General features: G+C 71.7%; 44 protein-coding genes and 3 pseudogenes (1 of these 47 running past the window's edge). 24 read left to right on the top strand and 23 right to left on the bottom strand.

Translation table 11 applies throughout. The annotated features are described in order from the left end of the window. The 4 genes from ACZ7BZ_RS30295 to ACZ7BZ_RS30280 all read left to right on the top strand — a co-directional run. On the top strand, positions 1-1,172 hold the end of the coding sequence (locus tag ACZ7BZ_RS30295) for an AAA family ATPase (protein WP_470361106.1). The gene continues 1,555 nt to the left of window position 1, outside the view; the window shows 1,172 of its 2,727 coding nt (coding positions 1,556-2,727); its start codon lies beyond the left edge, outside the window; its stop codon occupies positions 1,170-1,172. Positions 1,173-1,324: 152 nt separating this feature from the next. Beyond that, complete coding sequence (locus ACZ7BZ_RS30290; RefSeq protein WP_470361105.1) at positions 1,325-2,299, top strand: AraC-like ligand-binding domain-containing protein; 975 nt, start codon at positions 1,325-1,327, stop codon at positions 2,297-2,299. 193 nt (positions 2,300-2,492) lie between these two features. Then, positions 2,493-3,485, top strand: a complete 993-nt coding sequence (locus tag ACZ7BZ_RS30285; protein WP_470361104.1) for an alpha/beta hydrolase — start codon at positions 2,493-2,495, stop codon at positions 3,483-3,485. 103 nt (positions 3,486-3,588) lie between these two features. After that, complete coding sequence (locus tag ACZ7BZ_RS30280; RefSeq protein WP_470361103.1) at positions 3,589-4,605, top strand: AraC-like ligand-binding domain-containing protein; 1,017 nt, start codon at positions 3,589-3,591, stop codon at positions 4,603-4,605. A gap of 117 nt (positions 4,606-4,722) precedes the next feature. Here the strand turns inward: ACZ7BZ_RS30280 and ACZ7BZ_RS30275 are convergent, their stop codons facing one another. The 5 genes from ACZ7BZ_RS30275 to ACZ7BZ_RS30255 all read right to left on the bottom strand — a co-directional run bounded on the left by ACZ7BZ_RS30275 (position 4,723) and on the right by ACZ7BZ_RS30255 (position 9,631). Next, positions 4,723-5,646 carry a glyoxalase gene (locus ACZ7BZ_RS30275; RefSeq protein WP_470361102.1) on the bottom strand — a complete coding sequence of 308 codons (924 nt, stop codon included), beginning with the start codon at positions 5,644-5,646 and terminating at the stop codon, positions 4,723-4,725. A 78-nt stretch (positions 5,647-5,724) separates the two neighbouring features. Beyond that, complete coding sequence (locus ACZ7BZ_RS30270) at positions 5,725-6,450, bottom strand: YoaK family protein (protein ID WP_470361101.1); 726 nt, start codon at positions 6,448-6,450, stop codon at positions 5,725-5,727. Next, the gene (locus tag ACZ7BZ_RS30265) at positions 6,431-6,955 is read right to left on the bottom strand and encodes a DoxX family protein (protein ID WP_380462157.1); all 525 of its coding nucleotides are present in this window, start codon (positions 6,953-6,955) and stop codon (positions 6,431-6,433) included. The genes ACZ7BZ_RS30270 and ACZ7BZ_RS30265 overlap by 20 nt, the downstream gene beginning before the upstream one ends. Before the next feature lie 38 nt (positions 6,956-6,993). Continuing rightward, complete coding sequence (locus tag ACZ7BZ_RS30260; protein ID WP_380462158.1) at positions 6,994-7,656, bottom strand: hydrolase; 663 nt, start codon at positions 7,654-7,656, stop codon at positions 6,994-6,996. A gap of 100 nt (positions 7,657-7,756) precedes the next feature. Next, positions 7,757-9,631 carry an amidohydrolase gene (locus tag ACZ7BZ_RS30255; protein WP_470361132.1) on the bottom strand — a complete coding sequence of 625 codons (1,875 nt, stop codon included), beginning with the start codon at positions 9,629-9,631 and terminating at the stop codon, positions 7,757-7,759. A 392-nt stretch (positions 9,632-10,023) separates the two neighbouring features. Between ACZ7BZ_RS30255 and ACZ7BZ_RS30250 the strand changes: the two genes are divergently transcribed. From ACZ7BZ_RS30250 to ACZ7BZ_RS30220, 7 genes are all read left to right on the top strand, one after another. Beyond that, positions 10,024-10,608 (top strand): Dps family protein, encoded by a 585-nt coding sequence (locus ACZ7BZ_RS30250; protein WP_465749136.1) that lies wholly within the window; start codon positions 10,024-10,026, stop codon positions 10,606-10,608. A gap of 49 nt (positions 10,609-10,657) precedes the next feature. Beyond that, a complete protein-coding gene (locus ACZ7BZ_RS30245; protein WP_470361100.1) occupies positions 10,658-12,052 on the top strand; it encodes a cytochrome ubiquinol oxidase subunit I in 1,395 nt (464 codons plus the stop codon). Next, positions 12,045-13,367: a cytochrome d ubiquinol oxidase subunit II gene (locus ACZ7BZ_RS30240; protein ID WP_470361099.1), complete on the top strand. Its 1,323-nt coding sequence runs from the start codon at positions 12,045-12,047 to the stop codon at positions 13,365-13,367. The genes ACZ7BZ_RS30245 and ACZ7BZ_RS30240 overlap by 8 nt, the downstream gene beginning before the upstream one ends. After that, a complete protein-coding gene (locus ACZ7BZ_RS30235) occupies positions 13,364-15,130 on the top strand; it encodes an ATP-binding cassette domain-containing protein (protein WP_470361098.1) in 1,767 nt (588 codons plus the stop codon). Before ACZ7BZ_RS30240 ends, ACZ7BZ_RS30235 begins: the two co-directional genes overlap by 4 nt. Continuing rightward, positions 15,127-16,746: an ATP-binding cassette domain-containing protein gene (locus ACZ7BZ_RS30230; RefSeq protein WP_470361097.1), complete on the top strand. Its 1,620-nt coding sequence runs from the start codon at positions 15,127-15,129 to the stop codon at positions 16,744-16,746. Before ACZ7BZ_RS30235 ends, ACZ7BZ_RS30230 begins: the two co-directional genes overlap by 4 nt. Before the next feature lie 134 nt (positions 16,747-16,880). Further along, positions 16,881-17,759, top strand: coding sequence for an alpha/beta fold hydrolase (locus ACZ7BZ_RS30225; protein ID WP_470361096.1), 879 nt, complete (start codon positions 16,881-16,883; stop codon positions 17,757-17,759). A gap of 50 nt (positions 17,760-17,809) precedes the next feature. Further along, positions 17,810-18,115, top strand: coding sequence for a GNAT family N-acetyltransferase (locus ACZ7BZ_RS30220; protein ID WP_470361095.1), 306 nt, complete (start codon positions 17,810-17,812; stop codon positions 18,113-18,115). 358 nt (positions 18,116-18,473) lie between these two features. On the opposite strand, the gene ACZ7BZ_RS30215 is transcribed toward ACZ7BZ_RS30220, so the two are convergent. Next, positions 18,474-18,728: a hypothetical protein gene (locus tag ACZ7BZ_RS30215; protein WP_470361094.1), complete on the bottom strand. Its 255-nt coding sequence runs from the start codon at positions 18,726-18,728 to the stop codon at positions 18,474-18,476. 559 nt (positions 18,729-19,287) lie between these two features. Here ACZ7BZ_RS30215 and ACZ7BZ_RS30210 point away from each other — a divergent pair. Both ACZ7BZ_RS30210 and ACZ7BZ_RS30205 read left to right on the top strand, forming a co-directional pair. Beyond that, a complete protein-coding gene (locus tag ACZ7BZ_RS30210) occupies positions 19,288-20,109 on the top strand; it encodes an alpha/beta fold hydrolase (protein WP_470361093.1) in 822 nt (273 codons plus the stop codon). Between the two features lie 286 nt (positions 20,110-20,395). Next, complete coding sequence (locus ACZ7BZ_RS30205) at positions 20,396-20,569, top strand: hypothetical protein (RefSeq protein ID WP_470361134.1); 174 nt, start codon at positions 20,396-20,398, stop codon at positions 20,567-20,569. Between the two features lie 39 nt (positions 20,570-20,608). On the opposite strand, the pseudogene ACZ7BZ_RS30200 reads toward ACZ7BZ_RS30205, so the two are convergent. The 11 genes and pseudogenes from ACZ7BZ_RS30200 to ACZ7BZ_RS30150 all read right to left on the bottom strand — a co-directional run. Beyond that, a pseudogene (locus ACZ7BZ_RS30200) lies at positions 20,609-21,252 on the bottom strand (LLM class flavin-dependent oxidoreductase); the annotation flags it as partial. A gap of 136 nt (positions 21,253-21,388) precedes the next feature. Beyond that, complete coding sequence (locus ACZ7BZ_RS30195; RefSeq protein WP_470361131.1) at positions 21,389-21,709, bottom strand: universal stress protein; 321 nt, start codon at positions 21,707-21,709, stop codon at positions 21,389-21,391. Positions 21,710-21,922: 213 nt separating this feature from the next. Next, positions 21,923-23,266 (bottom strand): hypothetical protein, encoded by a 1,344-nt coding sequence (locus ACZ7BZ_RS30190; protein ID WP_470361092.1) that lies wholly within the window; start codon positions 23,264-23,266, stop codon positions 21,923-21,925. Beyond that, a complete protein-coding gene (gene tal / locus ACZ7BZ_RS30185; RefSeq protein WP_470361091.1) occupies positions 23,259-24,422 on the bottom strand; it encodes a transaldolase in 1,164 nt (387 codons plus the stop codon). Before tal ends, ACZ7BZ_RS30190 begins: the two co-directional genes overlap by 8 nt. Before the next feature lie 138 nt (positions 24,423-24,560). Then, the gene (locus ACZ7BZ_RS30180) at positions 24,561-25,244 is read right to left on the bottom strand and encodes a DsbA family oxidoreductase (protein WP_470361090.1); all 684 of its coding nucleotides are present in this window, start codon (positions 25,242-25,244) and stop codon (positions 24,561-24,563) included. Between the two features lie 247 nt (positions 25,245-25,491). Then, positions 25,492-26,445, bottom strand: coding sequence for an alpha/beta hydrolase (locus ACZ7BZ_RS30175; protein WP_470361089.1), 954 nt, complete (start codon positions 26,443-26,445; stop codon positions 25,492-25,494). Then, positions 26,442-26,945, bottom strand: coding sequence for an OsmC family protein (locus tag ACZ7BZ_RS30170; protein WP_470361088.1), 504 nt, complete (start codon positions 26,943-26,945; stop codon positions 26,442-26,444). Before ACZ7BZ_RS30170 ends, ACZ7BZ_RS30175 begins: the two co-directional genes overlap by 4 nt. Positions 26,946-26,995: 50 nt before the next feature. Continuing rightward, entirely contained in the window at positions 26,996-27,787 is a 792-nt protein-coding gene (locus tag ACZ7BZ_RS30165; RefSeq protein ID WP_470361087.1) for an alpha/beta hydrolase family protein, read from the bottom strand. A 73-nt stretch (positions 27,788-27,860) separates the two neighbouring features. Continuing rightward, a complete protein-coding gene (locus ACZ7BZ_RS30160) occupies positions 27,861-28,436 on the bottom strand; it encodes an NADPH-dependent FMN reductase (RefSeq protein WP_470361086.1) in 576 nt (191 codons plus the stop codon). 114 nt (positions 28,437-28,550) lie between these two features. Beyond that, positions 28,551-30,008, bottom strand: a complete 1,458-nt coding sequence (locus tag ACZ7BZ_RS30155) for a benzaldehyde dehydrogenase (protein ID WP_470361085.1) — start codon at positions 30,006-30,008, stop codon at positions 28,551-28,553. 168 nt (positions 30,009-30,176) lie between these two features. Continuing rightward, the gene (locus ACZ7BZ_RS30150; protein ID WP_470361084.1) at positions 30,177-31,007 is read right to left on the bottom strand and encodes an alpha/beta fold hydrolase; all 831 of its coding nucleotides are present in this window, start codon (positions 31,005-31,007) and stop codon (positions 30,177-30,179) included. Positions 31,008-31,242: 235 nt separating this feature from the next. Here ACZ7BZ_RS30150 and ACZ7BZ_RS30145 point away from each other — a divergent pair, with 235 nt between their 5' ends. After that, positions 31,243-31,938 carry a TetR/AcrR family transcriptional regulator gene (locus ACZ7BZ_RS30145; RefSeq protein ID WP_470361083.1) on the top strand — a complete coding sequence of 232 codons (696 nt, stop codon included), beginning with the start codon at positions 31,243-31,245 and terminating at the stop codon, positions 31,936-31,938. A 55-nt stretch (positions 31,939-31,993) separates the two neighbouring features. Here the strand turns inward: ACZ7BZ_RS30145 and ACZ7BZ_RS30140 are convergent, their stop codons facing one another. Further along, a complete protein-coding gene (locus ACZ7BZ_RS30140) occupies positions 31,994-32,233 on the bottom strand; it encodes a hypothetical protein (protein WP_470361082.1) in 240 nt (79 codons plus the stop codon). 200 nt (positions 32,234-32,433) lie between these two features. Here ACZ7BZ_RS30140 and ACZ7BZ_RS30135 point away from each other — a divergent pair, with 200 nt between their 5' ends. Next, positions 32,434-33,162: a SigB/SigF/SigG family RNA polymerase sigma factor gene (locus tag ACZ7BZ_RS30135; protein ID WP_470361081.1), complete on the top strand. Its 729-nt coding sequence runs from the start codon at positions 32,434-32,436 to the stop codon at positions 33,160-33,162. 30 nt (positions 33,163-33,192) lie between these two features. Here ACZ7BZ_RS30135 and ACZ7BZ_RS30130 read toward each other — a convergent pair. Continuing rightward, a pseudogene (locus ACZ7BZ_RS30130) lies at positions 33,193-33,447 on the bottom strand (CoA-transferase); the annotation flags it as partial. A 63-nt stretch (positions 33,448-33,510) separates the two neighbouring features. Beyond that, on the bottom strand, positions 33,511-33,888 hold the full coding sequence (locus ACZ7BZ_RS30125; RefSeq protein WP_470361080.1) for a 4-hydroxylaminobenzoate lyase: 378 nt from the start codon (positions 33,886-33,888) through the stop codon (positions 33,511-33,513). Between ACZ7BZ_RS30125 and ACZ7BZ_RS30120 the strand changes: the two genes are divergently transcribed. The 8 genes from ACZ7BZ_RS30120 to ACZ7BZ_RS30085 all read left to right on the top strand — a co-directional run bounded on the left by ACZ7BZ_RS30120 (position 33,839) and on the right by ACZ7BZ_RS30085 (position 52,055). Further along, positions 33,839-34,207: a response regulator transcription factor gene (locus tag ACZ7BZ_RS30120; RefSeq protein WP_470361079.1), complete on the top strand. Its 369-nt coding sequence runs from the start codon at positions 33,839-33,841 to the stop codon at positions 34,205-34,207. The genes ACZ7BZ_RS30125 and ACZ7BZ_RS30120 overlap by 50 nt on opposite strands. A 225-nt stretch (positions 34,208-34,432) precedes the next feature. Beyond that, entirely contained in the window at positions 34,433-35,062 is a 630-nt protein-coding gene (locus ACZ7BZ_RS30115) for a cysteine hydrolase family protein (RefSeq protein ID WP_470361078.1), read from the top strand. A gap of 39 nt (positions 35,063-35,101) precedes the next feature. Beyond that, the gene (locus ACZ7BZ_RS30110) at positions 35,102-37,387 is read left to right on the top strand and encodes an FUSC family protein (protein WP_470361077.1); all 2,286 of its coding nucleotides are present in this window, start codon (positions 35,102-35,104) and stop codon (positions 37,385-37,387) included. A 767-nt stretch (positions 37,388-38,154) separates the two neighbouring features. Beyond that, on the top strand, positions 38,155-38,718 hold the full coding sequence (locus ACZ7BZ_RS30105) for an EF-hand domain-containing protein (RefSeq protein ID WP_470361076.1): 564 nt from the start codon (positions 38,155-38,157) through the stop codon (positions 38,716-38,718). Positions 38,719-39,204: 486 nt separating this feature from the next. Further along, a complete protein-coding gene (locus ACZ7BZ_RS30100; protein WP_470361075.1) occupies positions 39,205-41,031 on the top strand; it encodes a hypothetical protein in 1,827 nt (608 codons plus the stop codon). 69 nt (positions 41,032-41,100) lie between these two features. Beyond that, on the top strand, positions 41,101-42,462 hold the full coding sequence (locus ACZ7BZ_RS30095; RefSeq protein WP_470361074.1) for a cytochrome P450: 1,362 nt from the start codon (positions 41,101-41,103) through the stop codon (positions 42,460-42,462). Positions 42,463-43,077: 615 nt separating this feature from the next. Further along, positions 43,078-51,495: a ricin-type beta-trefoil lectin domain protein gene (locus ACZ7BZ_RS30090; protein WP_470361073.1), complete on the top strand. Its 8,418-nt coding sequence runs from the start codon at positions 43,078-43,080 to the stop codon at positions 51,493-51,495. Between the two features lie 92 nt (positions 51,496-51,587). After that, positions 51,588-52,055 (top strand): hypothetical protein, encoded by a 468-nt coding sequence (locus ACZ7BZ_RS30085; protein ID WP_470361072.1) that lies wholly within the window; start codon positions 51,588-51,590, stop codon positions 52,053-52,055. Positions 52,056-52,663: 608 nt separating this feature from the next. Here ACZ7BZ_RS30085 and ACZ7BZ_RS30080 read toward each other — a convergent pair. Both ACZ7BZ_RS30080 and ACZ7BZ_RS30075 read right to left on the bottom strand, forming a co-directional pair. After that, complete coding sequence (locus tag ACZ7BZ_RS30080) at positions 52,664-54,034, bottom strand: histidine-type phosphatase (protein ID WP_470361071.1); 1,371 nt, start codon at positions 54,032-54,034, stop codon at positions 52,664-52,666. A gap of 266 nt (positions 54,035-54,300) precedes the next feature. After that, positions 54,301-56,586, bottom strand: a complete 2,286-nt coding sequence (locus ACZ7BZ_RS30075) for a glycoside hydrolase family 2 protein (protein ID WP_470361070.1) — start codon at positions 56,584-56,586, stop codon at positions 54,301-54,303. Between the two features lie 61 nt (positions 56,587-56,647). On the opposite strand from ACZ7BZ_RS30075, the gene ACZ7BZ_RS30070 reads away from it, so the two are divergent. Beyond that, complete coding sequence (locus ACZ7BZ_RS30070; RefSeq protein WP_470361069.1) at positions 56,648-57,541, top strand: helix-turn-helix transcriptional regulator; 894 nt, start codon at positions 56,648-56,650, stop codon at positions 57,539-57,541. Between the two features lie 8 nt (positions 57,542-57,549). Here ACZ7BZ_RS30070 and ACZ7BZ_RS30065 read toward each other — a convergent pair. Next, positions 57,550-57,671: pseudogene (locus ACZ7BZ_RS30065) on the bottom strand (IS5/IS1182 family transposase); the annotation flags it as partial.

The following is a 57,671-nucleotide window of genomic DNA, read 5'->3' as shown; positions in this document are numbered from 1 at the left end:
AGCACGTCTCCGAGGTGGGTCGGCTGTGCCTGCGGGCCTGGACCGAGCCGGGCCCGGACGTGCTCGCCGCCCTGCTGGCGACGGCCGACGGCATGACCGAGGAGCAGGAGGCCGGCGCCGCCTGGCTCCTGCTGTGGACCTCCTCGGCGCTCGACTGCCCCGACGGCGACCTCTGGCAGCGCTTCTCCGGGCTGCACACCTATGCCACCCAGGGCTCGATCGCGAAGGCCTGGGCCCACCAGGACTACCTGCTCGGCCACTGGGACCGGGCGGCCGTCTGCCTGCGCGAGGCCGAGCTGGCGGACGAGCTCGGCTACCACACCAACGGGCTGATGTTCCGCCAGTACTATGCCCACTTCCTGGCCGGCCGGGGCGACGAGGACGGCCTGCGGGAGATCGAGCGGACCATCCGGCCGATCGCCACCCGCGCCCGGATGCGGTACGTCCTGGACCGCCTGACCCACCTGCGCGGCCTGGCCGCGCTCGCCCACCGGCGCTACGAGGAGGCGTACGCGCACTTCTGCGAACTCACCCCACCCGGACACCTCTCCGGCGGCCGGCCCTGGCACCACACGCTGGTCCTCGACCTGGTGACGGCCGCAGTGCACACCGGACGGCACCAGGAGGCCCGGGACCACCTCGCGACCGGAGCCGCGGCTCGCTCGGCCGAGGTCTCCGGACGCCACGCCTTCCTGCACGCGGCCGCCACCGCCCTGGCCGCGGACGACGACGAGGCCGACGCCGCCTACCGCGCCGCGTACGCCGTGCCGGGCGCCGAGCAGTGGGCGTTCGACCTCGCCCGACTGAGGCTCGCCCACGGCGCGTGGCTGCGCCGCCGCCACCGGCCCGGGGCCAGGGAGACGCTGCGCGCCGCCCACCACGTCTTCCGCCGTCTGCAGGCCGCCCCGTGGGCGGCGCAGTGCGAGGAGGAGCTGCGGGCCGCGGGCGACTCCGTGGCGCTGCCGCAGGACGGGCCGGCCACGGGCCCGTCCGGGCTGACCGGCCAGGAGCTGCGCATCGCCCGGCTGGCGGCGACCGGGCTGACCAACAAGGAGATCGGCCGGCAGCTCCAGCTGTCGCCCCGTACCGTCGGGGCCCACCTCTACAAGATCTTCCCCAAGCTCGGCATCACCACCCGGGCCGCGCTCGCCCATGCCCTCGACGGCGGCTGACCTGGGGAAGACCCCACTCGACCGGTTCACCCCGGCCACCCCGCCGGACTTCCCGGCACACCGTGCCAGGACGTCAGTCAGATGACCTACCGGCCCGCCGCGCCCGCGGGCCACGCTGAGAGTGCGCAGGACTCCGGCGGAAGGACGGTCAGATGGACTTGCGGGTGACGACGGCGTCGGTCGCGGACCGTGACAAGGCGGCCTTCTGGAGCGGAGCGATGTCGCGGACGCTGGTGCCCGTGGAGGTGCGCCCGCTCACCGGGCGGCCGTTCGACGGGGTCCTGGAGTCGCACCGGCTCGGGTACGTGCGGATCTCCACACTGGAGGCGGACGCCGCCCGGTTCTCCCGCACCGCGGCGCTGATCGCGCGGACCCCGGGGAGCGAGCCGCAGGTCGGGGTCAGCGTGCAGGTGTCGGGCCGGGCCGTCCTGGAACAGGACGGGCGCCGGGCGGAGGTGCAGCCGGGCGGACTCGTCCTGTACGACACGGCGCGCCCGTACGCCGTCGACTACCCGGAGCGCTTCCGCACCCACCTGTTCCACCTGCCGCGCCGCCTGCTGGGGGTGCCGGAGCGCGACCTGCGGAACGTGTCGGCGACGGCCGTCAGCCCGGCGGAGGGTTGTGGACCGGTGCTCCTGCCGTTCCTCGGCCTCCTCGCCGGCTCCGCGCACTCCTACTCCGCCCAGGTCGGCGACCGGCTGGCCGGCAGCGTCGCCGACCTGCTCAGCGCGCTCGTGGCCCAACTCGCCCGCTCCCGGGCGGCGGACGGGACGGACGACGCCCCGAACGCGCACCTGGTCCGGCGGGTGCGGGAGTACATCGACCACCACCTGGGCGATCCGGAGCTGACGCCGGAACGGATCGCGCACGCCCACCACATCTCCGTGCGGTACCTGCACCGGCTCTTCGAGGGCGAAGGGGTGACGGTGAGCCGGTTCATCCAGCAGCGCCGCCTGGAGGCCTGTGCCCGCGAGCTGGCGCGGCGCGGCCGCACCGCGCCGACGGTGTCGGCCGTCGCCCAGCGGTGGGGCTTCGTCAACCCGGCGCACTTCAGCCGGACGTTCCGGGCCGCGTACGGCGTCCCGCCGCGCGAGTGGCGCGCGCTGCGGACCGACGACAACGGCTGACGGGCCGCCGAACCGCCGACCGGAATTCCGGGCGCGGTCGGGCCACCGACGCCGCCGGCCCCGGCAGTACGGTCGAGTGGCCTGGGCGTACCACGGTGAGGTGCGCTCGACGTCCGGCCCGACGCACACCGGTTCCGGCCAGGGCGCACGCGGGCGCCGCAGCGCCCACCGAACCGAAGCCAGGAGCGAAGACTTGCCCGACACCAACCCCCTGCCGCACCGACGACCGGTGCTCGACCGGGCGCTCCAGGAGTTTCTGGACGCCCAGGCCGGTCGGCCCGCGGCGGAACTGCCGGACCTCTCCCTCCTGACCCCTGAGGACCTGCCGGGGGCAGAACCGGCCGCCGCCCCGGACGACCCCTACGGCACCACGGCGCAGTGGCTCGCCCTGCCCTGCGGCCCGGCCGGGCGGGTGAACGTCCGGGTGACCAGACCCGTCGGCGCCGTCGGGCCGAGCCCCGTGGTGCTGTTCCTGCCCGGCCTCGGCTGGTCGCTCGGCGACCCGGCCTGCTACGACCGGCTGGTCCAGGAGTTCGCCCTGGGCACCGACGCCGCCGTGGTGTACGTGGACTACGCCCGGGCACCCGCGGCCCGCTACCCGGTGGCCGTCGAGCAGTGCTACGCGGTGGCCCGGTGGATCCGCGCGCACGGCCACGAGATCGGACTGGAAGGGGGGCGAATGGCCGCCGTGGGCGACTCCGCGGGGGCCAACCTGGTGGCCGCCCTGACGCTGCTGGCCCGGGAGCGCGGAGACGTACCGCTGGTGCACCAGGTGCTGCTGTGCCCGGTGACCGACGCGGACTTCGACACCCCCTCCTACCGCCGGTTCGCGACGGGGTACTTCCTGCACCGCGACCACATGCGCAGGTTCTGGGACGACTACCTGCCCGAGCCGAAGCGGCGGACGGAGGCGACCGCCGCACCCCTGCGGGCCTCCCTGGAGCAGCTCACCGGGCTACCCCCGGCGCTCGTCGTCACGGCCGAGGCCGACGTGCTCCGGGACGAGGGCGAGGCCTACGCGGCCAGACTCCGCACCGCGGGGGTGCCGGTGGTGGCGATGCGCTACCAGGGCGCCGTGCACGGCTTCCTGCTGCTCGACGGGGTCTGCCCGACCGGCACCGCCCGGGCCGCGCTGATCCAGGCCGTCGACACCGTGCACGTCGCCCTGCACCGCCGTTCCTGGTGATCCCCTCCGGGGCCGTCCCGCCTGGAAGGGCTCCCCCGCTCACCCGACCGACACCGCCATGGCGGACCCGAGGGTCCGACCGACAGCCGTCCGAGGAGTACTGATGTCCGTCGTTCTCGACACCGCGGCGCTACCGTCCGCCGATCGCGCCGAGTTCTGGCACGAGGCCGTGTCCCGCACCTTCATCCCGCTCGACGTGGTGCTGCGCGAAGACGTGCCCGCCCCCGCGACGATCACCAGCCGCCAGGTGGGCGCCCTGCAGGTCTCCCTCGTCCAGGCGGGCCCGCAGCAGGTCGAGCGCAGCGCGGCGCTGATCGCCCACGGCGGGGAGGACCACCTGACGCTGGCGCTCCAGCACCGCGGCACCGCCCGGTTGGTCCAGGACGGTCGCCAGATGTCGCTGCGTCCGGGGACCTTCGCGATCTCCGACGCCGGGCGGCCGTTCGCCAAGGAACTGCCGGAGCCGTTCGTCTTCACGGCCTTCCACTGGCCGCGGTCGGCGGTGGGCGTCCGCGAGGAGGACCTGCGGGTGCTCACCGGGAGCGCCTTCGACGCCGGCAGCGGCACCGCCCGCCTGGTGGCCGCGTACCTGGAGTGCCTCTCCCGGTCGGCCGACCGGATGGAGCCGCAGCTGGCGTCCTGGCTCGCCACCACGGCGCTCGACCTGCTCGCGGTGCTCGCGCACGAGCGCCGCGGTCGGTTCGTCCCGGAGGCTCCCGAGGCGGCCCTGGCCGTGCTGGCCCGGATCAAGGACCACATCCTGCGTCACCTGGGCGACCGGGACCTCTCTCCGGAAGGGATCGCGGCCGCCCACCACGTGTCCGTGCGGTACCTGCACAAGCTCTTCCGCTACGAGGGGGTGACGGCGGCCCGCTGGATCCAGCGCCAGCGCCTCGACATGTGCCGCCGCGACCTCGCCCGCCAGGCAGCGGGCCGGGCGACCGTGGCGGCGGTCGCGGGCCGCTGGGGTTTCGTGAGCGCCAGTCACTTCAGCCGGGCGTTCCGGGCCGCGTACGGCGTCTCCCCGCGCGAGTGGCGGGCAGGTGCCGGGACGGGCTCGGCGCCGGACACCGCGCGGCTGCCGGTCACCGCCCCGTCCGGCTACGGCGTCGCGGTGTGACCCGGTCGTGGGCGCCGCCGAACGCACAGCCGGCGGCGCCCACGACGGCGCGACCACGACGGCGCGACCGTGCCGGCCGGCCACCGGGCACCCGTCACCCGTCACCCGTCACCCGCTTCAACCGCCGGTGTGGATCTCCGCGAGGTAGCCGCCCGGGAACTGCACCATCGCGCTGTCCCGGCCACCCACCGAGACCGGCCCCCACGGCACCGACGCGCCGGCGGCCTTCGCGCGGTCCAGGGTGGCGCCGAGGTCGGACACGCCGTATCCGGTGAGCTCCCGGCCGAAGGGGTAGGGCAGGTGGCCGTCCGTGACGGTGACCGTCGTGGTGCCGAAGCCGGAGCTGAGACGCAGGAGCCGGTACGTCGTTCCGGGCAGGCCGATCGCGGCGCCGTCGGCCTTCCGGTCGTCCGAGACGACGCGGCCCCCGGTGAAGGAGAGGTAGCTCCGTAGGAACGCGCCGACCGCGTCCGGCGACAGGTAGAGCCGGTTGTCCGGCACGCTCGCCAGAGCGGGGTAGGAGGGCGGGGTGGTGTGCACGTAGAGCTGGGCGCTGATGCCGCCGGGGAACTGGACGACGGCGTCCCGGCCGATCGGGTCGGCGAACGGGGCGACCGTCACGGCCGCGCCGTCGGCCCGGGCGGCCCGGACCGCCTGGTCGAGGTCGGTCACCAGCCAACCGGTGCGTTCGGTGCCGAAGGGGTACGGGACGGGGGTGGTGTAGTCGAACACCGACAGCGCGCCGACCGGTGACAGCACCAGCTCGGAGAGCGTTCGGCTGGACGTCGGGGTCACCTGGGTGGCGTTCGGCCCGATCGTGGTTCCCCCGAAGGTGGAGACCCAACTGGCCGCGAAGGCCTGCTCGGTGCCCGGCGCGACGTAGACGTGGGTGGTGTCGTACTGCGGGCCGACGGCGAACTGCCGGTGTGTGCCCGGCGGTTGCGCCGGGCTGCTCTGGGTCGCCGAGGCGGCGGGGATCGCGGTCAGTGCGGCGATCGCCGCCACCAGCGGGACCACGCGTCGGACGAAGTGTCGTTTCATCGGGTGACCTCCCGGTCGTCGCCGCGCCCGGCCCCCGCGGAGGGGCCGGGCGCGTGAGGGTCGTCGAATGAGGTGGGGTCAGGCCACCGGCGGGGCCCAGTGGGCGTCGGGTGCCGAGACCCGGTGGGCGGTCAGCGCGGTGGCCAGGAGCAGCAGTGCGGCCAGGGCCAGGGCGGTGACGTGCTGTCCGTGCAGGATCAGTACCGCGCCCGCGAGGCCGCCGAGCAGCATCGCGAGTGCGGAGAGGATCCTGCGTCCCGGGCGAGGTGCGGTGCCGCCGGCCGCCGTGGAGTCGGCGGCGAGGCCGGTCAGGGTGAGGGTGAGGACGGTGGTGGTCAGGTCCGGCACGCCGAGCCGGCGGGCCACCGCGTTCTGCAGGCCCATCCCCAGGCCCAGGAGGACGATCAGGGCGTAGCGGCCGCTGCCGTCGGTGACGGCGTCGGTGACGGCGGCCGCGGCTGTGAGGACCGTCTGGATGCCGGTGGCCAGGGCCAGCAGGCGTCCTCGGTGGGCCGGTGTCCGGCTGCCGAGCCGTCCGCCGGCGAGTGCTCCGGTCAGGAAGGCGCCCAGCGAGACGAGCGAGGCCGCGGCGGACAGTCCCGGGGCGCCCGCGAGGGCGAACCCGAGGAAGACCACGTTGCCGGTCATGTTCGCCACGAAGACGTGGCCGAGGCCGAGGTAGCTCACGGCGTCGATCACGCCGGTGGCCACGGTCAGCAGGAGCAGCAGTGGCGGTAGCGGGCCGTGCCGGTCGGTGCGCGGCGGGGCGAGGGTCCGGAGGGCGTCAGTCAGTAGGGCGCGCACCGGCCGTCGCCTCCCCGGGTGCCGACGGGCGGTGCAGGACCGCGCGGGTGAGCAGTCCGCTGGCCGGGCCGAGCGCGATGCACGCGATCGAGAGCCAGAGCGGCCAGGAGGTGAGGCCGACGGCGTGGTCCGCGGACCATCGGCCCGGGCCGGTGAGGGCGAGCGATCCCGTGACGACGATCAGGACGAGCGGGTACTCGTAGCCGTCGTTCTGCACCCAGAGCCCGTGCGGCAGTTTGACCGTCAGCGCCACCGTCATCACGCCCATGGCGACCATGGCCGCCAGTGGCGTGAGCGCGCCCAGGGCCAGGAACAGGCCCGAACCGATCTGGCCGGCGCCCGCGGCGAGGGCGGTGAGCCGGCCGCCGGCGAACCCGTCGTGCCGGAACTCCTCCGTCCCGCCCGTCAGGCCGTTGCCGCCCAGGCGGCGGCTCACCTTCTGTATCCCGTGGCCGGCGATGAGCAGGCCCACCACCACCCGGAGGATCAGCAGTCCGGTATCCATCATGTCCTGTTCCTGGTCCCTGTGTTCCCTGAGTCCCGTCAGCCTGCGGCGTGCTCGCCCATGACGGACTGCGCGTAGACGACTCCGAGGCCGTACGCGCCGGCGTGCTCCTTGACGATCTCCATGACGGCGCCGTAGGTCTCCGTGCGGGCCCAGTCGCGCTGGAGCTCCAGCAGCACCTGCACCCAGGTGACCGGCACCGCGCCGGCCTGCACCATCCGCTGGATGGCGTGCTCGTGGGCCTGCGGGGAAACGCCGCCGGAGGCGTCGGTGACGACGTACACCTCGTAGCCCTGGTCGATCATGGACAGCACCGGCAGGACCAGGCAGACCTCGGTCCACAGGCCGGCTATGACGACCTTGCCGCGGCCGGTGGCCTTGACAGCCTGGACGACCGCCTCGTCCTCCCAGGCGTTCATGGAGGTGCGGTCGAGGATCTCGGCCTTGGGGAAGACCGCCGCGAGCTGCGGCAGCAGCGGGCCGGAGAAGGACTCGGCGGCGACGGTGGTCAGCACGGTGGGGACGTCGAAGGCCCGGGCGGCCTTGGCCAGGCCGACGGTGGCGTTGATGATCGCGGTGCGGTCGCCGCTGCCGGTGCCGAAGAACATCTGCGGCTGGTGGTCCACGAAGAGCACCACGGAGTTGTCCGGGGTGAGCAGGTCCGGGCTCGGGGTGGCACTGACCTGGGTGAAGTCGACCATGACGACGGTCCTTTCGGTTCTTTCGGTGGCTCCGTCACGCGGTGGTCCGCGGAGGAAATCCGGGGGTGCGCGAGGGAGGGGTGCGCGAGGGAGGGCGGTGTCAGAGGAGGAAGCAGGGGTCGAACGGCTGGGCGCGATCCGTCGCGAGGCCGCGCTCGACGCGCCAGCGGCGGTGCAGCTCCGACTCGGCGACGACCTCGCCGAGCAGCTCGGCCTGGCGGGCGCCCGCGCCGCCCCGGTCCCGGTGGGCCTGGTAGCCGCCGAAGTGGGCGACCGGGCTCCAGGCGGGGCTGACCGCCGGGAGCTCCTCGTCCATGCCCTCGTACTCGGCCACGGCGTGGACGATCCGACCGCCGACGACCGTCAGCAGGGACTCGATGTGCGGGATGTCCTGCTCGGGCACGGTGAAGTAGTCGTCGGACAGGACCGCCAGGTCGCCGTAACAGCCCGGCCGCAGCACGCCCTTGACGTCCTGCTCGCCGGTGAGCGCCGCTCCCGCCGTGGTGTACATCGCGAGCGCGGTCTCCCGGTCCACCCGGTTCTGCGGCGGTCGGATCGCCAGGCCGCCGACTGTGCGGCCGGAGACCAGCCAGTGCAGGGCGACCCAGGGGTTGTACGAGGACACCCGGGTGGCGTCGGTGCCGGCCGCGACGGTCAGCCCGCGGTCCAGCATCGCGCGGATCGGCGGCGCCTCGGCGGCGGCGCCGAAGCCGTACCGGCGGGTGAACACCTCGCCCTGGAAGGAGAGCCGGTTCTGCACGGAGAGCGAGCCGCCGAGGGCCGCGATCCGGTCGAGACTGTCCCGCGAGACGGTCTCCGCGTGGTCGAAGAGCCACCGGTTCCCGGCGGGGAAGAGCCCGTCCGCGGCGAGCTTCTCGAACACCGCGAGGTCGCGCCGGATCGTCTCGTCGTAGGTCGCGTGCAGCCTGAAGCCCCAGCCGTTCTCCATGAGGAGCCGCACGGCTTTCTCGAACTCGCCCTCGTAGCCATTGAGTTCGGGCCGGGGTTCGGCGAAGTTCTCGAAGTCGGCGGCGGCCCAGGTGAGGTTCTCGCCGGCGCCGTTGAGGCGCAGCCACTCGTCGCCCTCACCGGGGCGGACCGTCTCGATCCAGCGGGTGAGGTCGTCGAGCTCCTGGCCCGGGGTCTGCGGGAAGAGGTGATAGGCGATGCGCAGGGACAGCAGGCCGTCCCGGGCGAGTTCGGTCACCGTGGCGTAGTTCTCGGGGAAGTTCTGGAACCCGCCGGCGGCGTCGATCGCGGAGGTCAGGCCGAAGCGGTTCAGCTCGCGCAGGAAGTGCCGGGTGGACGTCCTGCGGTCCTCGGGCGCCAGGACCGGGGCCTTGGCGAGCGTGGAGTACAGGACCAGCGCGCTGGGCGCCGCCAGCAGCATGCCGTTGGGCTCGCCGCCACGGCCCCGGACGATCCGGCCGCCCCTCGGGTCGGGGGTGTCCCGGGTGTACCCGGCGGCCTTCAGCGCCGCGCGGTTGAGGATCGCGGACTGGTAGAGGTGCAGGACGAACACCGGGGTGTCCGGCGCGGCCTCGTTCAGTTCGGCGGGCGTCGGGAGCCGCCGCTCGGCGAACTGCTCCGCCGACCAGCCCCCGACGACCCGTACCCACTGCCCCTTGGGGGTGCGGGCGACCTGCTCCCGCAGCATCGCCAGGGCCTGGCGCAGCGAGGTCACGCCGTCCCAGCGCAGCTCCAGGACGTAGTTGAGACCGCCCCGGATCACGTGCAGGTGGGCGTCGTTGAGGCCGGGCACCACCCGTCGGCCGACGGCGTCGACCACGGTGGTGGACGGTCCGATGAGCGGGGCGATGTCCGTGTCGTCCCCCACGGCCGTGATCAGGCCGTCGCGGATGGCGAGGGCGCCGGCCTGGGGGCGGCGGACGTCCCCGGTGTGGATCTTCGCGTTGCGGACGACGACGTCGGCGGCATCCTCGACAGCACGGGGGACCAGCCCGCCGACGGGCATTGCAGACACCTCTCCAGCCTCCTGCGACACGTTCGGATCGCCGCACAGAGCGGGCGGCGACTGGGAGCGTCCGAGCGGGACCCGCCGGCTGACCGGAGATCGGCTTCGGACACATGACAGGACGTTAGGACCGTTGCCCGCACCGGAGTTGGCCCACAGCGCACTGCCCCCGGTCCGTCAGCGCACTGCCGGGACGGCGCCGTCGTCGCCACCGGCGCGGGCCGGAGCGCTCAAGACGCCCAGGGGCACTCAGGGCACTCAGGGCGCTCAGGGCGCTCAGGGCGCTCAGGGCGCTCGGTGGCAACAACCGGTGCACTTCGGAACAAGCCCGCTCCGGAGGCGCCCCTAGCGTGGGGATCACCCATCCACCGACAACCCCCACGGGAGCTCCGATGAGCCGGTCCGACCACCCCCGCACCACCGGCAGCAGCCAGCCGCTGCTGCACCAGAAGGGCAAGGAGATCCAGGAGTTCGGCACCGTCAGCCAACTGCCGCTCGGCCTGACCCGCGACGCGCGCCTCTACGCCTGCCAGCGGCTCAACCAGGTCCTCGCCGACACCCGGATCCTGTACTCCCTCTACAAGAAGCACCACTGGCTGGTGCGCGGGGCGACCTTCTACCAACTGCACCTGCTGCTGGACAAGCACGCGGACGAGCAGCTGGCGCTGGTGGACGCGCTCGCCGAGCGGATACAGGGCCTGGGCGGGGTCGCCGTCGGCGACCCGCGGCACGTCGCGGAGCTCACCTCGATCCCGCGCCCGCCGGACGGTGTCGAGGAGGTGCCGGCGATGCTGTCGCGGCTGCTGTCGGCGCACGAGGGCATCCTCGTCGACGCCCGCGATGCCGCGGCCAGGGTGGCGGCGCTCGGCGACGACGGTACGAACGACCTGCTGGTGTCGCAGGTCGTCCGCACCGGCGAGGCGCAGGTGTGGTTCCTCGCGGAGCACCTGGTGGACACCCCGCTGGTGCGGCTGTGATCGGCCGAGTCCACCCGCGTCCCGCCACGCCGTGCTGAACGGAGTCGCCATGGCGTCGTCCGCGACGGTGGAACTGTCCCGCTGGCAGTTCGCCGTCACCGCCGTCTTCCACATGACCTTTCCCGCCCTGACCGTGGGGCTGTCGATCCTGCTCGCCGTCGTGTACACGGCCTACCTGCGCACCCGGAACCCGCTCTACCTGCAGATGTTCCGCTTCTGGCGGAAGATCTTCGCGGTCGGTTTCGGTCTCGGCGTGGTGGCCGGCACGGTGATGACCTTCGAGTTCGGCCTGAACTGGGGCAGCTACGCCCACGCGGTGGGCCCGATCCTCGGCGTCACCATCGGGATGGAGGTGATCACGGCCTTCTTCCTGGAGGCAGGCTTCATCGGGATCATGCTCTACGGCGAGGGACGGGCGCGCCCGCGCACCATGGCAATCGCCTCCTGGATGGTCGCCCTCGGCACGCTGCTGTCCACCACCTGGATCCTCTCCGCGAACAGCTGGATGCAGGACCCGGCCGGCTACACCGAGGTGGCCGGCCAGTTCGAGGCCCGTGACTGGCAACAGGTGCTGCTCAACCCGGCGTTCACCTACCGGTTCCCGCACATGCTGCTCGCGGTGCTGATCAGTGCCGCCTGGTTCGTCGGCGGCATCGCCGCCTGGTACCTGGTGCGGCGGCGCTCGCTCGCCTTCGCCCGCCGCACGCTCTCCCTCGCGCTCGGGGTGCTGACCGTGCTGATGCCCGTCCAGCTGTACGCGGGCGACGAGACCGCGGCGTTCATGGGGCAGCACCAACCCGCCAAGCTGGAGGCCTTCGAGGGCAACTGGAAGACCGACAACGACGGCTACAACCTGCTCGTCGTCCCCGACACCGACCAGGGCCGGAACAGCCTGCAGATCGGGATCCCGCACCTGGGCGCGGTGATCGGCAAGGACCTGACCGGTCAGGCCCACGTGCCCGGCCTGCTCCAGACCCCGCCGGACCAGCGCCCGAACATGTGGAGCACCTTCTACGGGTTCCGCGCGATGTACTTCACCGCGCTCACGATGTTCGCGATGGCCTTCGCCGGTCTGGTGCTGCGCCTGCGCGGACGGCTGTTCACCGCCCGGCGGTTCCACCGGCTGATGGTGTGGATGACACCCGCCGGCCTGATCGCGATCACCGGCGGATGGATCACCGCGGAAACGGGACGGCAGCCCTGGGTGGTCTACGGCAAGATCCGCACCTCCGACGCCGTCTCCCACCTGTCCACCACCGAGGCGGCGCTCAGCCTGGCCGGCTTCGTCGCGGTCTACGCCGTGCTGGTCGCGGTCTGGGTCCGCTACATCGCGCGGGCCGTGAAGGCCGGGCCGGAGGCCGTCGACGTGTCCGCGCCGCCCCCCGTCCCCCCGTCCCGGCCCGCGCCGGGCCGCCCGGCACGACCGGAGGCCGCCCATGGCTGAGTACGCTTCCTACGCACTGGTCCTCTTCGCGCTCGGCGCGTACGTCGTCCTGGACGGCTACGACCTCGGGATCGGGATCCTCGGCCTCTTCGACCGCGACGACCGGCGGCGAAAGGAGTACACCGAGCTGGTCGCGACGGCCTGGGACGCCAACGAGAGCTGGATCGTCCTCGCCGCGGTCACCCTGTGGGCCGCGCTGCCCGGGGTCTACGCCACCGTGCTGCCCGGGCTCTACCTCCCGCTGATCGTGATGCTGCTGGGCTTCGTGCTGCGCGGGCTGGGGCTGGAGCTGCAGAGCGCCGCACCGGACCACCGGCGCGGCTGGGGGCGGCTGTTCGGCCTCTCCTCGCTGGTGGTGACGGTCTGCCAGGGGCTCGTGGTCGGCACCGTCCTCACCGGCCTGCCCCAGCACCACGGCGTCTACGACGGCGGTGCGCTGCGCTGGCTCAACCCCTACAGCGTGCTGTGCGCACTCGGCCTGACCTCGCTGTACCTGCTGGCCGGCGCCGCCTGGCTGCACGCCAAGACGGAGGGCGCCGTCCGCCGCCGGGCCGCCCGGCTCGGGCGCCCGCTGCTCGCGGCGACGGTCGCCGCCGCCCTGCTCCTGGGCTTCGGCCTGAAGGTGGCCGACCCCCAGCAGTTCCACTTCGAACAGCCGCTGCGCGCCGCACTGTTCGGCCTCGCGGTGGCCTCGGCCGCCGGCTGCGGCGCCGTCGCCTGGTACGGCTTCGGGCGGGCGCCCGACGCCCGTCCGTTCATCGCGGTGGTCGGCTCCCAGGTCGCCGGACTACTGGCCCTGGTGGCCGCGACCGCACCGGTCGTGGTGCCGCCCGCGCTGACCGTGCACGACGCCGCCAGCCCCACCGGTTCCCAGGTGTTCCTGCTGATCGGCGTCGGGGGCTGCATGCCGGTCGTGCTGGCCTACAACATCTACGCCTGGTGGGTGTTCCGCGGGAAGTACCGGGCGCCGTCACCGGCCGCGCTCGCCCTTCCCGACGAACCCCGGCGGGCCCCGGAGACGGCTTCGGCGACCCGCCGCACGGCGCCCCGCACCGAAACGCCGAGCACCGGAACGCCGAGCACCGATGGCGCGCCGGAGGGGATCCTGCGCACGGTCGCCCGGCGGGGCGGGTTCACCGTGCTCGGTGTCGGCACGGCCGCGGTGGCGCAGGACGTGTTCGGGGGCAAGGGCGAATGGATCGCCCCGGTCGCCCTCGTCCTGTTCGGCCTCGTCTCACTGACCGCCTGGCTGGTCGGTGACCGGCGGGCCTCCGCAGCGGGCGAGTTCGACCTCGATCCGGCGGTGCGGCGATGAGCGACACCGCCGCGTTGCTGGCGCGGCTGGCCGACGACGAGGTGCGGCGGGAGCAGCAGCGGGCGTTGGACCGGCTGCGTGCCTGGGCATACGCCCGGGCGCCGGACTTCCGCCGCGCCGGCACCCTGCGCGGACTCGCCGTCCTCGGCACCGTCGGGTGGGCGGCCGGGCTCGGCTGGGCGGCCCGACTGGCCCTGCGGGGCCAGCAGGAGGCGGTCACCCCGGTGTCGGTTCTGCCCGCCGCCTGCCTGGTCGGCGCCGGAGTCGTCCTGCGGGCCCTGCTGCTCGCGGCGGGCGACCGGGCCGCGGACGACGCGGCCGCCGCCGTCCGGCACGAGCTTCGCACCCGGCTGCTGACCGCCGCCCTGCCCGCCTGGCGGCGGCCGACCCCCGCCACGGAGCCGCGGACCGCCGACGCCGCCTTCGTCCAGGCGCTCGACGAGGAGGTGGACCGCCTCACCGACTGGCTGACCGGCTACGTCCCGGCGCGCCGGACCATGCTGATCGCCTGCGGCATCGTGCTGGCGGCGATCGCCTCCGGCAGCTGGCTGGTCGCCCTGCTGCTGGTACTGGCGACCCCACTGCTGCCGGCCAATCTCAAGGTCATCGGCATGGGCACGCGCGCCGCCGTCCACTCCCAGCTGACCGCCGCCCGGACGCTCAGCGCCCGGCTGCTGGACCAGTTGCGCGGGTTGCCGACACTGGTCGGCCTGGGCGCCGACGAGCAGGCCGCCCGCACCGTGGCGGCGGACGACCGAGAACTGGCCGACCGCACCCAGGCGGTACTGCGCGTGGCGTTCCTCTCCACCGCCTGGGTGGAACTGCTGGTCACCGGAACCCTCGCCGTGGTCGCCACCTACTGCGGCCTGGTGCTGCTCGACTACCTGCACGTGCCCGGCGTGCCCTCGACCATGGGACTGGGCACGGCGCTCTTCGTGCTGACCCTCACTCCGGCCTACTTCGCGCCGGTACGGGAGCTGGCCCGCGGCTACCACGCGCGGGCCGAGGCGTCCGCCGCCGCCGACCTCGTCAACGGCCTGCTGGAAGCGTCCGAAGCCGAGCGGACCGGTCCGGGCAGCCGGCCGCCCGGACCCGCCGACGCGCCGACCAGCGTGCGGCTGCGCGGTGTCGGCGTCACCTTCGCCGACCGCGACCGGCCCGCGCTCGACGGCGTCACCCTGACCGCGCACCCGGGCCGGCTGGTGGCCGTCACCGGTGCCAGCGGCGCAGGGAAGTCGACGCTGCTCGCCGTCGCGGCCGGGCTGCTGGCGGCCGACTCCGGGTCGAGTGCCCATCAGGCCGACGGGACGACGCGATCCGCCGACCCCCGCGCCGTGTCCTGGATCGGCCAGCCCTGCTACCTGCTGCCGGGCACGGTGCGGGACAACCTGCTGCTGGCCCGCCCGGACGCGGACGACGCCGCCCTCGCGGCGGCCTTCACCGCGCTCGGCTTCGCCGGGCTGCTGGCGGCACTGCCCCACGGTCTGGACGCGGTCGTCGGCGAGCGCGGCAGCGGGCTGTCCTCGGGCCAGATCCAGCAGTTGGTCTTCGTCCGAGCCCTGTTGCGGGCCGCGCCCGTGCTCTGTCTGGACGAACCGACGGCCCACCTCGATCCGGAGGCCGAACGGCGCGTCATGGCCGCCGTGCGCACGCTGGCGCGTGACCGGACCGTCCTGCTCGCCACACACAGCCCGGAACTGCTGCGGATCGCCGACGAGGTCATCCGCGTCGACCGGGGCCGCGTCCACGGAGCGACCGCGTGAACCCTGTCACCCTGCTGTGGAGCTCGGCCGACCGCCGCGACCGCCGCGACCTCCTGCTCGGGGCGCTGCTGGCCGCCTGCGCCGAAGTGGCCGCCGCCGGGCTGCTCGGTCTGTCCGGTTGGTTCCTCACCTCCTGCGCCCTGGTCACGCTCCAGGCGAACACCACCTGGTCCTGGATGTACCCCTCGGGCACCGTCCGGGCGCTGGCCCTCGGCCGGACCGGGCTGCGCTACACCGAACGGCTCACCAGCCACCGCGCGCTGCTCGGCGCGACCGTCGCGCTCCGGACCCGGATGGTGCGCGCCGCCGCCGCGCTCCCGCCCCACCAGCTGCGGGAGCGGCGGGACGGGGCGCTGCTGGCCCGGCTCACCGACGACGTGGCCGCCGTGGGCGCCCTGCCGGCCCGCTCCCTCGCTCCGCTGACCGGTCTCGGCGTGACGGCCCTGGCCGTGGTGGCGCTGATCGGCGTGGCCGATCCTACGGCCGGGGCCACGGAGGCGCTGCTGCTCGGGCTGGCCCTCACCGTGGCCGTGCGCACCAACCGCCGGGCCCTCGCGCACCGCGCCGAGGCCGTCAGCGAACGGGCCGCCGCCCGATCCGCCCTGCTCAGTGCACGAGCGGCGCTCGCCGAACTGCACTGCCTGGACGTCGTGGACCTGGCCCGCGACCAGGTCGCCCAGCGGGTGGAGCTCGCCCATCGAGCCGACGCCGCGTCACTCGCCACCCTGCGCGGCGGCCGACTGCTGCTCCGGCTGCTCGCCGCGGTCGGCCAGGTCGCCGTCCTGCTGCTCGCCCTCGCCGGCCGCTCGACGGTCCAGCCGGTCGCCGCGGCCATCGGCGAGACGCTGCTGGTCGCCGCCGGCTACGAACTCGTCGAGGCCCTGCCGCAGATCCTGCGCGACCACGGCTCGGCCGCGCACTCCGCGCTGCGGCTGACCGACCTGCTCGCGGGCGCCCGCGCACTGCCCTCCGGAGCGGCCGTCGCCTCCCACCGGGACGCGCCGCTGACCGTACGCGAGCTCCCGCTGGGCCGGGGAGCGGCCCGGTGGTCGACCACCCTCCTACCGGGCAGCGCCACCCTGGTCAGCGGGCCCAACGGGAGTGGCAAGAGCACCCTGCTCAACATGCTCGCCGGACGAATCGACAGCCCCTCCCCCGGTGTCGTACTCCTCGGCGACTCCCCCTTGCACGCGCTCCCCGCGGCGGCGGTCGCCACCACCCTCACCCTCGTCGAAGCCGAGGACTGGCTGGCGGACAGCACCCTCGCCGACAACCTCCGCCAGGCCGCCCCCACCGCCGATGACGCCACACTTCGTACGGCGCTCGCCGTCGCCGCCTTGGCGGACCTCGAACTCGACACACCCACCGGGCCGTTGGGCAGCGCACTGTCGCAAGGGCAGCGGCGCCGACTCGGCATCGCCCGTGCCGTGCTGCGCGACCCCGCGGTGCTCCTCCTCGACGAGCCCGTCGCCGGGCTCGACCGGCCCACGGCGGTGCGGCTGCTGAGCGGGATCCGCGCGGCGCTGCCGCGCTGTGCGCTCGTCATAGCCCTGCCGGACCAGCATCACGACCTGCTGCCGTTCCCGGTGGACACCGTGCTCGCGCTGGGCCGTTGAGGACCGGGCGGTTGAGGACCAGGCAGTTGAGGACCGCGCAGGTGAGGACCGGGCGGTACACCGGATTGACCGACGTCACGATCAACCGGCCTTTCAGCCAGCGCTGTTCGGCCCGCACCACGAGGACGGTCAGCATGCCCTTCATCACGGTCGGCGAAGAGAACGCCGGCACCGTCGACCTGTACTACGAGGACCACGGCTCCGGCCGGACCGTGGTGCTCGTCCACGGCTGGCCGCTCAACGGGGCCTCCTGGGAGAAGCAGGAGGCCGCGCTGCTCGCCGCCGGCCACCGGGTGATCACCTATGACCGCCGCGGCTTCGGCGCCTCCGACAAGCCGGCGTCCGGCTACGACCACGACACCCTCGCTGCCGACCTGCACGCCGTACTCAGCCGCCTCGACCTGCGGAACGTGATCCTGGTCGGCTTCTCCATGGGCACCGCAGAGGTCGTCCGCTACCTCGGCGGCCACGGGTCGGAACGGATCTCCGGGGCCGTGCTGCTGGGTGCGGTGCCACCGTTCCCGATCCGGACCGACGCCGACCCCGACGGCGTGGACGGCATCGTCCTCGGGGAGGTCCAGGGCGCCATCCGCGCCGACCGCCCCGCCTTCGTCGCGGGCTTCCTCGCCGACTTCTACGACGTGGACGTGCTCGGCGGCGAGCGGGTCAGCGACCAGGTGGTCCAGTACAGCTGGAACATCGGCGTCTCGGCTTCCGCCGGGGCGCCCCTGGACCGCGCCCCGGCCCGGCTCACCGACTTCCGCGCGGACCTGGCCCGGATCGACGTCCCCGTCCTGGTCGTCCACGGCGACGCCGACCGCACGCTGCCGCTGCACTCGACCGCGGTCCCGCTCTCCCGGAGCATCGCGGGCGCCCGCCTGGTGGTGCTGAAGGGCGCCCCGCACGGCCTCATCTGGACGCACGCCGACGAGGTCAACGAGGAACTGCTCGCCTTCATCGCCGTCCGACGGCCCGAGCGCGAGGCACTTGATCACCATCTAGTTGAATGCTAAATTAAATCCCGGGCCGGGCCACCGCCCGCAGCCCCAGATCAGGAGGAACGATGACGACCACCGTCGCGAACAACCCCGACCGGTCGCGATTCGAGATCACCGCCGACGGTGCGCTCGCCGGCTTCGCCGAGTACCACCGGTTCGAGAACGAGATCGCTTTCATCCACACCGAGATCGACCCGGAGTTCGCCGGGCGCGGCCTCGCCGGCACCCTGGCCCGCGCCGCACTGGACACCGTCCGGGAGCAAGGGCTCGCGGTCCTCCCCTACTGCCCGTACATCCGCGCCTGGATCGGCAAGCACCCGGAGTACGTCGACCTGGTGCCCGAGGCACAGCGCACCCGCTTCGGCTTCTGACCGCCGCTCCGACCGCCGGCCGCGGACACCGCGGCCGGCGGTCTCCACGCACTGTGGGACCACGCGGGGGTGTGTTGACGGGCCATGCGCGCGCCGCGGTCGCGACCATCGTGACGACCGCGGCCCGAACTTGATGCCGTTGGCTCCGAGGAACTTGACGACGGCCGGTTCCGGCGCGGTGGCCCAGCGGGTGGGCGTGCCTCCGCTGCTCGGCACGCGCCAGACCGTGCCGAGGACCGAGTCAGCCACGTAGGGGTGGTGTTCGTCCGGTCGGGCGTCAGCCCGTTGGGCAGGCCGTCGGCGGGCAGGGCGGCGATGCGCTGCGGCGTGCCGCCGGGCCGCGGGCACCAGAGGCCGGTCAGGTCGCTGCTGCCGTGGCGTAGAGGAAGCACGGGGTTCCGCCGCGGGAGCGGACGGCTCCGCCGAGGAACGGCGACGACAGGGCCGGGGCGGTGGAACCGGCCGGGGACTCGGGCATGGTCGCGAGAACGCGCACCGTGCCGTCCTGGCCGATACGGGCGATCTGGCGGCTGAGGGCGAAGGTGACGGCGAGGGCTGCCGCGACGACCGAGACCGCGAGGCCGGTGCGCGTACCTGTCGGGAAGTTTGGCACGGGGGTTCGCCCTTTCCTCCGTGGACGGAAGCCGCCGGTGGTTCCCTGCGGGCGGAGTACCGCCGCCCCGGAGGGGACGCCACGGTCCACGGCTGCGGTCTGTTGTTCGGCCGTGCCCTGCCGCTGGTCCGCGGGCGCCCGGGCCCGGTGCCACGATGCCGCGGCATCCACCGCGCCGAGCAGCCGGTGTACACCCTGAGGCAACGACCCTTCGTCGCGAGTCAAGTCGACCGCTGGAAATGCGGATAGCTTCGGTCTCGGCGGTCGGGGGAAGATCCGGCCGCGCAACCCGGCTTCGGCAGGATTCCTGGCGAATCCCGATGCGCTGACGCTCCTCCGCCCGGTCGACGACCGATGACCGGCGACCGGCGACCGGCGACCGGCGACCGCGTGCTCGTCCGGCACGGCCCCGAGATCCTCGACGGCCCCCGGCAGTGACCGGGGCTCCCCGCGCACACAGCGCCCGAGTCCCTGCCCATGCCCGGAGCGCCACCCGCGCTCCGCCCACCACCGACCTGCCCGACGGGCCGGTCGATACCAGCAACTGGAAAGGCACATCATGCCGTTCATCACCCTGACCGACGGTTCGCAGAAGTTCTACAAGGACTGGGGCACCGGCCGTCCGGTCGTCCTCTCGCACGGCTGGCCGCTGAACGCCGACGCGTGGGACAGCCTCGCCGTCGCCGTCGCCGACGCCGGCTACCGGGTCATCGCCCACGACCGGCGCGGGCACGGCCGGTCCGAGCAGACCTGGGACGGCAACCACATGGACCAGTACGCGGACGACCTGGCCGAGTTGCTGGAGCAGCTCGACCTCACCGACGCCGTCCTGGTCGGCCACTCGACCGGCGGCGGCGAGGTCGCCCGCTACCTCGGCCGCCACGGCAGCGACCGGGTGCGCAAGGCCGTCCTGCTCGGCGCCGTGCCGCCGCTGATGCTCCGGACCGAGAGCAACCCCGAGGGCACCCCGATCGAGGCCTTCGACGGCATCCGGGCCGGCGTCGCGGCCGACCGGTCGCAGTTCTACTACGACCTCAGCGAGACCTTCTTCGGCTACAACCGGCCCGGTGCCGAGGTCTCCGACGGCAAGCGCCGCGAGTTCTGGCTCCAGGGCATGCAGGCCGGTTTGAAGGCCGCCCTCGACTGCGTCGAGGCGTTCTCCGAGACCGACTTCACCGAGGACCTCAAGAAGATCGACATCCCGGTCCTGGTCGCCCACGGCGGCGACGACCAGATCGTCCCGATCGCCGCGTCCGCGGAGAAGAGCGCCGAGCTTCTCTCCCAGGGCATCCTCAAGGTCTACCCCGGCGCCCCGCACGGCCTGGTCGGCGCGTACGAGGCCGCGTTCACCAAGGACCTGATCGAGTTCCTCGGCGCCTGAGCCGTGGCCGGGTGCGGGCCGTGGCCGCGCACCCGCGTGGTCCGGCCGCACGGGAGAAGACCGGCCGGCAGGACCCGGGCCGACCGGACGACTTCGTGAGCGTGGTCGGCCCGGGGCGTCCGGCGCCGCGAACCCCGGAGAGCGCGAGCCCCGGCGGGTGGGTCCTTCGACCCCACCCGCCGGGGCACATCGGGCCCCACCCCTGTGACCACGTCCAGCGAGACGGCGAGGGGATCCGCCCTGGTCCAGCAGCAGCCCCCGGGCGGTGCTTCGTGCCACGACGTCGGTGCCCAGCAGCCCCTCCAGCAGCCGGCCCTGCCCCGCCGAGGTCTCGTCCGCGGACGTCTGCCCGTCGAACAACTGCGCCGCCACACCGCGGGTGGCCCGCTCGATCGCCGCGATCTCGGCCTCGGTCGGCTGCTCGTCCGGGGCGATCACCATGAGGACGCCCAGCAGGTGACCGCGCTCCCGCAACGGCACGCAGTAGCGCTGCAGCAGGCCGGCGCTGGTAGTCGCCGACGTACTCGCGGGAGGACAGGGTGCGCTCGATCACCTGCTGCGGAGAGCCGACGGTGAGCGGGGTCTCCCGGGTGAACTCCTCCAGCGAGGGGCCGTGTCCGTAGACGGGGGCGTTGTCGAAGTAGGGCCGGAACTCGCGGAGCGCGTCCTGGGAGTTGCGCCGCATGAACACCTGGCCGCCGAGTCCGACGATGGCCTGCTCCTCCGTCCCGTGGCCGTGGTGGGCGAAGCGCCGGCGGTAGAGGGCCACCATCCGGCGGGTGTGCTCCTTGGGCCAGAAGATGTGGTTGTGGAAGAAACCGTCGCCGAAGAAGGCGGCCTGCTCCGCGATCTCGGGCGAGCGGATGGAGCCGTGCCAGACGAACGGTGCGACCCCGTCGAGCGGGCGCGGGGTGGCGGTGAACGCCTGCAGCGGAGTGCGGAACTTGCCCTCCCAGTCGACGACCTCGTCCTCCCAGAGTCTGCGCAGCAGGGCGTAGTTCTCCACGGCGAGGGCGAGGCCGTCGCGGATGTCCTGCCCGAACCACGGGTAGACCGGCCCGGTGTTGCCCCGCCCCATCATCAGGTCCACCCGGCCGTCCGCGAGATGCTGAGCACCGCGTAGTCCTCGGCGATCTTCCCCGGTCGGTCAGGTCGCCAAGGACTTCGACCTGCCCCTCGCCGAGTGCCCTCTGCGGGGGGCCGACTGGCGAAGGGGTTGCGGGGTGCCGCGTTGGACATGGCCGTGCGGTCGGCCTCGCGTCGTGTGTGCGGGCGGGGTTCAGGGGTGTGGGATGACGGCGGTGGGGACCTTCGAGTGGTGAATTACGGCGTGGGCCACGGGCCCTATGTGCAAGCCCAGTCGGGGGCGGCGGGTGCGTCGTCCGATGACCAGAAGGTGGGCATGGGCGGAAGCGGTGATCAGTGCGTGGGCCGCTGCGCCGGTCTGGATGTCCTCGGTGACGTCGATCGTGGGGAACCGTTCCCGCCAGTCGGCAACGGCATTGCTCAGCAGCTCGGTCTCCTCGTCTGGCGGCCTCGTCGGCCGCCCAGACCGCTGCGGCGCGGCTGCGGGACGAGCCGTCGACTGCGGCGAGAACAGGACGTGCCATGATCAGGTCTCCTCGTGCGGTGGGTCCGGAGCGGGTCCGGTGTGGCGTGCCCCGGGTGCGGATTGACGCGGAAATTGCCATCGATACGGCTTTGATGACGGAGCATCCGGCAGCACTGGGCCGGTACGGTCCGCGCTCGGTGGTCGGTTGGTGCCGGTGGCGCCCTGCCCACGTCGGGGTTGCCGCGGTTCGCCTCGGTCGGGCTAGGAACGCGCTCGTCCGAGGCCGCAGACCATTGCCCTTCCGTCGGCTGCGGTGAGCACGACGTCGGCCAGTTCCGTGCCCTCGCCGCGCGTGTGGACGGCGTCTGCGCGGCGGCCCGTTGCCCGGATGCCGCCGCCGGCGCTGATGGCGTCCAACTCGCCGTCGACCGTCACCGTGGTGAGGTCGTCACCGGATGTCGCGATACGTCCGCCGACCGTGACACGGCCGATCCGTCCGCCTTGCTTGATGCTGAGGGCGGTGGCCTGGAGTTGGACCTGTTCGCCGCGTACGAGGCTGGTGCCGGTGCCGCCCGAGGTGGTCAGGTCGCCGTGGACGTCCAGTTGTGGCAGGTCGCGGCTGACCTGGATGCCGATGGCTCCGTCGCCCGTGGTGGCGATGCTGTCGAAGGAGGCGTGCCGCAACGTTCCGTCGTAGAAGTTGAAGCCTCGTGCGCCGGTGCCGTGGGTGGTGACGGGGGCCCGGACGTCGAGGCGGTCCAGGTCCCCGAAGTTGACGAAGCCGATGCCGCTCGGCCCGTAGGTGGTGATCGTGGCGGTGGCTGTCCAGGACCGCGCCCGTCCCCAGTTGTCGAGTGCCATGTCATTGGCGCCATGGGTGGTGATGGTCCCGGTGTTGAGCACCTCGTCGACCACTGCGCCGAAGGAGAGGAAGACGGCGCCGCTGATCAGGTCGGGCGCGCCGGGCCGGATGCCGGCGTCGGTGTGGATCTGCCCGGTGCGCAGTGTCGTGACTCGGGTGGTGCCGCCGGGGACGGCAGCGTCCTGGTCGGCGTGTCCGCCGATGAAGATGCCGCTGCCGCGGACCGGGTGAGTGGCGCTGCCGACGCTGATGTCGAGCAGTTCGGCGGTGATCTCGGCGCCAGGGTCGGAGTGCTGGTTCCAGAGGGTGAAGGCTCCTTGGAGGGTGTCGACACCGAAGCCGTGCGGGCGGTCGGTCCGGCCGCGCAGGTCGGCGGCCTCGACGGTCAGGCCGTCGACGTGGACGTGGCCGGAGCGGACGGCGTCGCGGGCGAGGAGCAGTACCTGTCCGCTGGTGCGCACGCGTCTCAGTGTGAGGCTACCGAGGGTGGTGACCGTGGTGTCGTTGAGGATGGCCGCCTCGTGCTCGGGGGCGCGGATCGTCACGTCCTCCAGGGTGTTGTCCTGGGTCAGGCGTAGGCCCTTCGCACCGAACTCGAGGGTGCCGCCGCGCAACCTGGTGCCGGGGGGCAGTGTGAGCATCGGCATGCCGTGGATCACGGTGTCGACGTGGATGGCGGGTGCGCATTCGTCGATGGCGGCGGCGAGTTGAGCGGCCGTGGACACGTGCTTCCACTCAGTCACGGTGGTCTCCTGCCGGGCGGGGCTCGATGGTGTCGGCGGCAGTGGCGGTGAGGCGGATGAAGGCGGCGGTGGTGGAGTCGAGCAGGTCGTTCCAGGACCGGGTGAACTTCTCGATGCCTTCGTCTTCGAGGAGTTGGACGACGTCGTCGTAGGAGATGCCGAGTCGGGCGAGGGTGTCGAGGTCGGCGCGGGCCTGCGCGTAGGTGCCGGTGACGGTGTCGCCGGTGATGTGTCCGTGATCGGCGACTGCCCGCAGGGTGTCCTCGCGCATGGTGTTGACGGTGCCCGGTGCGACGAGTTCGTCGACGTACAGGGTGTCCTTGTAGGCAGGGTCCTTGACGCTGGTGGAGGCCCAGAGGGGTCGCTGCCGGTTGGCGCCGGCCTTCTCCAGCCGGGTCCACCGTTCGCCGACGAGGAACTCCCGGTACGTCTGGTAGGCGAGGCGGGCGTTGGCCACTGCGGCCTTTCCGCGGGCCTGTCGGGCGGCGGGAGTGCCCAGGCCGTTCAGACGCCTGTCGACTTCGGTGTCGATGCGGGAGACGAAGAACGATGCCACTGAGTGGATCCCGGACAGGTTCTGGCCGGCGGCACCGGCCTTCTCGAGACCGGCGCAGTAGGCGTCGATGACCTCGCGGTAGCGGCTGACGGAGAAGATCAGGGTGACGTTGACGCTGATGCCGGATGCGATCACCTCGGTGATGGCGGGCAGGCCCGCCTTGGTGGCCGGGATCTTGACGAGGACGTTCGGGCGCTCCACGAGGCGGGCCAGCTGCTTGGCTTCGGCGATGGTGGCCCTGGTGTTGTGGGCCAGGCGCGGGTCGACCTCGATGGAGACGTGGCCGTCGTGGCCGTCGGTGGCGTCGAAGACGGGGCGGAGGATGTCGGCGGCGTCGCGGACATCCGCCGTGGTGACCAGGCGGATGGCCTCTTCGGCGGTGACATCGAGGTTGAGGGCGGCGAGTTCGGCGAGCTCGCCGTTGTATTCGTCTCCGTGGGCGATGGCCGTGCGGAAGATGGACGGGTTGGTGGTGACGCCCGTGACGTAGCGGTTGCGCACGAGGTCGGCGAGGTTTCCGGAGGTGATGCGGGCGCGGGACAGGTCGTCCAGCCAGATCGCGACGGCTTCGTCGGCCAGGCGTTTGAGGTTGTCGGTCATGAAGGTACGTCTCCTGGTGGGGTGTGCCGGTCGCCCGGGGCGGCGGGAAGGACTGGGCCGCTGCCCCGGGGAGGTCTCCCGCAGCGCGGGCCGGGGCCCGCAGGGGCCTGGTGGTGGGGTGCTCGGGCGCCGGCCGGGTCAGATCGCGCAGCTGTCGGCCGCGCAGGCGCCGGTGTCGGGAGTGGAAGGTGCGCTCTGGGCGGCAACGTCCTGGAGGACCTTGCGGAAGGTGGCGGCGGACTGTGCACCACGCACAGCGAGGCGGCCGTCGAACACGAAGGTCGGCACGGCCCGGACGCCGATCTGGTCCGCGTGGCGCATCTCGGCCTTGACCTCTTCCGTGCCGGTGTCGTCGGCGAGGTCGGTCCTCGCCTGGTCGGGGTCCATCCCCGCCTGCCGGGCGAGCATGACGAGGGTGTCCAGGTCGGCCACGTTGCCGCCGTCGGCGAGGTAGGTGCGCATGAGCGCGTGCTTGACCGCGCGCTGGACGCCCGCGTCGTAGTCGCGTTCGGCGAGCCACACGAGTCGGTGTGCGGGCAGGGTGTTGACCGCGAGTGCCCGCTCCAGGTCGAGGTGGAGCCCTTCCTCGGTGGCGACGTCGGCGGTCCGCGCGTGGTCGTCGCGGAAGGCGAGGCCGCCGCGGGCGAGGTAGTAGTCGAGGAGTGGCTGCGGCTCGTACGACATGGTCGGGTTGAGCTGGTAGGGGCGGTAGGACACCTCGACATCGGCCTTGCCGGGGAATTCCTCCAGGGCGCGTTCGAACCGGACCTGTCCGATGTAGCACCACGGGCAGGCGATGTCGCTGAAGATCTCGACCTTCATGTGTTCGTCCTCCTTTGCTTTCAGCGGGTTGGCCCGGAAGGTCACGGCGTTGGACGTGATGGTCCTGACGGCAGGAAGCCGAAGTTCAGCCCGTCCCGAGCGGCGGGTTCGTCGGTGACGGGGCGGTCGGTGGCGTTGGCGGCCGCCGAGGGCATGAGACGGCCAGATGCCGGGAACCCTCGCTCCGGCCCTCTCCGGGTGGTGGGACGATCCGGGACTGGATCGGGGTGGTGCCTGCGGGTTCCTGTCACTGCGGGTTGTCGAGGTGCTCGGTGATGAGGCCGATGAGGTCGGCCTGGATCGCCGGGCTGGTCTTCGTGGCCAGCCACAGGAGGTGGAAGGCTCCTTCGAGCCGCCGCTGCCGGACGGGCACCCCGGCGGCGGCCATGGCCCGGGCGTAGTGCTCGCCCTCGTCGCGCAGCGGGTCGAGTCCGGCGGTCACGACGAGCGCCGGGGGCAGGCCGGTGAGGTCCGGGGCCAGCGCCGGGGCGGCGCGAGGGTCGCTGCGGTCCTGCGGGTCGGGCACGTACTGGTCGGCGAACCAGGCGAGCAGCTCGGTGGTGAGGTAGAAGCCCTCGCCGAGTCGACGGCGGCTCACGGTGTCGGCCTGCGGCGGGTACAGGGTCTGGGGGACGATCAACACCTGCGCGGCGAGGGCCGCTTCGCCGGTGCGGGCCAGCTGGGCCGTGACGGCGGCCAGGGCGGCTCCGGCGCTGTCCCCGGCAACCGAGAGCTTCTCCGGATCGATGCCGAACTGCCCGGCGTGCGCGGCGACATGGCGGGCCGCAACCTCGGCGTCGTCGACGGCGGCCGGGAACGGGTGCTCGGGGGCGAGGCGGTAGTCGACGGACAGCACCACGTGCCCGGTGCCGGTGGCCAGGGCCCGCAGGAATCCGTCGTGGCTGCGGTCGCCGTCGATGACGAACCCGCCGCCGTGGAAGTACAGCAGCCCCGGCTGCGGTCCCGCGCCGAGGGTCGGCCGGTACACCGTCAGCGCGATCGGGCCGCCGGGACCCGGCACCGTGGTGGTCTTCACCTCGGCCACGGGCGGCGGCGGTCCGATCACCGCCGCGAGGGCGGGACCGGCCCGCGCCTGCGCCGCATCGGTGGGCGGGTGGCCGCTGTGGCCGTGCGCGGCGATGACCGCGAGCGCGGCGCGGGTGTCCGTCGTGTAGTCCGGCGCCGCAGGCTCGGCGGTCACGGCTGGGCCGGGGCTTCGGTGGTGCTGACGACCGCGCCCGCGGTCAGGGTGCGATGCACGGGGCAGTGTTCGGCGATCTCCATCAGGCGCCTTCGCTGGTCGGAGTCGAGGTCGCCGTCGAGGCGGATCGTCCGGGTGATCCTGGAGACGAGAGCGCCCGCGCCGGCGTTGTCGCACTCGGCGCAGTCCGCGGCGTGGACGCGCTCGTGGCGCAGGGAGACGGTCACCTGGTCGAGGGGCCAGCCCTTGCGGTCGGCGTACGTGCGCACCGTCATGGACGTGCAGCTGCCCAGGGCGGCGAGGAGCAGGTCGTAGGGGCCGGGGCCGGTGTCCTGTCCGTCGGGCCGGGGCTCGTCGGCGGCCAGGAGGTGCCGGCCGGCTCTGACCGACTGGCCGTAGGGCCGGGCTCCGTTCTCGGTCACGATGACGAGGCCGGGTTCCGGTCTTCCGAGGCCTGCCGACAGGGTGGTCACCTGCGGGGCGGTGGCGTGTTCGGGCATGTCGGTCTCTCCCTGGGTTCGTGGGGTGGCGGGTTGTCGGCCGGTCGCCGTCACGCCGTGGCGGACGTGGTCGGGAGGGGTCGGGTGTAGCGGGTGGCCCAGACGGCGAGGACGGCGGCGACGTACTCGGCGTCCGCGTGTCGGCTCAGCAGGTGGTCGGCACCGGGCAGTGTGACGTAGGACTTGGGGTGGCGGGCGGTCTGGAAGATCTGCCGTGCGTTGTCGACGTCGACGGTCCGGTCGGTCGGGGAGTGCATGACGAGCAGGGCCGCGTTCAGGGTGCGGATGCGCATGGCCTGGGGCTGAGCGAGCAGGTCGTCGATGAACTGTCGACGGATGCGGAAGATCCGGCCTGCCAGGTCGATGTCGGCTTCACCGTGCTCGGTGATCTCCGCCCGGTGGGGCGCGAACTGGTGGGCGACGTGGCCGGGTTCGGCCGGGGCGCCGATCGTCGCGACCGCCCGCACTTCGGGGATGCAGTGGGTGGCGGCGATCGCGGCGGCTCCGCCGAGGGAGTGCCCGATGAGCAGGGACGGGGCCTGGTGGTGGTCGCGAAGGTGGTCGGCGGCGCGGACGATGTCGGCGACGTCGGAGCTGAAGGTGGTGTCGGCGAAGTCGCCGTCGGAGTGGCCGAGTCCGGTGAGGTCGAAGCGCAGGACGGCGAGGCCGTGCGTGGTGAGGGCTTTGGAGATGCGGGAGGCGGCGTGGCTGTCCTTGCCGCAGGTGAAGCAGTGCGCGAACACCGCGTACGCCGTCGGGGTGTCCTCTGGTAGTTCGAGGGTCGCCGCCAGCGGAGCGCCCTGGGATCCCGGGAACGTGAAGTTGCTGCTGGACCTGGTCACCGCCGTCCTCCTTCTTCGTGGTCTCGGACCTGGACGCCGGCCCTCCCGGTGACGGGCGGCGCGGCGTGGGCTGTCAGACGGCGTGGGCCGGGGAGTTGACCTCGGCCAGGACGACGAGTTCGGCCAGCAGTGCCTGCAGCAGGCTCTCGGTGAGGTCGTCGCCGGTGAAGTTGCCGTCGGCGTCGAAGCGGTGGTGGGACTGGAAGACGGTGACCTCCGGGTGGGCGACGACCGGGGTCTGGATGCGGTGCAGGATCTGGCGCAGGACGAGCTGGCCGCGGGCGGTGCCGAACTGGGAGGGGGAGGCGCCGAGGATGGCGGTGGGCTTGCCGCGCAGGGCGTGCCGGCCGGCGGGGCGGGAGAGCCAGTCGAGGGCGTTCATCAGGACACCGGGGATCGCGGAGTTGTACTCCGGGGTGGCGATGATGACGCCGTCGGCCTCCCGCACGCGGCGGCGCAGGTCGGCGACCGCGGCGGGTTCGGGGCCGTTTTCGAGGTCCTGGTCGAAGTGGGGCAGGGTGCCGACTCCGTCGTGGAGGTCGATGGTGACGCCGGCGGGGGCGAGGGTCCGGACGGCGCGCAGCAGGCCGGTGTTGTGGGAGGTGCGGCGCAGGCTGCCGGAGATGGCGAGGAAGGTCAGGTCGGACATCGCGGGGTGCTCTTTCGGTGACTGCGGGAGGAGGGGGCGCGGGGCCGGCCCGGCACCGTGGTCGGTGCGGGGCCGGCCCGTGGCCGGCGACGGCGTGGGCCGTGGGTGGCTACGTCACATCGGGTAGACGGGCTGGTTCGCGCGCACGGTGATCCAGCGGGTCTCGGTGAAGGCCTCGATGTTGGCCTCGCCGCCGAAGCGGGCGCCGGTGCCGGACCAGCCGACGCCGCCGAAGGGGATGAGGGCGTCGTCGTTGATGGTCTGGTCGTTGATGTGCACCAGGCCGCTCGGGATGCGCTCGGCCAGTTCCAGGCCGGCCATGACGTCGCGGGTGAGGATGGCGAGGGAGAGGCCGTACTGGTCGTCGGCGGCGAGCTGCGCGGCCTCGTCCACGGTGGTGAAGGTGCGCACCGGCACGACGGGGCCGAAGACCTCCTCGGCGTAGGCGGGGGCGTCGTCGGGGACGTCGACGAGGACGGTGGGGCGGTAGAAGAGGTTGTCGTAGGTGCCGCCGGCCAGCACGCGGGCGCCGGCTTCGATGCTGGCGGTGACCTGCGAGTGGATGATGTCGCGCTGGTGGGCGTTGATCAGCGGGCCGAGGTCGACGTCGGAGGACGCAGGGTCGCCGACAGAGAGCTGCTCGGCCTTCGCCGCGAGGCGGGCGGTGAACTCCTCGGCGATGTCGGCGTGGACCAGGATGCGGCCGGTGGCCATGCAGACCTGGCCCTGGTTGAAGAAGGAGCCCCAGGCGACCGTGGAGACGGCGCGCTCCAGGTCCGCGTCCGGGAGCACGATCATCGCGTTGTTGCCGCCGAGTTCGAGGTGGGCGCGCTTGACAGCGCGGGCGGCGGCCTCGCCGACCTTGCGGCCGGCCCCGGTGGAGCCGGTGAAGGAGATGACGCGCACGTGCGGGTCGTCGACCAGCGCCGCGCCGGCGGCGCCGTCGCCGGGGACCATGGTGAGGACGCCCTGCGGCAGGCCGGCCTCTTCGAAGATCCGCATGATGGTGACGCCGCCGGACACGGCGGTGCGCGGGTCGGGCTTGAGGACGACGGTGTTGCCGAGTGCGAGGGCCGGGGCGACGGAGCGGATCGCCAGGATCAGCGGCACGTTGAACGGCGAGATGACGCCGACGACGCCGGCGGGCATCCGGCGGGTCATGCTCAGGCGCGGCTCGGTGGAGGGCATGACCTGCCCGATCGGGTGCGAGCACAGCACGGCCGCCTCGTAGCACTCCTGCTCGGCCTGGTCGGTCTCGAAGACGGCCCGGGCGCGGGTGCTGCCGCTCTCGCGGATCAACCAGTCCTGGATCTCGGGTGCGGTGGCGGCGAACAGTTCGGCCGCGCGCCGCAGGATGGCGGCGCGTTCGGTGTGCGGGGTGGCGGCCCAGTCGCGCTGGACGTCGGCGGCGCGGGAGGCCGCACGGGCGATGTCGCTCGCGTCGCCGGAGCCGATGTGCTCCAGGGTCTCGCCGGTCGACGGGTTGACGACGGCCGTCTTGCCGCCGGCGGCGTCGTGCCAGCCGTCGATGTTGATCTTTCCGGACCACCGGGCGGAGTCGAACAGGTTCATGGCTTCCTCGAAATCGTGGCACGTCCGCCCAGAGGGCGGGACACGTGTCGGTTCAGGCGAGCTGCGGGCGGCCCGCCCGGCGGCTCGGGGGGGCACCGGCCGGGGGGCCGGGTCCGCGCGGCAGACCCGGCTACGGGGGTACGGGTCCTGCCGCGCGGAGTCACGGGGTCAGCGGGTGGCGCGGTACGCCTGCTTGATCACGTCCGTGACCGCGGCGGGGTGGCTGACCATGACGGCGTGGGAGCTGCGGACCTCGGTGACGTGGGCGCCCGCGCGCTTGGCCATGAAGCGCTCCAGGCTCGGGGCGATGGCGTGGTCGTTGGTGGCGACCACGGCCCAGGACGGGATCGTCTTCCACGCGGCGTGCTTGGCCGGCTGTCCGAACGCCTCGGCGGCGATGGGTCGCTGGGAGACGGCCATGAGGGCCGCGGTCTTCGCGGGCACGTCACCGGCGAACGCGTCGGCGAACTTGGCCGGGTCCAGCATGACCTCGGTGCCGGTGGTCCCGTCGGGCCGGGTGAACTGGAACGCCTGCTGCGGCAGCGGCGGCACGCTCGCGTCCGGGTGCTGCTCCAGCAGACCGCCGAGCGTCTCGCCCTGGTCGGGCGCGAAGGCGGCGACGTAGACCAGCGCCTTGACCTCGGGGACGTCGGCAGCCGCGTCGGTGATGACGGCGCCGCCGTAGGAGTGGCCGACGAGGATCTTCGGGCCCTTGATGCCCTTGAGCAGACCCTCCAGGTAGGCGGTGTCGTAGTCCAGGCCGCGCAGCGGGTTGGCGATCGCCTGGACCGGGAAGCCCTGGTGGCGCAGCTGGCTGGCGGTGTCGTTCCAGCCGGAGGCGTCGGCGAAGGCCCCGTGAACGAGGACCACGGTGGGCTTGGGCGCCGAGCTGCCCTGCTCCTCCGCGACGGCGGGCGACAGGGAGGTGAGGGAGGCGACCACCGCCGCCGCGGTGGCGGCGACTGCGGCGGCACGACCGGTGTGCTTCTCGGTGCTCATGGGATTCCTTGCGTGTTTCATGCGGCGGACGCCGCGAATGGATGGCCGGACCGCGTCTGTCTCCGCTCCCGGCACGGGGACGGGCGGCAGCCTGGTATCTGCTGCCCCAGTGGCGCGCCGTCCCGGCGGGACAACCATGCACCACAAGTTTCGTTACAGTCAATTGATGAAACTAAACTGCTGCCTGCGCGACCCACGGCTGGCTAGTGTGGGTGCCGACAGGAAGGGACATGCCGTGAGCAGCAAGGACCAGACGAGCGCCGGTCGCAACCGCCGCCCGCACTCCAAGGCGGGGACAGAGGCAGCCGCACCCGAGCAGGAGCGCGCGCCCCATCCCGGTGGCAGGCCGCGGGATCCGGCGATCGAGGAGGCGATCCTCCAGGCCACCCGCAAACGTCTCGCCACCGATGGCTACTCGCGGATGACGATCGGCGACGTCGTGGCGGACGCGGGTGTGACGCGCCCCACGCTGTACCGGCGCTGGCCGAACAAGTACGAGCTGGTGGTGGACGCGCTCCACTACGGCCTGCAGCGGCAGCGTGAGGCGTACCCGCCCATGGACGTGGACGCGATGGCGCCCGTGGAGGCGTTCACCGAGGCCATCAGGCGCCTGGACCCCCGCTATCACAACGAGCGGGCCATGTCGCTGCACGGCAACTTCATGGGCGAGGCCGAGCGCGAGCCGACGCTGTTCGAGCAGATGCGCGAGCACGGCAACAAGCCGCGCTGCGCGGAGCTGATGCAGACCCTGCGCCACTTGCAGGACGCCGGCGCGGTACGCGACGACGCCGACCTCGACACCGTGGTCGTGCTCTGTTTCGGCAGCTACTTCGGCGACTACCTGCAGACGGGGGCACCCGTGCCCGCCGACCACGCGGAACGCGTGGTGGCGGTGCTGTGGCCCACGATCCGGGCAGACGAGCATGAGTGACTCCCGACGGGCTGGAAGACCGTGCCGACTCCCGAATGCCTGACAGGCACGGCGATCACGAGGAGGTGCCGCGAAGCGGGACCTGCGCGCCTGGCATGACGCGCGCAGGTGCCCCGAATCGGTCGCCCTCGGCCGCCGGGGTGATCAGGCCGGCGATCTCCTCGCCGCACCCGAGCATCGCGGTGTGGCCCGCCGCGACCTCCACCGAGACGGCGCCGATCCGCGCCGCCGTCTCCCGCTGCCCCCGCGCCGGTACGATCCGGTCCCCCGTGGCGACGGCGAAATAGCACCGCACCGCCTTCCAGCCCGGCGGCCGCCCCCACCCGCACCTCGTACGGACGGACGGCATCCCGCCGCCCACGACCGCACCTTCCCCTGTCCGCGGTTCGGGCGTCGGACGGGGAACAGGCCGACCCGGCCTCGCTCCCCCACCCACGAGCCCTCCCCAACGGCGAAGCCCGGGACCTCTCCCGGCCACTTCTGGTGCGGCTGGCGGTGCTGGTACAGGACACACCGGCGCATTCCCTGGTGCGCGCGACCCTGATCGAACTCAACCTCTCCCTCGTCAGGTTCGCCGCCCGCCGCCTCGGCACTCGGCCGGCGGCCTACGAAGAGGTCCTGCAAGTCGGCACGATCGGCCTGATCAACGCCATCGACCGCTTCGACCCCGCACGGGGTGTGGAGTTCGCCAGCTTCGCGATGCCCACCATCGTCGGCGAGATCAAGCACTTCTTCCGCGACTCCACGTGGGCCGTCCATGTGCCACGACGCCTCCGAGACCTGCGTTTCACGCTGGCCGACGCCCGGGCCCACCTCGAACAGGACCTCGGACACGCCCCGACCGCGGCGGACCTTGCCGAACACCTCTCGATCAGTCCGGCAGACGTTCTCGACGCGCTCACCGCCGGCAACGCCTCCACCGCCACCTCGCTGGACGCGCTCCTGGAAGCCGGACTCCGACAGGGAGATCTTGAGCGCACGTTCGGCTTCGACGATGCCCGCCTGCCCCTGGTCGACGAGCTCCAGTCACTGCGGCCGTTGATCGCCTGCCTCACCGGACGCGAGCGCCTGATCCTTCACCTGCGCTTCGTCGAGGAACTGTCCCAGACCGCCATCGCCCAGCGCATCGGAGTCTCCCAGATGCAGGTCTCCCGACTGCTCTCGCGCATCCTTTCCACCCTGCGTGCCGGCCTGATCGGCGAGCGGACCATGCCCCGTCCCTGAACCGTCCACCGGTTTCCGGGCCACCGGCGGGTACTGGCGGGCGAACTCCTTGTTCTCGCCGATGTAGGACGCGGTCACCCGCGCGATCCTTCCGGCGGCCAGCAGGATGCCCGGGCCCCCGCCGCCACCGCCGCAGTTGTTCGATACCACGCGCAGTCCCGTGACACCGCGCTCGAAAAGCGCCTGGATCAGCACGTTCGGGACGCCGACCAGGCCGAATCCGCCGACGGCGAGTGATGCGCCGTCCGCCACTGCCTCCCCGGCAGTGGCCGCCACCTTGTCCATCAGCAGAGCGCTCCAATCCGTTCCTTCATCAAACTTGCGCGGCCTGTCGCCGTTCCCCGGCGCCTACTTGGCACCCGGCCCGGCGTCGTAGGAGATGCGGCCCGCCGGCAGGTAGAACAGGGCGATGAGCCCGCCGCCACGGCCCTCGGGGTAGTGCTTGCTCGCCGGCGCCGGGGCGGTCCAGCCCGCCCCTTGCCAGCCGTGCGGGCCGCGGAGCTCGGCGCCCGCGTCGATCGGGACGACCATGTCGATCTCGCCGTAGGGGTGCTGGTGGAACTGGCCCCGATAGGCCGACACGCTGTTCATGTACACCGCGGTGATGCTGAAGTACTCGGTCCGCCCCGAGGGCGGCTCGATCACACTGCGGCGGTAGTGCGGGCCGTCGATCTCGATGTTCGCGGCCCACCCCTCCTCCAGCCCCTGCTTGACCAGCTTCGACACGTCCCCGATCGCCGTCAGGACCGCGGGGCGTAGAGCAGGTTCAGCATGCGGGTGGTGCCCTGCGCGGCTGGCCGCCCAGCCCGCGCGGCAGCCGCTCCGGCCCGGGCCGGACGCTCCCCCGCCGCACGAGCCGCTCACCCCTCGCGAACAGGACGCCGTCGCCATGGTCGCCCGCGGCCTGACCGATGACGAAGCTGCCGCCGCCCTCTCCGTCACCCTCTCCACGGTGAAGACCCACCTCGGCAACGCCCAACGCAAACCCGGCGCCCGCAACCGCGTCGAAGTCGCCGCTCGGGCCTGGCAGCACGGCCCGACCTGAGCCAATGACCGCAAGTCGGTCACGGGTGACATCGACGCCCGGCCCCGGTGGGCCGTGAGCGGTCATGCCCCCTGCCGAGCAGCGCCTGCGATGCGGGCCGCACGGGGCGGCGACACGGGGCGGCGACGCGGGGCTGCGCTCGGACCATATTTACGTTACAGTCATTGCTTGTAACGATACCCGCTCCGGGTCCACCGATGACGACTTCTGCGCTGGAGGACAGCCATGGCAACCAACTACGAACACGGCCGAGTGGGACTGCTGCTCGTCGACCTCGTCAACGAGAACTTCTCGAAGGACGGCAAGGCGTATTCCATCTACGCGCCGGAATACGAACGGCTGGGCACGATCGACAACCTGAAGAAGCTCATCGCCGGCGTCCGGCGACACAAGGACGTTCCCGTCTTCTACTCGACGACCTCCTTCACCGACGAGGACTACTCGACGTGGAAGCACGTCTCCGGGATCCACCGGCAGATGTTCGACAACCGGATGTTCGGCGCCGGCACCTGGAGCACCGAGTTCCACGAGGACCTGGCTCCCCACCCGGGAGACGTGGTCCTCGCGCCGCACAAGAGCCTCGACGTCTTCCACCACACCGACCTGGAGTTCCAGCTCCGGCAGCGCGGCGTCGAATACCTGGCGATCGCCGGGGTCTCCGGGATCATGGCCGTTGAATCGACGGCCCGCACCGCCATGGAGCGCGGCTACCACGTCACGGCGTTCACCGACGCGATAGCCGCTCCCGGTGGCCTGGTCACCTACCAGGCGATGATGCGCGGCCTGACCATGGTCTCCCACAACGTGGTCAGCGTGGACGACTTCCTGGCCTCGCTCGACGAGTCGGCGGCGTAGGACATCCACCATCGGTCCCGCGAGGAGGGCGGCCGGGGCATGCGGCGAACACGAAAAGGACTGGCAGATGCCTACGATCGGTTCCTGGCAGCCGATCCCGGACTGCTCCGGTTGCTCTCCGCCCTCGGCACGGTCGGCGCGGTGCTGCTGACGCTCGGCGCCCTCACGGCACTGTCTGCCCCGGTGCCGATCCTGGTGACAGGTGCCCTCACCGCGATGGTCAGCGCGGCCGCGGTCACCGAACCCCGGCCGCGCGACCAAGCGCTCACCCTGGCGATGGGCGTGCCGGTCTCCCTGGCCATCATGACGGTCGGCAGCGCGCTGGCACCGTACCGGGTCGTGGCGGACGCGGTGTTCGTGCTCCTGATCTTCACCGCCATCCACATCCGGTGGCTCGGCCCGCGTGCGACCACTCTGGGCGTCTTCGCCTTCCAGCTCTTCTTCGTGACCCAGTTCGTCGGGACCCGCGTGGGGCAGTTGCCGCAACTTTCCCTGGCCGTGCTGGTGGCCTTCGGCAGCTCGGCGCTGGTCCGGTTCACCGTCCTGCGCTCGCCACCGGAACGGACGCTGGCACGGCTGCAGCGGGCCTTCGACCTGCGCCTGGCGCTGGTGCTCGACGCGCTGATCGATGTGGTCGAGGGCGGACGGCAGGCGCGGCGCGCCCAGCGGGTGGGGAACGTCCTGCGCCGGCGGGTGACCCGCCTGCACATGGGCGCACTGATGATCCAGAAGCAGCTGGGAGCCGGCACGACCGACGAGCGCACCGCCACCGGGGTCCGGCGCCACGTGGCCGAAGCGGAGACGGCCGTGGAACGGCTGGCCGTCCTCGTGCTCCGGGTCCTGCATCCCGAAGCCCACGTCGACACCCTGACCCAGCACCTGACGAGGGCCCGCCCTGCCGAATCCCCCGCAGACGCCCGTGACACGGCGACGCTGCCCGTACTGACCTCGGAGCTGCGTGCGCTGCGCGCAGCGCACGGTTCGGGTCCACGGCCGGCGGGCTCCGGCCCCGGCGAGGTCGGCGACCGGCTGCTCGGCCACCGCAGCAGCGAGCAACTGCCCGACGCGTCCCCGGCGATGCAGGACGTCTTCCGCTCCACCGGGGACCTCGCCCACGCCCTGTTCCACCGTCGTCCGGCCACCGACGGTCGAACCCTGGCGATCCAGGACGCCCCCGAGGCGGCACGGCCGCCTTCCGAACGCAATGCGGCGGGCTCTGCGCCGACGGTGGATGCCGTACCGAAACATCAGGGCACTCGCGTCCGCCCCACCACCAGGACCGCGCTCCAGGTCGCGACCGGATCGGCGGTGGCCATCGTCGGTGGTGAACTGCTGTCGCCCCAGCGCTGGTACTGGGCGGTCTTCACCTGCTGGGTGGTGTTCATCGGCACCTCCTCCACCGGCGAGGTCCTGGTCAGGGGATACCGGCGCCTGATCGGCACGGTGCTGGGTGTCGTCGCCGGGCTCGCCCTCGCCGCCCTGACAGGCGGCGCACCCTGGCCGGCCTTCGCCCTGGCGGGCCTCAGCGTGTTCGGGATGTACTACACGATCACGGTGTCCTACACGCTGATGTCCTTCTTCGTCACCACGATGATCGGCATGCTCTACACGCTGCTCCACGCCCTCACCCCGGACGTGCTGGTGGTGCGGATCGAGGAGACCACGCTGGGGATCGCGTGCGGACTGACTGCCGCTCTGCTCGTGCTGCCGGTACACACCCGCGAACGCACCGACCAGCTGCTGCGCGACGTGCTGGAGCGGCTGCGCGACGTGCTGGCCCGATCGCTGGCCCAGCTGCGCGGCGAGCCCTGCGGCGACCTGCTCGATCCGGCCCGCGCGCTCGATTCGGCCCTGGACGGCCTGCGCCTGTCGATGCAGCCACTGATCACCCCGATCAGCCCGCTGCGCTCCCGAAGGCGCGCCGCGCTCACCGTCCTGGGACAGCTGGAGACCGCCGCGTTCCACGCCCGCAGCCTGGCCGCCACCGTCCGACTGGTGCCCGCCGGCGTCCGCATCGGCACCGATCCGCGCCTCGTGGACGAGGCACGCAGGATCGACCACAACCTCGCCATCCTGATCAGCCGGGCAACGCCCCAGGCCCGGAGCGACACCCCGCTCGTACGCGGTCCCGGGATTCCCACCCAGCTCGGAGCGAGCGAGCCCGGGGCGCACGCCGAGGACATCAACGCGACGCGACGCGTCCTGCGGCACCTGCAACATGTGGACGAGAGCATCCAGAACCTGGCCTGGACACTTCACCTGCCCGTCTCCCCGGAACCGAGCCACTGCCCGGGCCCGGCAGACACCTGCCCGCACCGCCACTGAGACATGAGCGTCCGGGCCCCAGGACTTCCGACGAGTCGGTCGTCCTGGGTATCCACAGCTCGCGGATCCCCCGGTCACCGCTCGCCGCACGAAGCCGACCCAGCCCACTCCAAACGCCGTCCCATCGTGCCGGGGACACCGGCGGCTGCGCCGGTGTCCCCGGGCGGAACGAGCTCGGCCGCCTGCACCAGGTCACCCTCACCCGCCCCGCTGGCAGCCTCCGCCAGCGCACCGAGCCCACCGACCTGCAGACACAGATCTTCAAGGACTGCGGCATCCCGATGCCGCCAAAGACGGACGGGCCTGGAACCCGCGATCACGCGCTGACCAGGCCAAACATCCTCCGGGAGCGTGGGCACACGCCCCGTCACCCCGCCCTGCCCAAAACCCCGGCTCAACCCCATGATCACGGGCACCTACGTGCCCACCAAGTGTCGAAGTCGGGTGTCTCCCGGTGATCATTTCGAGGGTTGTCCGCCGACACCCCGGGCGTCAACGTCGGCGGGCGACACGCTTACGAACGGGCGGTGAAGTAGATCACCTGGCGTCCAGCCGGATACCTTCCGTCGCGTGGGGGCAGTCGGCTCGCCGATACGGCGATCTTCCGGCCACGTGAATACGCGTCTGACTATGCGGCGTCGGACTGAAGTTGCACAGCCTGCGTCGGACATCCGGCTCAATGCCCGCTACGCGCAGCTGACCTTGATCGTTCATTCGGCGCAGCCAGCGCCGTGCAAGAAGCTGGCCGGCCCAGGAGAGGAATCCTTATGTCCGCCACGGACTTCGTCACCGCGAAGATGACGCACTACTTCAACCTGCTCGACGCAGACGGGGACGGGTCACTCACGGAAGAGGACCACGTCCTGATGGGCCAGCGGGCCGCGAAGGAGTTCAACTACCCCACCGGGTCGCCCCAGGAGCAGAAACTGGTCGACGCCTACCGCTCCGCCTGGAAGACGGTCCAGCTTCCCCACGCCGACCAGGAGGGCAGGGTCCACCAGGAGTCCTTCCTCACGGCGATCCGGGGCCTGTTCGCCCGGCCGGAGTTCTTCGAGGAAGTCTCCGGCGCCCTGGTGGACGGCGTGATGAGCGTCGCCGACGTCAACGGCGACGGCGTGATCCAGCCTTCCGAGTACGCAGGCTTCATCCTGGCGCAGTCCCCGAAGATGTCCCGTGCGGAGATCGAGGAAAGCTTCCTGCGCCTCGACCGTGACGGCAACGGTGTGATCGACAAGTCGGAGCTGGAGCAGGCCACCGTCGAGTACTTCACCAGCAACGACCCCGACGCCGCGGGCAACTGGCTGTACGGCAGGCCGCCGGCGGCCGTCTAGGACCCTCAGATAGATCGTGAGAACGCATCCGATTCACTTCGGTCCGACCTGACCGTCACTCACTGGCAGCCTGGGGCGAATCGGCTCTCTGGTCGAGACCTTCAGGGCACTCCAAAGGGGCCTGGCTCCGGTGGACGGAGCAACGGCATCCGCTTCCTCGGCAGCAGCCAGGACGGCGCTCACAGCCCTGGCAACGTGATCGTCCATCAACGACCGGTCGACCTCTCACTCTGGTCGACCGGTCGTTGATGCCCGTGCACCCCTCCGCTGCCACCAGTGCGCACTCCATGGCCCGCTCGTGGAACGGGTCGGACTTCTTCCTCTGGCGCTAGTGCCCTCGGCCGGGCACTCGTTGAACAAACGCGGACGCGTCCTCGGGCCGTGTTGCGCACGTCTTTCGGCCCACTGCGCACACCTTCCCCCGATCGCCGATGCCCCCTCTTCACCTCTGGATCACGGAGAGTCGTGTTAGCAACCACCCCTGCCATGTCTTTCGGCAACTGCCTTCGCTCCAGCATCGCCTTGGCGCACGAACGGGGCCGGCTGCCCCTGCGCCCCCAACCGCAGCCGCTCCACCAGGCATGGGACACCGCCGAGGATTTAGCGGCCCACTGCACCTACCGCAGCGACCTGCTGTTCGACGCGCACGTCAACGGGCTGGACGAGATGATCCGCACCGCCTGCGTGCTGCTGTGGTACCACAGCCACTCCCGTGACGGCCGACCGCTCGACCCGGCGTCCCGAGCCGCCCTCGACCGGGCCCGGGCACCGTTCGCGGATGCCGACCTCACCCCGATCCTCGACGCCTGTGCCGACTGGGCCGCCCACACCCACGTCCTCGACGACGACGCCCTGCTGCCCGTCTGGCTGATGAACCTCCTCGTCGGCCTCACCAGCACCCTCGCCTCGCTCGCGCGCCCCGTCCCCGCACCCGCCGACGCGGCCCTGATCGACGTCGCCGTCCAGCACCCGTCCCACCCCGCCGACTCCACCGACACCCTGTGCCTGCTACCGCCCAAGGACCTCGGGCGCCGCAACTTCAACCCGCCGCACGACTGGACCGCCCTCTGCGCCGAACTGGGCTTCGCCTGGCGCGACGAGAACACCCCCACCTGCGTCTACGGCTGGACCGGCTCCTGGGCGATGACCTACGGCACCGCGGACGGAGAGGCGATGGCCTGGTACATCTGCGGCATCGACGACCACGCCCTGGTCGTACGCGACGGCTTCGACTCCCACGACGTCCACCTCCCGACTCCCCGCTCCGGCAGCGGCACCGAACCGCAGGCGAGCATGGTCGAAGTCGTCACCGGCGCCATGGACATCGACCTCCAGGAATACGTCCACCGCCTGCGCACCCACCACGGGGATACCGGCCTCGCCTTCGACGTCCCCCACGAACTGTGGTGGCTGACCAACGGCTACAACTGCGCCGGCCCCGGCTACATCCGCCACGGGCGCGCGCCCTTCCCCGACGAACTCACCCAGATGAGCCTGAGCATCTGGGCCGCCGGCCTGTATGACATCCCCTACGACTGCGCCTACGGCAACGTCCTGACCCACTCGCGCCTGCTCATCGGCCGCCTCGACGAACTCGGACTGGACCGGGAGGACGCCTACCACGCCGTCGCCGGCTGCCTGCTCCACAACGCCACCAGCGTCCTCACCGGCGGCGATACCGCCTCCGGTACGCAGGGAACCCTGAACTGGTACATCTGGGCCCTGGTCATCCCCCGCTACAGCCCCGGCCGGCTCCTGGCGGGCGCCGCCCTCCAAGTCGACCGTGCCACCGTCGCGGACCTGTCCGAAGCCGCCCCGCACGGCACCCACCTCACCAGCCGGGACGCCTACCACCGCGCCTTCGACGGCAAGACCGAGCTGTGCACCACCTGCCGACCGCGCCCGCTGGCCGCGATCTTCGACCCACGGACCGCCCCAACCGTGCCCGAGGCCCTTGCCGCACGGAGGGTGCCGGCCGACGACAGCCTCCTCGGGGCCGTCGACGCCCGCGACGTCGACTGGCACCTCGTCGAGGTCTTCGATGGCTGGGCCGAGCGCGCACTCGCTCTCTCTCGCGGCGCCGACCCCGCCACCGTCCCCGCACTGGATCACGACGGGAACGAGGTACTGATCCGGTTCATGCGCCTGGCCACGACGGGCGACCGCCGGCAGGTGCGCACGACCGTCGCGGTGTGCACCCTTCTCTCCATGGCCCGCGGCCGCAACATCTCCCGCCTGCTGGGCGTTCTCAACGTCCGCGCCAGCACCGCGCCCGCCACCACCCCGGCGCCCGACGACGGCGAAGTCCCCTAAGGCGGTTCCTCCGTTCCCATGGGGCCGTCCGCCGAACTGTTACTCCCGTCCCAGCACCGAGAGAATCCCATGACCTCCGCTCTGCTCGCCCCGGCCGGCACCTTGTCCCGCGCGCCTGGCCACCTCCCTCTGCTGGGCCACTCGCTGGCCCTCCTACGTGACACCAAGGGATTCCTGGAGTCCCTCACCAGCGTCGCAGACGTCGTCCGAGTCAACGTCGGGACCGTCCCCGTCTACTTCCTCACCACGCCCGAACTCGTCCGACGTGTCCTGGTCACCGACGCCGCCCACTTCGAGAAGGGACGCTTCTTCGACCAGTTGCGTCCCCTGTTCGGCAACGGGCTGCTCGTCTCCAGCGGCTCCTGGCACCAGCGCCAACGCCGCCTGGTCCAGCCCGCCTTCCACCGCTCGCACATCGACGGCTACGCCGAAATGATGCAGCGCCACGCCCAGCAGCTGGCCGGGTCCTGGCAGCCCGGACAGAGCGTCGACGTCGTCAAGGCCATGAGCGATCTGGCGGCCGCCGTCGTTTCCGAAGCGATGATCCGCACCCCGCTCGGAGCCACTGTGCGGGCCGCTATCGGACGCGCCCTGCCCGATTTCGCCCAGGGCGCGGTGATCCGCGCCCTCATGCCCGCAACGGTGGGCAGGCTTCCGTTGCCGTTCAATCGCCGCTTCGACACCGCGGCTCGTGAACTGCGCTCCGCCATCGAAGGAGCCGTCCGCACCTACCGTGCCGACGACGGCGACCACGCCGATCTGCTCTCCATGCTCCTGCACGCCCGCGACGCCGATACCGGCGAGGCGATGACCGACACCGAGATCCGCGACGAACTCATCAACATCCTCATCGCCGGCACCGAGGTCACCGCCATGACCCTCGCCTGGACCTTCCACGAACTCGACCAGCACCCCGACATCGCCGAACGCTGCCGCGCAGAAGCCGTCGCCGCAACCGCCCACGGGCCCGTCACCGTGAAGGCCCTCCCCGGCCTCGAACTCATCGACCGTGTACTCAACGAGGTCTGCCGACGCCACTCCGCCCTGTTCCTCATGCGGCGCACCACCGCCCCGGTCACCCTGGCCGGCGTGCACGTCCCCCAAGGCGCCGACATCGGCTACAGCATCCACGCACTCCACCACGACCCACGCCACTACACCGACCCCGACCGCTTCGACCCCGACCGCTGGCTCCCCGACCGCAAGGCCCACCTGCCCAAGGGCGCCTTCATCCCCTTCAGCGCGGGCAACGCCAAATGCATCGGCGACGGCTTCGCCTGGACCGAAATGAAGATCGTGCTCGCCACACTCCTCTCCCGCTGGCACCTGCGCCAGACCCCGGGACACACCGTCGGCGAAGCACTGGCCACCATCCCCCGCCCCACCCACCTGACCATGACAGCCGAATCCACGACGACTGCGGCCACCTGACGCGACATCTCCCACCACGTCACTCGTACACCGCTGGGGCGAAATCAACCGATTCCACCCCAGCGGCCGATTTCGCCAAGCTCAAACAGATCGCGCTCACGTTCACCGTGCTGCTCGTCCAGCAGCTCAACCAGCCGTTCGACGGCCTGCTCGCCGTTGATGCGTCAGCCGTCACCCGGTACTTCCCGCTGCCGTAGTACGGCAGTCGTCGTGACCCCACCGTGGCCGTGGTGACGGCCGGTCGTCCCTCCTGCGGGTACGCGTGCCCACCACCGGTGCAATGCCCGAGAAAAGTACCGGCAAAGAACAATCGCGGCTCTGCCCCGAAAGTCCTGACGGCAGGTCAGAAAATCTCTCACTTTCCAGGCAAATCGTCACCAATCAACACCGTGCGGAGGCAATCCGTTACAAAATATTCATCCCGGCTGGTCATGGCCCCTCTTCCGGGGGTGAGAGATTGTCATTCGGCTCTAAACACGCCTTTACCAACAATGGCAATCTCTTGAGAGAGTCTTGATGTCACGACGGTCTCAGGCCTCGTCCGGTTCCACGGACGGGGCCTTCTCCACGCGCAGGGCGCGGCGAATAGCCGCGCTCCTGACACTCGGTCTGCTGGTGCAGACCGGCGTAGCGGTGGACGCGCTCACGGCGCCCCCCGCCATCGCCGCGCCCACACCACCCGCACCCCCGGTCGCCCCGGCCACCGAGGCGCCGGACGAGGCGTCGGCCCTGCTCTCGGCCCGGCTGCAGAAGCGGCGCATCGAAGTCACCGGTGCCCGGACGGAGTTCACCACCCTGTGGGCGAACCCCGACGGCACCCTGACCTCCGACCGGTCCACCGGGCCGATCCGGATGAAGGTCGGCGAGGCCTGGGTGCCCGTCGACACCACCCTGGTGCAGACGCCGGACGGCAAGGTCGCGCCGAAGGCGCACCCGGGCGGAGTGGTCTTCGAGGGCGGCGACGCCGGGGTGACCGTGGGCGACAGCCTGCCGAGCGCCGCGGCGGCCAGCGCTGCTCCGGGCGCTGCTCCGACCGCGCCTCCCAGCGCGGCGCCGACGACGCCTGCCACGCCGTCAGCGAGCAGCTCCGCTTCGCCGACCGCCTCGCCGTCGGCTGCCCCGTCGGCGTCCGGTTCGGCCTCCGCGTCGGGTCCCCCGTCGGCTTCCGCGTCGGGCTCCGCCTCCGCCGAGCCAACCCGGGCCTCCCGCGCCGGCGCCCGCGCCGCAGCGGCCCCGGCCACCGCCCCGACGCCCGCCGACGACAAGCCCGCCGACGACAAGCCCGCCGAGCGCGACCTGGTCAAGATCGGCGCCGGCGATCAGCAGGTCACGTTCGGTTGGCTGGGCAAGCTGCCCAAGCCCAAGCTGGAGGGCAACAAGGCCACCTACGTCAACGCCCGTCCGGGCGTCGACCTGGTCCTGGAGGCCACCCGGACCGGCTTCGAGCAGTTCCTGATCGTCAAGGACCGCGCCGCCGTCGCCCAGACCGGCACCGTGACGATCCCGCTCGACACCACCGGCCTCACCACCGCCCCGCAGCAGGACGGTTCGATCCAGCTGCTCGACAAGCCGAACGGCAAGACCGTCGTCCGGATCCCGGCCCCCGTCATGTGGGACGCCGCCGTCGACCAGGCCTCCCAGGAGCACCTGAACCGCGGCCCGGTCACGATGGAGCTGCGCGGCCAGGGCGCCGACACCGAGCTGGTGTTCACCCCGGACGCGGCGTTCCTCGCCGACCCGAAGACCAAGTTCCCGGTCACCATCGACCCGGTGGTGGACGTCGGCACGACCTTCGACACCTACGTCCAGACCAACGAGAACATCGACGCCTCCGCGTCGACCGACCTCAAGCTGGGCAGCTACGACGGCAAGGTCGTGGCCCGGTCGTTCCTGACCATCCCGGGCGGCCCGTTCAACGGCAAGCAGATCCTGGGCGCCACGCTCAACCTCGCCAACTACCACTCCGCCTCGTGCACCCCGAAGCAGTGGGAAGTCTGGAACGCCGGCGGCGCGACCGGGTGGACCCGCTGGGGCAACCAGCCCGCCATGGAGCGCAAGTGGGCCACCTCGAACGACACGTACGACGTGGCGGGCGACGGTGACAACCACGACTGCTACGCCCCGGACGGCAGCTTCTGGGCCAAGGCCGACGTCACCGAGATGATCCGGTACTTCGCCGGCTTCGGCTACGGCGACTACGGCTTCGCCCTCAAGGCGGCCGACGAGTCCAGCAGCCTGTCCTGGAAGCGCTTCAGCTCCGCCGAGGGCTACTGGCCGCCGTTCGTCTCGATCACCTACAACACCGTCCCGGCCACGCCGGCGACCGTCGAGGTGCTGCCCTCGCAGCAGGGCAACCCCCGGTACACCTCGGACGCGAACCCGCGCTTCCAGGTGCAGGCGGCCGACCCCGACGGTGACCCGCTGAAGGTCTACCTGGACCTGTGGCGCGGCGGCACCTTCCTCGGCAGCATCGTCCGGGACACCCCGAACGGCGCGATCGCGACCGTCCGTCCCTCCGACTACGGCATCGCCAAGCTGGACGAGGGCGTGCAGTACTCGATCTGGGCCATGCTCGACGACGGCAAGTCCCGCTCCGGCTGGGTCGGCACCAACATCATCGCCGACACCGTCAAGCCCGGCACGCCGTTCGTGAGTTCGGCCGACTACCCGTCCGACGACCTGTGGCACGGCACGGCCAACCAGCCGGGCTCGTTCACCTTCTCGCCCGCCCCGGGCACCGACGACACCGCGGCCTACGTCTACACCCTGGACGGCGGCACCCCGGTGACGGTCGCCGCCACCGGGGCCCTCACCGCGTCGATCACGCCGACCACCGAGGGCCGCCGTGTCCTGTCGGTGCAGTCCAAGGACCGCGCGGGCAACCTGTCCCCGCCCGCGAGCTACGTGTTCCGGGTCGGCCAGGCCGGCATCAGCTCCCCGGTCAACGGCACCCAGAGCGCCAAACGCGTCAAGCTCTCGGTCGACGCCCAGACCCAGTTCAAGCGGGTGGTCTACCAGTACCGCCGCGGCCCGGGCGCCACGGAGTACAACGTCCCGCGCACCAACCTCACCAAGGCGGACAACACCCCGGTCACCGAGGACAAGCCGCGGCTCGCGGACCTCGGCCCGCACGCCAACTGGAACGTGCTGGACACCCTCGGTCAGGTCGGCGGCGTCGTCCAGGTGCGCGCCGTGCTGTTCCCCGAGGACGGCTCCGGCAACGGCTACACCACCGTCTGGAACACCATGACGGTCGACCGCAACGCCGACGGCGCCGCGAGCGACAACATCGGCCCCGGCTCGGTCAACCTGCTCACCGGTGACTACTCCACCGACGTCACCGACGCCGACGAGTTCGGCATGTCGGTCAAGCGCGTCACCTCCTCCCGCGACCTCGGCCGCGGCTGGCAGCCCCAGGGCGAGCGGCTGACGGCCAACCAGCGCCAGATCGGCACCGACACGGCGGGCTTCACCCCGGGCCAGGCCAACCTGGCCCGTTCCACGGCGCGCGGCCACGACAGCTCCACCGACTCGCTGCTGATCACCCCGACCGCCTCCGGCTGGGACTCCTTCGCCGCGCTCGGACCGGAGTACACCATGGGCCAGGGCATGAAGCCCGGCCGCACCTACCGGCTCACCGGCTGGATCTACGTCCCCGGTGCCACCGGTCTGGACAACCCGCTGGCCAACCGCGGCCTGCGGATGGTCGGTGTCTACCGCACCCCGGCCGGCTACGGCGAGACCGCCTCGCCGAAGGCCTCCTTCACCGACGGCTGGCAGCAGCTGACCGTCGACATGGTCGTCCCGGCCGACGCCACCGAGGCCTGGTTCCGCCTCTACAACGGCAACGCCGCCGGCAGCGGTAAGGAGGTCTTCTTCGACGACCTGTCGTTGAAGGAGATCGTCGCCCCCTTCGGCCCCCAGTGGGCCGGCGGCCCCGACGCCGGAACCGGCGGCGACTACCGCTCGCTGTCCTTCCCCCAGTCCGACCTGGTCGAGATCAAGGGCAACGACGACACCTCGCTGACGTTCGCCAAGGGCAACGACGGAACGTTCTTCCCCGAGCCCGGTGCCGGGGCCATGAGCCTCAAGGCCGTCCCGGCCAAGTCCGGCGCGCTCGTGCTGTCCACCGCAGGCCAGTGCCTGGAGGTGCCGAACGGCGCCGCCGGCAACGGCGCCAGGCTGCAGCCCGCACCCTGCACCGGCGCCGCGAACCAGCAGTGGACCCGCGGCGACGACCTCACCCTGCGGCTGCTGGGCTACTGCCTGGACAACCCGTGGGGCCAGGTCAACGACGCCACCCCGCTGACCCTGTGGGGCTGCAACGGCGGTGACAACCAGCAGTGGGAGGTCCGCCCCGACAACACGGTGATGAACCGCCACTCGGGCAAGTGCCTGGACGCCGACAAGGGCGCCTCGATCTGGGTCTGCTGGGCCGGCCCGAATCAGATCTGGGACGTCCAGACCGCAGGCACCACCTACGAGCTGAGCGAGCTGGACGGCTCCAGGACCGTCTTCGCCCGCCAGGCCGGCTCCAGCATCTACCAGGTGGTCAGCGAGACGGGGCCCGACGCCGCGTCGACCACCCGCTACCAGTACGACACCACCGACGGCCGCTCGCTGGTCAAGCGTGTCATCCCGGCCGTCGAACCGGGCGTCGACGACGCCAACGGCTGCACCGTCGACCCGCTGCCGCGCGGCTGCGAGGTGATGGAGTACGACTACGCCAAGGTGACCACCGCCTCCGCCGCCGCGCCGGGTGACTACCTGGACCGCGTCCGGGGCGTCAAGGTCTGGTCGTGGAACCCGGCCACCTCCAAGCAGGAGCCGGTCGAGGTCGCGCACTACGCGTATGACGACCGCGGCCGCCTGTCGCAGGTGTGGGACCCGCGCCTGGCTTCGCCACTGAAGATCGAGTACGGCTACGACGACGCCGGCCGGGTCACCCGGATCGGTGCCGCCGGCGAGCAGCCGTGGAACCTCGACTACGGCAAGGCCGCGGCCGACCAGGACCCGGGCCGTCTGCTGAAGGTCCGGCGCAACACCCTCGCGCCGGGCAGCAAGGACCAGGTCATCGGCGAGAACGCGACCAACCTCGTGTACGAGGTGCCGCTGACCCGCGGCGCGGGTGGACCGTACGACCTCTCGGGGGACGAGGCCCTCAAGTGGGCGCAGACCGACGTGCCGACGGACGCCACCGCGGTGTTCGGCCCGGAGGACGTCCCCGCCGTCAACACCGCCACGGCCACCAAGCCCGGCCCGGACGGCTACAAGCCGGCCAGTGTCCACTACCTCAACGCCTCCGGCAACGAGGTCAACACCGCCGTTCCGTCCGTCACTCCCGACGGCGACATCAGCACCTCCGAGTACGACCGCTACGGCCACGTCGTGCGCTCCCTCTCGGCGACCAACCGCTCGATCGCGCTCGACAAGCACCCCGACGCCGACAAGTTCGCCGCCGAGCTGAACCTGCCGAAGGACTCCGCCTCGCGGGCCCGACTGCTGGACTCCCGCACCACGTACTCGGCCGACGGCATCGACGTCCTCGACACGCTGGGCCCGGCCTACCGCGCCTCGCTCGCCGAGGAGGTCAAGGGCCAGACCACCCCGGTCACCGTGACCTCGGAAGCGGAGAAGCTGCCGCAGCTGGGCACCAACACCAAGGTCCAGGTCGACAGCGACTGCTGCGGTCTGACCTGGTCCGGGGGCGCCCAGCTGAGCATCCGCGGCACCGCGGCGGGCGCCTTCGCCAGCATGCGGGTCAGCGTCCCGGAAGAGGGCGAATACATCCTCTCCGGCCAGCTGACCAAGAACAGCGACCACGGCATCGTCCAGTTCGCGGTCGACGGCAATGACGTCGGCGAGCGGATCGACACCTACAGCGCGAACGCCGCGGTGGCCCCGTTCACGGCCGGCAAGCCGGTCAGGCTGACCCGTGGCGACCACGAGCTGAAGGTCACCGTGGTCGACACCAACACGGCCAGCGGCGGCGAGCGGTTCCACACGGGCCTCGACAGCGTCGCCCTGACCAAGACAACCGTCAACCCCGCGCTCCCGGCCGGCACTTCGGTCGTGGCCCGGGACCACAACACCAACACCTACGACGAAGGCAAGCCCGACGGCCAGGCCTACCACCTGGTCACCACCGCCACCGACGGCGCCCGGATCGACGGCTACGCCGACGACGTGGAAATGCGGGTCACCAAGCACGGCTACGACGCGCCGATCGGCGGCACACCCGGGTGGAAGCTGAGGAAGGCGACCTCCGTCACCACCGACGCCCTCGGTGCCAAGCTGACCGCGACCGTCAAGTACGACGCCTCGGGCCGGGCGCAGGAGTCCCGCAAGCCGGGCTCCACGGGCACCGACGCCGGTACCGTCAAGTCGGTCTTCTACACCGCCGGTGCCAATCCGGACGACAACGCCTGCTCCGGTCGACCCGAGTGGGCGGGCCTCCCGTGCGTCACGACGCCGGGCGGTGCGGTCACCGACGCGGACACGAGTCGGATGCCCGCCACCCTCCCCGTGAAGCGGATCACCCGCTACTCGCCCTTCAACGCGCCGGAGGAGACGACCGAAACCAACGCGGGCAAGTCCCGCAAGACCGTCACCGCCTACAACGAACTGGACCGCGTCCTCTCGACCGAGATCACCTCGGACGAGGGCAGACCACTGCCCAAGGTCACCGTCGAGTACGACCCGGCAACCGGCGAGGCGGTGAAGACCACCGCCGGCGGCAAGTCCCTCACCCGGGTCATGGACTCCCTCGGCCGACTGATCTCCTACACGGACGCCGACGGCGCCACCACCACCACGGAGTTCGACCGGTACGGCAAGCCGGCGAAGGTGAGCGACCCGACCGGGGCCACCACCTATACGTACGATCGTGCCAAGGAGCCGCGCGGGCTGGTCACCTCGGTCAACGACAGCGTCGCGGGCGAGTTCACCGCGAAATACGGTCCGGACGGCCAGCTCGTCGAGCAGACCTACCCCGGCGGGATCGTCCGCAAGGACACCTTCAACGCGGTAGGCGAGGCCACCAGCCGCAGCTACACCCGCAGTTCCGACAACACGGTGATCTGGGCCCAGACCACCGACATCTCCACCCAGGGCCAGGTGGCCAAGGACACCAGCTCCACCGCCACCCGCTCCTACCAGTACGACCGGCTCGGCCGGCTGGTGAAGGCCGAGCAGACCACGGTCGCCACCGGCTGCGTCACCCGGCAGTACGCCTTCGACGCCCGGTCCAACCGCCTCTCCAAGCAGACCTCCCCGCGGGGGGCGGCCGGCGAGTGCAGCACGGCCGGGGCCACGGCGGAGACCCACACCTACGACGGCGCCGACCGGCTCACCGACGCCGGGTTCACCTACGACGCCTTCGGGCGCACGGTGAAGACGGCCACCGGCGTGACCAACACCTACTGGGCCAACGACCGCGTCGCCGCCCAGGAGAAGGGGGACACCAAGCAGGAGTGGGCCACCGACGCCGCCCACCGTCTGACCGCGTTCACCACCAGCAAGAAGCAGGCCGACGGGACCTGGACCAACGCGACCTCGAAGCTGAACCACTACGGCGACGACTCCGACCAGGTCCGGTGGACGGTCGAGGACACCACGCTCGGCACCCTGACCCGCAACGTCTCGGGCCTGGACGGCAGCCTGGTCGCCACCACCAGCAAGACCGGTGACGTCCAGCTCCAGTTGGCGAACCTGTTCGGCTCGGTGGTCGTCACCACGGACACCGCACTGACCAAGCCGGTGGTGCTGGACTTCGACGAGTTCGGCATCCCGCAGGACGGCCAGGCGACCGTCCGGTACGGCTGGCTCGGCGGCAAGGAGCGCTCCGCGGAGGCCCTGGACGGCGACATCCTCATGGGTGCCCGCCTGTACAGCCCGGCCCTCGGACGCTTCCTCCAGGTCGACCCGGTACCCGGTGGCAACGCCAGTCCGTACGACTACTGCACCGGCGACCCGATCAACTGCACCGACCTCGACGGCAACTGGGGCATGCCCAAGTGGCTCAAGAAGACGGTCGAGGTCGTCGCCAAGGTCGCCGAGGTGGCGTCCTACATCCCCGGACCCATCGGTGCCGTCGCAGCGACCGTTTCGGCAGTCTCCTACGCCGCCACGGGCAACTGGGAGAAGGCCGCGGAAATGGCCGTCACGGCTGTCGCGCAGACCGTCGGGGCCGGCCCGGTCGTCAAGTCCGTCGCCGCAGCAGCCAGAACGACCAGGGTGGCGGCGAAGGCCGGTAGGGCGGCCGGCGCCTCCAGGATGCTGAGCAGGGCCACCTGCAACTCCTTCGACCCGGACACCCTGGTCCTGATGGCCGACGGCACCCAGGTGCCGATCGCCCAGGTGAACGTCGGCGACTACGTTGCCGCCGTCGACCCGGAGTCGGGCACGACGACGGCCCAACCGGTGCTCGGTGTCCTGGTCGCGAACACCACCAAGCACATGGTCGACATCAAGACCGATCAGGAACCCACCACCTCGGGCATCCGCGCGACGTCCTACCACCCGTTCTGGGTCTCCGGACGGGGATGGGTCGACGCCATCGGCTTGAAGCCGGGTGACCGCCTGCTTTCGCCTGACGGCAGCGGTCCGACCGTCACGTCCGTGGTCGACGAGGGTGAGCTGCCTTCGCAACTCGTCTTCAACCTCAACGTCGGCGATGTCCACACCTATGCCGTATCCGACGGCGTAAACAATGTCGTCGTCCACAACGCCAGCTGCCCCATCCCGCGACGGGTCTGGGCGAACCATATCTACACCGGGCACATATCGAAGGCGACCCAGAAGCTCCGCAGCAAGTTCATCGGCGATCGCGAGGAGGTCCGCGGACTCATCGCCGACACCATCCGCACGGGCACACGGGCGCGCTCGACCCTCGGCCGGGCGGGCCACACGTACGAGAAGACGTACGACCGCCAGGTCGGAGTGCAGAGGAATCTCAAGGGAAGGGTTTCGAAGAAAAAGCGAGTCCGAGTGGTCGTCGTCAGAGGTAAGGTGGTAACGGCCTACCCGTTCTAGAAAATCCCAGGGGGTGCGAGGCGGAGTTCTTCCGCCTCGCACCCCCTCCTTCGATCCTTCGATGCGGAAATACACCCCCAGGAGAGCAGCCAATGACCGTGTCGGTGAAGATCACCGCAAAAGGCAATCCTTTCAGGAAATCGAAGTCCCCGGCCCAGCAGGCCGGCCTGACCGAACTGACGCACCACCGCCCGCTCGGTGACATCGAGATCCACGGAGACGGGATCACCTTCGAGATGCCGGGCGTCCCGCTTTTCGACTTCACCAGGGTCATGCTGCTCTGCCTGGAGGAGGCCCGCCTGTCCGGAAAGTCCGAGTACTATTTCCCGGAGGGCGAAGGATATATCTTCCTGGCGCAGGCCGGAAGCATTGTCGAAATGACATGCGACTTCGAGGACGGAGTCATCCGGGCGACACCCGGGGAATTCCGGAGGGCACTGGCGGCTGCCGGTCTCGACATGATCGACCACCTCCAGGGCCACGACGCCGGAGTCCTTCGCAACCCGCACTTCAAGAAGCTCCGGGCGGATCTCCTCCTGGCAGCCGAGGAGATCGATTGAGAGCTCTCGCAGACAGGTGGCGCGAGGAGACCCGGCGGCAACGCGGGTACAGGAATCGGTGATCACGGAGGTGCGATGATCTGTGATCACCGGGGAGAACGTGCCCGCTCTGCCATCGAGGCGGCCGTACGTGCAAGATCCCGCCCATGCCGCCCATGCCGCCCAGGTCAACCGAGGTTGGCGGCGGCGAGCTGTCGCGTCGGACTCGCGAGATGCACGCGTTGCGATCCTCGTGTCGGCAACGGGTGAACGGAGGGCCACGGACGGTGGACACGGTCGAGGACCGGATCCGCGAGCTGCTGCAGCAGACGCCGACGATGCCGGCCACGGTGATCGCCGAGCGGACGACGCCGCGGACTCTGCCGGTGCGGCCTGGCACAGCGGCTCACATCAGGGCTGAGCGCAGCAGAGCTCCGGGTCAGCCACGTGTTCTGCGCGGTCAGCGCCATGAACCACAAGATGGCTCACGGCCTTTGGGCGAACACCGTCTGCCGACTGGAGGCCCCGCAAGACCGCGATGCGGTTCGCGGGACGGGATGCGCAGGGCGTCACGCAGGAAATTGTCCTCGGGCGGCTGGCGTGCGACGTGGTGGAAAGGACCGGACAGGTCAGCTGCGCTGCAGGCAGCGCTTGAGCTCGTTGAGGTCGTAGAAGCGGCTGTCCTCGGCGACGGGCTTGCAGGGGTACTTGAAGGCGGTCTCCTTCTCGTTGTAGAGCATGCGAACGAGGTATGTGGCGGGCTCTCCGTGCGCGGGCGTGTTCGCGAACAGATCCCACTGGATGTTCGCGGCCATCGGTGCGACGTCGGCGCCGCGCCACGGGTTGTTCCGGTAGGAGTAGGGCGTCCCGGGCTCGGCGGGCTCGGTGCTTCCGGGCAGACCCATGAGGGCGGCGAGCGGCTCGATCTCCTCGGCGTGGGTGAACCGGAGCACCGCGCCCTTGTCGCTGGTGCCTGCCGCCTTGGCCGCGGCCTGGGCGAGGAGGTCGTCGAGGAGGACGCCGGCCATCTTGTACGTGATCGTGCGGCCGCTGAAGGCGGGGCCCTTCTGGTAGAACTCCTCGGCGTCATCCAGGTAGGCGAACCACTGGGCGTCGCGCGGGGCGAGGAAGCCGGTGAGGTCGACACCCGGCGCCTCGACGCTCAGATCTGGCGCCGCGCTGTAGAGCTGGTACAGCGAACGGGCGAAGGACACCTGCTCCTCGTCGGACATCGCCGCGATGAAGTCGTCCTGGAACAGGCGCGCCGCGACGTGCCGCGCGGCCTCGGCGGTTCGCGGGTCGTCCTCGATCCGCGCGAGGACGGCGGCCAGATCCGGGTCGCTCTTCAGGTAGGCCTGGTAGTCGGCGTTCTGCGGCTGCTTGTGGAAGTACAGCAGGTCCTTGTCGGTGACCGGAGCCTTGATCAGACCGGTCAGCGCGGGATCGCCGGAGGTGAGACCGTCCGTGAACGCGTTGGCGCTCGCGACCGCACGCGCAACACCCGAGGTCTCCACTACGACGGGCTCCTGCCGGGCTGCGATGGCGTGGAACAGCGACGGGAGTCGCTGTTCCATGCGCAGCGCGGTCTGGCGGTGCTCGTCAGCCCCGCGTGCGGAGAGGTTGCCGTAGCCGAGGGTGGACGCGGCGTCCAGGAGTGATCGCACCTGCGGACCGAGTTCCGCGCCGAGGCCGGTGAGGGCGTTCTGTTGCTGGGCCGAGCGCAGGACGGCGAGCACCGCGTCACCGTCGTCGCTGTTCGTCATGGCTCGGGAGCCGTGGCGGGCGACGTTCTCGGTGAACACCGGGTTGAAGCCCTGCGGCGGCTCCTGGTAGCGGTTGGGCTTCTCCTGCGGTGCGTAGGGGGCCTTCGTGCCGTAGAGCTCCTGATGGGCGTAATGCGTACCGGTCCAGTCGCGGGCTGACGCGGTACCCGCGGTGGACAGCACGCCGGCGCCCAGGGCTACGGCGACGACGGCGGAGACGGTGGCGTGACGCTTCATGTCGTCCTTCGGGTTTGCTGTGTTCTGTCGGCCGGTGGTGGCGACCGGATCTTCGCAGGGGCGGGGGAAAGATCGTGGGCGCCCCTTGGGGTTCCGGGTGAAGGGCAGTTGAACGCTGGCCGACGCAGGCTGCCAGGTCCTGTTCCGCCGGTGTCGGCTCGGCGGATGGGCGCGGCTGACGGCCCGACGCCGCGATGTCGTGTTCGGTACCCGGTGGGCCTGCCCGTCTGAGGCAGACCCACCGGGGCTTGGCCGGGGCCGACCGGTCAGGCCGGTTCGACGCAGAACAGCGCTGCCCGGACGTCGTCGACGCTGACGTCGCCGCATCCGGTGACTCGGATGCGCAACTGCTCGCCGGGCAGCAGGGTGGCAAGGCCACGGTCGGCCGTCGCCGAGGGGCTGAGCCGGTCGGGCTGGAGCAGCAGGTCACGGACCAGGGTGCGAGCGGTGACGGTGACCTCGACTGCACCGTCGATGTCCTCGGCCGGTGCGAGGGTGACGTCGAACTCGGGCTTCGGGTAGGCGAAGTGGCGGTCCGCGACGGCGAGATGGACGGCCCGCTGCCCGTCCGCGTCGGCCACCAGCAGTTCGGTGGTCGAGCTTTCGGCCGGCAGGAGCTCCAGCGGGACCACCAGCCGGGTCACCGAACGGGCGTCCGTCCGCACCGGAAGTTCGGTCTGAGCCGTGATGGTGCCGTCCGCGGCGAGCCGGCGCAGCCGCAGCACCGTTTCCCAGGTCTGTCCGGCCTGGTTGACGAGGGCGGCTTCGGGCGCGCCGGTGACGCCGGGCGGTTGGAGGGTGAGCAGGCGGTCGGCGTACAGTCGTCGCAACTCGTGGTAGAGCGGCTTGAGACGGCCGTCGCCGTCGATGGCGGCCCAGGAGGAGACCGGCCAGCAGTCGTTGAGCTGCCACACGATCGTGCCCGCGCAGCGTGGCCAGTGGGAGCGCCAGTGTTCGATGCCGGTGGCGACGGCGCGGGCCTGGACGACCTGGGTGAGGTAGTGCCACCGGTCGAAGTCCGTCGGGGGTTGGAAGTGGCGGGCGAGGCCGCGGTCGAGCTTGTCGTTGCCGTCGTCGGCCTTCTGGTGGTGGAGCATGCCGGGTGAGTCGGGTGCCAGGGTCTCCCCGGGAAGGGCTCGGCGGAGGGTGGCCAGGGCGGGCGGGGCCTGCCAGCCGAACTCGGCGACGAACCGGGGGACGTTCTCCCGGTACTCGCTGTAGTCCCGGCGGTTCCAGACCTCCCAGGAGTGATGGGTGCCGTGGTCGGGATCATTGGGGTGGTGGTCCCAGCTGCCGGACCAGGGGCTGCCGGCCGTGTACGGACGGGCGGGGTCGAGTTCGGCGACGATCCGGGGCAGCAGGCCGAGGTAGTAGCCCTCGCCCCAGGAGTCGCCGACGAGTTCCGGCTCCCAGCCCCAGTCGCGGAAGCCCCAGAGGTTCTCGTTGTTGCCGTTCCACAGCACCAGCGACGGGTGCGGCATCAGGCGGACGACGTTCTCCCTGGCCTCGGCCTCGACCTCGCCGCGCAGCGGCTGCTCCTCGGGGTAGGCGGCGCAGGCGAAGAGGAAGTCCTGCCAGACCATCAGGCCGAGTTCGTCGCAGGCGTCGTAGAAGGCGTGGTCCTCGTAGATGCCACCGCCCCAGACCCGGATGAGGTCGATGTTGGCCTCGGCGGCACGGGTGAGGCGCTCCCGGTAGCGGGCCGGGGTGACGCGGCTGACCAGGGTGTCCTCGGGGATCCAGTTGACGCCGCGGACGAAGAGGCGCTCGCCGTTGACGACCAGGGTGAAGCCGGTGCCGTCCTCGTCGGCGGAGCGGTCGAGTTCGACGGTGCGGAAGCCGATCCGGCGGTGCCAGGTGTCCAGCGGTTCGGTGGCGGCGGAGAGGGTGACGTCGAGGTCGTACAGCGGCTGCTCGCCCCGGCCGCGCGGCCACCACAGGTCGGGACCGGGGACCTCCAGGACAAGTACGGCGGCGTCGCCGTCGAGCACCGTTTCGGCACTCGTGCCCGCGACGGCAGCCCGGACGGTGAGCGGATGGGTCGCGCCGGTGGCGGTGCGCTCGACGGTGAGGTGCAGTTCGACGCGGCCGTTGCCCTCGGCGACCGTCACCAGGGGCCGGACCTGAGCGATGCGGGCGGTGGACCAGTGCTCCAGGCGGGCGGGGCGCCAGATTCCGGCGGTGGGCAGGGTCGGGCCCCAGTCCCAGCCGAAGCTGCTGGCCATCTTGCGGACGTACTGGAAGGGCTCGGGGTAGACGTTGGGGCGGGCGCCGGTGAGTGCCCGGGTCTCGGCGGCCTCCTGATAGGCACTGGTGAAGTGGACGGCCAGCTCGCCGGCCAGACCGGTGGCGTCGAAGCGGTAGCTCCGGTGCATGTTGCGGGTGCGGCCGAGTTCCGTCGCCCCGAGGGTGATCCGGGCAGCGGTGTCCAGGCCGGGCGTGTCAGTCGCCGCCAAGTGCGGGTCAGGCACCCCCCGCAGGCCTTCCGAAAGCCGGGCCGGGGAGCGCCACGCCTTCCAGACAACCTCCTGTCGTCCACGGCAGCGAGTCACCGATGAGGGGTGTACCGGCGGTACACCCCTCCGGGTGCAGCCGGGCCGTAGGGTCGAAGGCGTGGACAACAGTCAGGAGGTCCGCGAGTTCCTCACCTCGCGGCGCGCGAACATCACCCCGGAACGGGCCGGCATGCCGACCGGGCCCCGCCGCCGGGTGCCGGGCCTGCGCCGCAGCGAGGTCGCCGCCCTGGCCGACGTGAGCGTGGAGTACTACGCCAAGCTGGAGCGCGGCAACCTCGCCGGCGCCTCCCCCGCCGTCCTGGAAGCTCTCGCCCGGGCCCTGCAGCTCGACGACGCCGAACGGGCCCATCTCCTGCACCTGGCCCAGGCCGCCGACGGCACCGACGCACTCGCCCGCCCCCGCCGTCGCACCAGTCGCCAGTGGACGCCGCACCGCAGCCTGCAGTGGATGCTCGACGCCGTCACCGGCGGCCCCGCCTTCGTCCGCAACGGCCGCATGGACCTGGTCGCTGCCAACCAACTCGCCCGCGCCTTCTATGCCGAGGTCTACGAGACCTCCGGCAACCAGAACAACCTCGCTCGCTACCAGTTCCTCGACGCCGCTTCCCGTCGCTTCTACCCCGACTGGGACCAGGCTGCCGACATCAGCGTCGCCATCCTGCGCACCGAGGCCGGCCGCGCCCCCCACGACAAGGACCTCCACGACCTCGTCGGCGAACTCTCCACCCGCAGCGACGACTTCCGCACCCGGTGGGGCGCCCACAACGTCCGCCACCACGGCACCGGAACCAAACGCTTCCACCACCACGCCATCGGCGACCTCACCCTCGCCTACGAAGGCATGGACATGGCCGCTGCCCCCGGTCTCACCCTCACCATCTACACCGCCGAACCCGGCTCTCCCAGCGAACAGGGTCTGCACCTGCTCGCCAGTTGGGCCGCCACCCGCGAAACCGCGGCGGGCGCGCGCCAGCAAACAGCTCCAAACTAAGAGTCATCTCATTTGGACAGTCGGCGGTGACAGATGAGTGCTGCGGCGATGCTGGCGAAGGCGGCGAAGTGTTCGCCCTTGCGTTCGTACCGACGGTGGAGCCGGCGGAAGCCGCCGAGCCATGCCATGG

The sequence above is a fragment of the Kitasatospora sp. NPDC036934 genome (genome assembly GCF_055608425.1).
Note: the sequence above shows the minus strand (reverse complement) of the source record. Positions and strands in the feature narration are given on the sequence as shown.

Bases quoted from the DNA above. Each gene is read 5' to 3' on its own strand.
- ACZ7BZ_RS30290 (WP_470361105.1), top strand. From the start codon at position 1,325: ATGGACTTGCGGGTGACGACGGCGTCGGTCGCGGACCGTGACAAGGCG.
- ACZ7BZ_RS30280 (WP_470361103.1), top strand. From the start codon at position 3,589: ATGTCCGTCGTTCTCGACACCGCGGCGCTACCGTCCGCCGATCGCGCC.
- ACZ7BZ_RS30275 (WP_470361102.1), bottom strand. From the start codon at position 5,646: ATGAAACGACACTTCGTCCGACGCGTGGTCCCGCTGGTGGCGGCGATC.
- ACZ7BZ_RS30265 (WP_380462157.1), bottom strand. From the start codon at position 6,955: ATGGATACCGGACTGCTGATCCTCCGGGTGGTGGTGGGCCTGCTCATC.
- ACZ7BZ_RS30260 (WP_380462158.1), bottom strand. From the start codon at position 7,656: ATGGTCGACTTCACCCAGGTCAGTGCCACCCCGAGCCCGGACCTGCTC.
- ACZ7BZ_RS30255 (WP_470361132.1), bottom strand. From the start codon at position 9,631: ATGCCCGTCGGCGGGCTGGTCCCCCGTGCTGTCGAGGATGCCGCCGAC.
- ACZ7BZ_RS30250 (WP_465749136.1), top strand. From the start codon at position 10,024: ATGAGCCGGTCCGACCACCCCCGCACCACCGGCAGCAGCCAGCCGCTG.
- ACZ7BZ_RS30245 (WP_470361100.1), top strand. From the start codon at position 10,658: ATGGCGTCGTCCGCGACGGTGGAACTGTCCCGCTGGCAGTTCGCCGTC.
- ACZ7BZ_RS30240 (WP_470361099.1), top strand. From the start codon at position 12,045: ATGGCTGAGTACGCTTCCTACGCACTGGTCCTCTTCGCGCTCGGCGCG.
- ACZ7BZ_RS30235 (WP_470361098.1), top strand. From the start codon at position 13,364: ATGAGCGACACCGCCGCGTTGCTGGCGCGGCTGGCCGACGACGAGGTG.
- ACZ7BZ_RS30225 (WP_470361096.1), top strand. From the start codon at position 16,881: ATGCCCTTCATCACGGTCGGCGAAGAGAACGCCGGCACCGTCGACCTG.
- ACZ7BZ_RS30220 (WP_470361095.1), top strand. From the start codon at position 17,810: ATGACGACCACCGTCGCGAACAACCCCGACCGGTCGCGATTCGAGATC.
- ACZ7BZ_RS30210 (WP_470361093.1), top strand. From the start codon at position 19,288: ATGCCGTTCATCACCCTGACCGACGGTTCGCAGAAGTTCTACAAGGAC.
- tal (WP_470361091.1), bottom strand. From the start codon at position 24,422: ATGACCGACAACCTCAAACGCCTGGCCGACGAAGCCGTCGCGATCTGG.
- ACZ7BZ_RS30180 (WP_470361090.1), bottom strand. From the start codon at position 25,244: ATGAAGGTCGAGATCTTCAGCGACATCGCCTGCCCGTGGTGCTACATC.
- ACZ7BZ_RS30170 (WP_470361088.1), bottom strand. From the start codon at position 26,945: ATGCCCGAACACGCCACCGCCCCGCAGGTGACCACCCTGTCGGCAGGC.
- ACZ7BZ_RS30160 (WP_470361086.1), bottom strand. From the start codon at position 28,436: ATGTCCGACCTGACCTTCCTCGCCATCTCCGGCAGCCTGCGCCGCACC.
- ACZ7BZ_RS30155 (WP_470361085.1), bottom strand. From the start codon at position 30,008: ATGAACCTGTTCGACTCCGCCCGGTGGTCCGGAAAGATCAACATCGAC.
- ACZ7BZ_RS30150 (WP_470361084.1), bottom strand. From the start codon at position 31,007: ATGAGCACCGAGAAGCACACCGGTCGTGCCGCCGCAGTCGCCGCCACC.
- ACZ7BZ_RS30120 (WP_470361079.1), top strand. From the start codon at position 33,839: ATGTTCGCGGCCCACCCCTCCTCCAGCCCCTGCTTGACCAGCTTCGAC.
- ACZ7BZ_RS30115 (WP_470361078.1), top strand. From the start codon at position 34,433: ATGGCAACCAACTACGAACACGGCCGAGTGGGACTGCTGCTCGTCGAC.
- ACZ7BZ_RS30110 (WP_470361077.1), top strand. From the start codon at position 35,102: ATGCGGCGAACACGAAAAGGACTGGCAGATGCCTACGATCGGTTCCTG.
- ACZ7BZ_RS30105 (WP_470361076.1), top strand. From the start codon at position 38,155: ATGTCCGCCACGGACTTCGTCACCGCGAAGATGACGCACTACTTCAAC.
- ACZ7BZ_RS30100 (WP_470361075.1), top strand. From the start codon at position 39,205: ATGTCTTTCGGCAACTGCCTTCGCTCCAGCATCGCCTTGGCGCACGAA.
- ACZ7BZ_RS30095 (WP_470361074.1), top strand. From the start codon at position 41,101: ATGACCTCCGCTCTGCTCGCCCCGGCCGGCACCTTGTCCCGCGCGCCT.
- ACZ7BZ_RS30085 (WP_470361072.1), top strand. From the start codon at position 51,588: ATGACCGTGTCGGTGAAGATCACCGCAAAAGGCAATCCTTTCAGGAAA.
- ACZ7BZ_RS30080 (WP_470361071.1), bottom strand. From the start codon at position 54,034: ATGAAGCGTCACGCCACCGTCTCCGCCGTCGTCGCCGTAGCCCTGGGC.